Raw genomic sequence first — 57,218 nt, forward strand, 5'->3', positions numbered from 1 at the left:
CCGACCGGCAGGGGTCGGAGTTCTACACACTGCACATCCGCGACCTCGCCACGGGCAAGGACACCGGCGAAATCATCGAGGATGTCGCGGGCGGCGGCGTGTGGTCGGCCGATTCCAGCGCCATCTACTATTCCGAGTACGACGATAACCACCGCCCGTTCCGTGTCCGCCGCCATGTACTCGGAACGCCACAGGCCGATGACGAGATCGTCTACGAGGAGAAGGACCCGGGCTTCTTCGTCGGCGTCGACGAGACGCTATCGCGGAACTACATCGTCATCGACGCGCACGACCACCAGACGTCCGAGTTTTGGCTGATCGACACCCGCACCGGCGGCGCGCCGAAGCTGTTCTCGCCACGCCTCACCGATCGCGAGTACGACGTCGAGGACCGCGACGGGGTATTCTACATCCTCACCAATGCCGACGGCGCCGAGGACTTCAAGATCGTCACCGTTGCCGCCGACAATCCGGCGGCCGAAAACTGGATCGACCTGGTGCCGCATCGCCCGGGCGTGCTGATCCTCGACATCATCCTGCTCAGCCATCACCTGATCCGCCTCGAGCGCTCGGAAGGGCTGCCGCGCATCGTGGTGCGCAACCTCGATAATGGCGAAGAGTGGACGGTGAAGTTCGACGAGGAGGCCTATGCGCTCGGCATGTCGGCCGGCTTCGAGTTCGACACCAGAACCATCCGCTTCACCTATTCGTCGCCGACCACGCCGTCGCGCACCTACGACCTCGACCTGGTGACGCGCGAACGCACCCTGCTCAAGGAACAGGTGGTTCCTTCCGGACACAACCCTGATGACTATGAGACGAGGCGCATCTTCGCCACCGCCGGGGACGGCGAGCGGGTGCCGGTGACCCTGCTCTACCGCAAGGGCCTGAAGCTCGACGGCAAGGCGCCTGCCCTGCTCTATGGCTATGGCGCCTATGGCATGGCGCTGCCGGCCGGCTTCTCGGTCTCGAAGCTGTCGCTGGTCGATCGCGGCTTCGTCCATGCCACGGCGCATATCCGCGGCGGCATGGACAAGGGCTACGCCTGGTACAAGAACGGCCGCCGCGAGCAGAAGACCAACACGTTCACCGATTTCATCGCCGCCGCCGAAACGCTGATCGAGCTGGGGTATACCAGCAAGCAGCGCATCGTCGCCGAGGGCGGCTCGGCCGGCGGCCTGCTGATGGGCGCCGTCACCAATATGCGTCCCGAGCTGTGGGCCGGGGTCATCGCCGAGGTGCCGTTCGTCGACGTGCTCAACACCATGCTCGACGAGACGCTGCCGCTCACCCCGCCGGAATGGCCCGAATGGGGCAACCCGATCACCGACAAGGCAGCCTATGACCGCATTGCCGGCTATGCCCCCTACGAGCAGGTGGCCGCCATCGACTATCCGCCGATCTTTGCGCTTGCCGGCCTCACCGATCCGCGCGTCACCTACTGGGAGCCGGCCAAGTGGGTGGCGAGACTCCGCGCCACCAAGACCGACAGCAACCCGCTCTACCTCAAGACCCATATGGGGGCCGGCCATGGCGGCGCTTCCGGCCGCTTCGACCAGCTCAAGGAGACTGGCCTGAGCTATGCCTTTGCGCTCAGTTGCGTCGGATTGGCATAATTCCACCCAAAGCGGGAATTGTTGAGCAATGCCAAAGGGCCTATATCGGAGCCAGCCCAGCGGCCAACAATCATAGAGACTGTCCCCCAAGGAGGCATCCAGAATGGCATACGAACTTCCCCCCCTGCCCTACGCCTATGACGCGCTCGGCCCGTACATGAGCAAAGAGACGCTCGAGTTCCACCACGACAAGCACCACCAGGCTTACGTCACCAACGGCAACAAGCTTGCCGAGGGCAAGGGTCTCGAAGTGCTCGAGCTCGAGGACGCGGTCAAGGAAGTGTTCGGCAAGGATCCGGCGCTCTTCAACAATCTGGGCCAGCACTACAACCACGTGCATTTCTGGAACTGGATGAAGCCGAATGGCGGCGGCGGCGCCAGCAAGGTCCCGGCAGCGCTGCTCAAGGCGATCGAATCCGATCTCGGCGGCTTCGACAAGTTCCGTGCCGATTTCATCAATGCCGGCACCACGCAGTTCGGTTCGGGCTGGGCCTGGCTGTCGCTGAAGGATGGGAAGCTCCAGGTCACCAAGACCGCCAATGGCGAGTCGCCGCTGGTGCACGGCAATGCCAAGCCGCTGCTCGGCGTCGACGTGTGGGAGCACTCCTATTACATCGACTACCGCAATGCGCGCCCGAAGTACCTCGAGGCCTGGTTCGACAACCTGGTGAACTGGGAACACGTCGAGTTCCTGTTCGAAGAAGCCCGCTAAGCTCTACGACAGATCGCGTTCGGGGCCTGCTTCGGCGGGCCCTTTCTTTTGCCTGGCCGTGTCTCGGCGGAAAATCGCCATATCCGCACTTGCCGCAGCTTCCGCCCGGCGTCGCTCAATGGTAACAATTTCTTAACCATTCGGAGCTTCGCGAGACTTTGGCCGAACCAGTCCGCACCATAGCCGTTCTTGTCGCCAATCCGGCGCTGAGTTCCATCCTCAGCATGGTGCTTGCTTCGGTGCCCAGTTTCCGGGTGCGGCCGTTCGAATCCGAGCTGGCGCTGGTCACTTACATGCGCCTCGCGCCGGTTGACGTGGTCGTCACCGATTTCGACAGCGCTTCGGCCCGCGCCGATCGGGTCAGCCGCGACCTGCGCGCCGATCAGAGCATCCCGCACCACGACTACCAGGTGATCGCGCTCGCCAGCACGGTGTCGCCCGAGACCAAGGAACTCTGCATCGCCTCGGGCATCGACGAGGTCATCGTCAAGCCGATGTCGCCTAAATACCTGCTCGAGCGCGTGCAGTCGCGCATCGCCCGTCGCGCCGCCAGCCTCGCGGGCTATCGGCCGGTCCGCGCCACGACGTCCCGTCGCCCGGATTTCTCGCAGTACGGCAATGTCATCCCGCTGTGGACACGCGAACGGCCGCTGCCGACGCACTGAGGCTGCGCGGGCTGAGGCGGCCGCTACGGTGGGTCAGCGGCGCTTCAAGCCGTGACGTTGAGCGCCCAGGCCACCTTGTTCCAGAGATCATCGACATTGTCGGTGAAGACCACGACCCGGTCGGCATGGCTGACCGAGTGGCTGAGGATATCCGTCGCCATGCCACGCATCGCCTCGAAGGCGCGGTGGTGGTTGAGCAGCACCACGGGCTTGCCGCCGGCGCCGGCGCCGGCCCGTACCCAGGTGCGATAGAGCGCGGCCGCCGAGGCGAGCGAGCCCGGCAGCCCGACAAAGCCCTGCGCCAGTTCGCCGACCCGCTTCACCCGCGCCTCGGGATCGTCGATCCGTTCCACCGGTACCTCGGCCAGCGCCGCCGGCGCTTGGAACGCCGCGTCGGCGACGATCAGCACCTCGCCACCTGCCGCGCGGGCGCTGGTGATCAACGGGATGTTGTCCAGCGTCTCATCGGCGAGGCAGATGATCCGTGCCCCGTGCCGCGCCAGGAGCGTCCCGGCCTGCGACATGATCGAGCTGCGCTCGGCGTCGCCCGGCCCTTTGTCGGAAGCGAAAACCGCCAGTGCCGGGTGGTTCTGCGCGACGTTAGCGGCCACGGGTGAGGCCACCGAGGATGCCGCGCAGCAGTGCCTTGCCGAGGCCGTTCGCCATGGTGCGGGTAAACGAAGTGATAGCCGCCTCGGTCGGCGTCTGCCGGGTCGAACGGCGCGGCTGGGCAGCGCGCTCGGCGCGCTCCTGCGCCGCTGCGGCCTTTGCCTCGGCGGCAGCCGTCTTGGCGTCGAGTTCAGCTTGCCTCGCCTCCGCCTCGCTCGCCTGCCGCTCCTGGGTCTTTTTGGTCAGCACCTCGAACGCCGACTCGCGGTCCACCACCGCGTCGTAGATGCCAGCCACCGGCGAGTTGGCGATCACCGCACGCCGTTCCTCGGGCAGCAGCGGCCCGACCTGTCCCGAGGGTGGCCGGATCAGCGTGCGGCCGACGACCGAGGGCACGCCCTTGTCTTCCAGCACCGAAACCAGTGCCTCGCCGGTGCCCATCTGGGTGATCACTTCGGCGGTCGAGAAGTCAGGGTTGGGGCGGAACGACTCCGCCGCCATCCGGACTGCCTTCTGTTCCTTCGGCGTATAGGCCCGCAGCGCGTGCTGCACGCGGTTCGAAAGCTGCGCCAGTACGGCGTCCGGAATGTCGGCCGGGTTTTGCGTGACGAAGTAGACGCCAACGCCCTTCGAGCGTACCAGCTTGACCACCTGCTCCACCTTGTCGACCAGCGCCTTGGGCGCATCGTCGAACAGCAGGTGCGCTTCGTCGAAGAAGAACACCAGCTTGGGCTTTTCCGGGTCGCCGACTTCCGGCAGCACCTCGAACAGCTCCGAGAGCAGCCAGAGCAGGAACGTTGCGTAGAGCCGCGGCGCGCGCATCAGCTCGTCCGCGGCGAGAATCGAGACATAGCCCTTGCCGTCGGTGGTGGTGCGCATCAGGTCGCGGATGTCGAGCGCCCGCTCGCCGAAGAACTGATCGCCGCCCTGCTGCTCCAGCACCAGCAGAGAGCGCTGCACCGCGCCCACCGTGGCCGAGGCGACATTGCCGTACTGCACCGAGATATCCTTGGCGTTGTTGGCGATTTCCACCAGCAGCGCACGCAGGTCCTTCAAATCGAGCAGCAGCAGGCCGTTATCGTCGGCATATTTGAAGGCGATGTTCAGCACGCCTTCCTGGGTGTCGTTGAGATCGAGGATGCGGCTCAGCAGCAGCGGGCCCATTTCGGAGATGGTGGTGCGGACCGGGTGGCCCTGCCGGCCGAACAGATCCCAGAAGATCACCGGGAACTTGCTCGCCGCATAGTCGGTGAAGCCGATCTCCTCGGCCCGCTTCACCTGCCAGTCGAGCATCTTGCCCATATTGGCGATGCCGGACAGATCGCCCTTGATGTCGGCGGCGAACACCGGAACCCCGGCGGCCGAGAAGCCCTCGGCGATCGACTGCAGTGTCACGGTCTTGCCGGTGCCGGTGGCGCCGGTCACCAGCCCATGCCGGTTGCCGTACTTGAGCGCCAGGTACTCCGGCCGGGTGCTTTGGCCGAGATAGATCTTGTCGGGAAGGAGCATGACGCCTCACAGGATTTGATAGCCAGTTGCGGACTCTATAGCGGCGGGGGGATGGGCTGCCAAATGAAAGCAGGGCGACAGCCTCGTGCCTCGCTGGGTGCTGCTGCGGTTGGATTCAATCCCACATAGCCTGGGGACGGCGCCGGAATGGGCAATTCCCAAACGCCCCCCTACGCCCTTACACTCCCTCCATGCGTATGAACCGCCGTCACATTCTTGCGGGATTGGCCGCCCTGCCGCTTGCCGGAGGGGTGCGAGCGCAGTCGCTCGATTCGACGGCGCTCAACCTGGTGCCGGGCAGCCTCGACGACCAGAGCGGCCCGATGCAGGAGGCGCTGCTGCGTGCCGCCGAGGAAGGTCGCCCGCTGTTCCTCGGCTCGGGCAGCTACTACGTGCAAAATCTGCAGGTGCCGAGCAACGTGGTGATAACTGGCATACCGGGCGGCACCATCCTTGCCGCGGCGGGCGATGCGCCGGTGTTCCGGGTGGCCGGCAGTGCGCATGTCAGTTTCTCGGGCCTCACCTTCACGCGCGGCAATGGCGGGCCGGCCGGCGCCGATCGCGGGCTCGTCGAGATCGAGGCGAGCGACCACGTCACGCTCAGCAATTGCAGCTTCATCGGCGGCGCCGCCAACGGCCTCGCGGTGCGCGACGCCGGGGCGGATATCGAGGATTGCGATTTCACCGGCCACGCCCTCGCCGCGATCTTCTCGGTCGATGGCCGCGGCCTCAACATCGCATCCAACCGCGTCAACAAATGCGGCAATGGCGGTTTCCTGATCTGGGGCAGCAAGCCCCGCCACGATGGGTCGGTGATATCAGGCAACACCATTGTCGGCATCGGCGCCACCAATGGCGGGAACGGCCAGAACGGCAACGGCATCAATGTTTTCCGCTGCAATGACGTGATCGTCGCCAACAACCAGATCGCCGACTGCATGTTCACCGCAGTGCGTCTCAACTCGACGAGCAACGTCGCGGTGACCGGCAACGTCTGCCGCAATTCCGGGGAAGTGGCGATCTTTTCGGAGTTCGCCTTCTCCGGCTCGGTGATCTCCAACAACATCGTCGATGGCGCCGCCGCCGGCATTTCGATCACCAATCTCGATTCGGGCGGGCGGCTTGCGGTCTGCTCGGGCAACATCGTGCGTAACATCCGCTCGCGCTCCGAGGTCAACCCGGACACCAGGCCCTTCGGCATCTATGCCGAGGCCGAAACCAGCATCTCGGGCAACAGCATCGACAACGTCCCCGGCGTCGGCATCCTCGCCGGCCGTGGCACGTTCCTGCGCGACGTGATCATCGCCGACAACGTGCTCTACGCCACCAGCACCGGCATCGGCGTCAGCGTGGTGCAGAACCCCTCGCCCGGACCTGTCACCATCACCGGCAACATCGTCAACGCCCCGCTCGACCACGCCATCGTGGGTCTCGAATGGGACACGGTGGTGGTCGAAGACCTGGTGAAGGACGCCGCGAAATACCCGCACGTGACGGTGGCCGACAACTCGGTGACTGGCTAAAGCCCCGTCGAAGCCTGCGCCACCACGGCCCACTCTCCCGACGCCTGCTGCTTGAAGCAGAGGCCGGAGGCGTAGGGACGGTCAAAGTCGCCGCCGGTGGTTTTGCCGAAACCGACGCCGCCTGCCGGCAGGTGGAAGGCGGTCCATTGGGTCGAGGTCTCGGCGTCGTAGTCGGTGGCATAGAGCAGGCCGGGGACCAGCTTGCCTACGGGCTTGCTGCTGTCTTCCATCGTCTCGAACAGCTCGATCTCGCGCTTCACGCCGACGAAGTTGTCGCCACTCGTGTCCAGCGCCTTGGCCGCGCGCTTCACCGCGGCCGGGTCGACCCTTCCGAGCCCATAGGTGCAGATCGCACCCTTCACCGCGGCGTCAGTGCCCCAGGGCTGTCCGTCGGTCAGCGACTGGCCGATGAAATCCAGCTCCATCTTGGTCAGGAACACGCCGATATCGACGTTTGGCGGCAGGTCCCAGTCGCCACCGGTGCTGTTGCCGAGGCCGGCGACCTGCGACTTGGCGCTCTCCCACGGCCCCTCGAGCCTGGTGCCGCGCGGAATCGAGAGATCGAGGGTACCTGTGACGATCGACACCTTCGGCGCCAGCCATTTCCCGATAGCGTCGACATCCTTGGCGGCCACCGCCTTCAGCAGTTCGGTCGCTGCCGCGCGCAGGTCGGCCGGGACCTCGACGGTCTTCGCCGGCGAGACCTTAGGCGGGGCATATGCAGGTCCAGCAAGCGCCGCTCCGCAGAGCAGGGTCGAGGCAACGATAGTCACGACGGCACGGCGCATGCGGGTCTCCGGAGCTGCTGTTGTGGATATTGGACGTCGCCGGGCAGCGTGTCCTTGGTCAGGCCGCCCGCATCTCGCCGACCTCGAGGCCGCGGACGTTCCGCACCAGCTGGCGCGCGAACTTTTCCAGCACGGCGCGCTGGCCGGCGTCAGGGTCGGCGAAGCGCAGCAACAGGTTGGCGACCAGTGTCTGGCTCGCCAGCATGTTGCCGTCGTCGATCTTCAGCGCGTAGCCCCAGCCCTTGTCGCGGATGGCGCCGCATTGCACGCCCTCGGCGCCACCCTTCTGCATGACGCGGCCACCGAAGGCTTCCATCACCAGGGTATCGAGATGGCCGGTGCCGGCGACCAGCAAGGGGTGGGCAGTCGCGGCGTCGAAGATGCGCGTCGCCGCGCCGCCGATCTCCTCTGGCAGCCCAATTCCCGTCGCCATCCTCGCGAAACCGCGGGCAAAGGCCGAGAGCGGCGCGGCCCAGGTGGGGATCGAGCAGCCGTCGGTGCCGCAGCGGTCCTCGCTCAGCGGTTCGCCGATCACCGTCTCGACGGCCTTGCGCACCGCCACCTGCACCGGATGACCACGCGTCACGTAGTCGTGCGTGTCGACGCCAAGCGCCCTCGCGACACTCAGCATGCCCGAATGCTTGCCCGAGCAGTTGTTGTGCAGCTGGCTCGGCTCCAGTCCGTGCGCCCGCAGCGCCTCGCGCGCCTTACCGTTGCTCGGCTGGTGCGCGCCGCATTCGAGGTCGCCGGCGGCGAGTCCGATATGGCCGAGGAAATGCGTAACGCCCTCGACATGCACGTCTTCGCCGTGATGCGAGGCGCAGGCCAGCGCCAGTTCCTCGTCGCTCAACCCGAAGCGGTCGATGGCGCCCGAGGTCACCATGGCCAGCGCCTGCATCGACTTGATCGCCGACCGCGGAAACACCGGCCGCGAGGTATCGCCGGCCGCGGCGATGACATTGCCCTCGGCGTCCGAGATCACGAAAGCACCGCGGTGGCGATTCTCGACGAAGTTGCCGCGCGTCTGCTCGATAAGGATGGGGTTGGCGTCCAAAACTGACTCGTCAAAAGAAAAAGGCCCGGAGGTTCCTAGGGAACGCGTCCGGGCCGTGAAGTCAATGTTTCGGAGGTCAGTCAAAGGCACGTGTGCATGGGGTAGTCGTAGGAGCCTGCCGCGCCGTTTGGAGCAACGCGGCAGGAAACTTGGGGATCAGATGTCCCAGTCGTAGGCCAGCTTCAGGAACTTGGCGTTCACCCAGCCCTTGGTGTCCTGCTGTTCGACCAGGCACCAGTCCGAGCCGCCCTGCGGGGCGGTGATGCAGCGCTCGACCCAGACCGAGCTCTTGGGCTCGAACTCGCCGATCTTCTGCGAATAGGAGGCGGGCCACTTGCGGACGTTGAGCGTGTCCCACTTCTTCACACCGACGATGTGGGCGGGGCTCTCGACGTCATAGCCGGCGGCCATGGCGGGCTGGATGGCGAAAACGGCGGCGCTGGCGATGATCAGACCGGCGAGGGTCGCGACCAGCAGTTTCTCATGGGATCTGTTCATCGTGGCATCCTTTCGGGGGCCGGGGTTTCGTTCTGTTGTCCCGACCATGCCCTCTCGCGATTGAACCCCCTGTGAGCCCTTCATTCAGACAGCATTCATCGGCAGGGCAATGTCGCGGCAGCAATAAGGAAGGGGCGGGAACCGTGCGGTTCCCGCCCCTTGTTCAGTCGCCCGTTGTCGCTCAGAGGGCGTGGACGTAGAGCACCGCCGAGTTGCGGCCGACGATCACGCCGACCACGTCGTCAGCAGCATAGCCGCCCTGCCCGAGAGCCTTGTCCATCTTGTCGTTCCGGGCGATGGCGTTGCGCAGGCTCTCGACGCCAAGCTGCTGCTCGACCAGGTTCTTGTCGGCGCAAACCGGCACCACATCGACCGCATCGCGGCCGTTGACGCTGCCGATCTGCTTGGCGGTCACCTTGGCGAGGTCGCCGATCTTGGCATCGCAACGCACGAGGCCGGCCACGTTGCCCGGGATCTTCGGGTCGTCGCCCGGCTTGCCGGGCTGGCAGTTCTTCATGCAGCCTTCCTCGGCGATCTCAGGAACATCGGGGCCGTCGCAGTTCTTCATGCAGCCCTCTTCGGCGACTTCCGGCTCCTCGTCGCACTCGACGACATGGCAGAACGGGTCGAAGGGCTCGCCGCCATCGGAGGTGTCGCCACCGCCACCACCACCGCCGCACGGCCCCATGGTGGTACAGCCGGCCTGAGCGGCCTGGGCAGGAAGAGTGGTGATGACCGCAAGGCCGAGGGTGGCCACCAGGGCCAGCAGAACAAGCTTCAGGTTCTTCATGATCTCTCTCAACAGTTTGATTGCCCGGCGGCACCCCTGCCGCCGTTCGTCGCGCGCTCGGCGCTTCGTTGGCGGCGGAACTATTGCGGGGCGTTTGAACCGCCGCTGATCCGGGCATTCAGAGATCATTCATAGTAACAGCACCGTCTGAGGCGCCGAATACCTCTACTCGTCTAGCGATGGACGTAGAGATTGACCGTGTCGTCGCCCATCATCTTGACGGCGAATACGTCAGCGGCCGAATAGCCCTTCTGGCGCAACGCAGCGGCCAGTGCCTCGTTGTCGGCGATGGCCGACCGCACCGAGGCGGCATTGCCCTCGGTTCTGAGGACCGAGCGACCGGGGCAGTATTCGGTGACCCAGACGCGCTGCTGCTCCGTCACTCCTGCGATATCGTCCGGCGTGACACGCTTCAGCACGCCAAGATAGTCATCGCAGACATCGTCATCCCTTTCGATCGGGAGGGCGGTGGCGAGCGCGGGGGGAATCATCGACGCGCCGAGCCCAATGGCGGTAATGGCGGCCAGCATGAGCTTGGACATCTGGCAGTCTCCTGTGGTTGGCTGCGGCAGGGCCGCGAAATGCACAAACGCCGGTCGGCCTCGCGGCCGATCCGGCGTCAGTTTAGCACCAAGGTGTTGGATCAGCGTCCGAAATTGTGGACGTAAAGGTTGATGGTATCGTCGCCCATCATCTTGACCGCGTACACGTCGTCGGCATGGAAACCGCGCTCGGCCAGCACGTCGGTGAGCACGTCGTTCTTGGCGATGGCGGTGCGGAGATAGGCGGCATTGCCGTCGGAGCGCATCAATGTCGCGGAGGTGCAGAACTCGGTGACCCAGACACGATAATGGCTGTCGACGCCGAGCACCTCGGCGGGCATCACGCGCTTCAGCGCACCGAGCTGATTGCCGCAAGAGGTGGTGGTGGTGGAGCCGCCCTGAGGACAGCTGGCCTGGCCGCATGGGGTGTCCAGCTGAACCTGGGCCTGCGTCGGTGCGCTTGAGAACGAAGTGAGCATCGCGATGGCGAAGGTCGCGGCGAGAGCGAGCTTGGGCATTTCATCTCCTTGGTCAATGCGGCGAGCGCCGCGGGGTGCGAGACATTGCTGCTCGTACGATGGCCAGGAGTTGGGCTCATCACGTTGAACCGGCTCTGATGACGCCGTTCAGATTGGCGACAGGAACGGGCCAACCCGTACCGCATCATCAGAGCCGAGTTGGATCAGCGTCCGAAATTGTGGACGTAAAGGTTGATGGTGTCGTCGCCCATCATCTTGACCGCGTAGACGTCGTCGGCGTGGAAGCCGCGTTCGGCCAGCACGTCGGTGAGCACGTCGTTCTTAGCGATGGCGGTACGGAGATAGGCGGCATTGCCGTCCGAGCGCATCAGCGTCTCGGAGGTGCAGAATTCGGTGACCCAGACACGGTAGTGGCTGTCGACGCCGAGCACCTCGGCAGGCATCACGCGCTTCAACACGCCGAGCTGGTCGCCACAATAGGGATCACTCCCACCATCCTGGCTCGGACACTGCGGGCCGGCGGTGCACGGCTCCCTTTGGCTTTGGGCGTTGGCAGGAATAGCAGAGAACGAAGTCAGCATGGCAACCGCGAATGTCGCGGCGAGAGCGAGCTTGGTCATTTCAGTCTCCTGATGTTGGGCGGCGGGGGGCTGGCCCGCACGTCGTAGTCCTTTCCAAATCGGGGGGATCGCGATGAAGCGATCCGCCTCCTGACGCTGGACAGGAGACTGCGCCATCGGCCTTGAACCGGCACTGACGAGTGCGTTCAGCCTCGTGACAGAATGGGCCCAAGCCGTGCTAGGCTTTCGGGCAAATCAGTTTCGGGAGGACGAGAAATGGCCAAGGTTCTGGTAACGGGCGGCAGCGGCAAGCTGGGGCGGGCGGTGCTCAAGGACCTGGTAGCCAACGGCTATTCCGTGCTCAACATCGACCAGACGCTCCCCAGGGATCCGATCTGCCCGACCGTCCGCATCGACCTCACCGATTTCGGCCAGGTGGCGCAGGCGATCCTCGGCGGGGTCGACGAACGCCGCGGTCCGTTCGATGCGGTGGTGCACCTCGCGGCGATCCCGGCGCCGGGTCTCTTCGCCAATAGCCGCACCGTCGCGAACAATGTGCCGACCAGCTACAATGTGTTCGAGGCCTGCCGCCTCGCCGGCGTCAAAAACGTCGTCTTCGCCTCGAGCGAAACCGTGCTTGGGTTGCCCTTCGAAACGCCGCCGCCCTACGTTCCGGTCGACGAGGAGTATTTCCCCCGTCCCGAGACCGCCTATTCGCTCGGCAAGCTGCTCGACGAGACGATGGCGGCGCAGTTCTGCCGCTGGGATCCGCAGCTGAAGATCGTCGGCCTGCGCTTTTCCAACGTCATGGATGTCGAAGATTATGAGGCGTTCCCCGCCTTCGACGCTGACCCCAAGCTTCGCAAATGGAACCTCTGGGGCTATATCGACGCGCGCGATGGGGCACAGGCGGTGCGTCGCGGCATCGAGGCCGAGTTCAAGGGGTTCGAGGCCTTCATCATCGCCAACCAGGATACGGTGATGAGCCGCTCCAACATGTCGCTGATGGCCGAGGTGTTCCCCAAGGTGCCGCACAAGCGCGAGCTCAGCCAGAACGGTACGCTGCTGTCGATCGACAAGGCCCGGCGCCTGCTCGACTACAATCCGCAGCACAGCTGGCGGAACCACGTCTGATGGCCATCCGGCTTGGCGGGCACGGCTTGCCCATCGGCAGCGAGGATCCCTACGCCTTCGCCCGGGCGCATCGCGCTTTCGGCTACGGCGCTGCCTATGTGCCGGAGGTGAGGCTCGACGATCGCGACCGGCTCAGCGCCATCGAGCAGGCGTTTGCCGCCGAGAACGTGGTACTGGCCGAGATCGGCATCTGGCGCAACCTGGTCTCGCCCGATGAAGCCGTGCGCAAGGCCAACCTCGCCTACGCCGTGGAGCGTCTCGCGATTGCCGACGCCGTGGGGGCCGGGTGCGCGGTCAGCTATATCGGCTCGTTTCAGGCCGGCACCGACTATGCCCCGGCGGCCGAGAACATGAGCCCCGAGGCGTTCGATGCCTCGGTCGAGACGGTGCGCCACATTCTCGACGCGGTGAAACCGAAGCGCGCCAGGTTTGCGCTCGAAATGATGCAGTACTCCCTGCCGGACAGCGTCGACAGCTATGTCGAGCTGATCCACGCCGTGGCGCGGCCGATGTTCGGCGCGCATTTCGACCCGGTGAACCTCATCATGACGCCGCGGGTGTATTTCGATAATGGCGCGCTGATCCGCGAATGTTTCGACAAGCTCGGCCAGTGGGTGGTGTCGTGCCACGCCAAGGACATCAAGCTGCACCACCAGGCAGCACTACACCTCGACGAGGTGCAGATCGGCGAAGGCGTGCTCGACTACCGCACCTATCTGGGCGAACTGAACCGCCTGCCGCGCGAAGTGCCGTTGATGCTTGAGCACCTCAAGGGCGAGGAGTACGCCGTGGCCCGTGACCGCATCTTCGCAGTCGGCGACACCGCCGGCATCGAATTCGCGGTGCGCCCATGACATTCACTCCTTGGTGATTTGCCGCATTCCGGCCCACAGTGCTGCGTTGCTAGCCTAGTTCGACCCTGGACCCCGGAGCCGCCACTTGGGCGCCTACATCCTGAGACGCCTGCTGCTGATGATCCCGACGCTGCTCGGGATCATGATCGTCTCCTTCATCATCGTGCAGTTCGCGCCAGGCGGGCCGGTCGAGCAGGTCATTGCTCAGATGTCCGGCCAGAACGTCAGCTCGACCGAACGCATCACCGGCAGTCAGCAGGGCGACTTCGCCGGCCAGCAGACCGGACAGGCCAAGGACACCGCCGACGTCAACTCCACCTATCGCGGCGCACGCGGGCTTCGACCGGAGATCCTCGAGCGGATCAAGAAGCAGTTCGGCTTCGACAAGCCGCCGATCGAGCGCTTCTTTTCGATGATGTGGAACTACCTGCGCTTCGATTTCGGCAACAGCTACTTTCGCGACATCTCGGTGGTGGACCTGATCAAGGAAAAACTGCCGGTCTCGATCACACTCGGGCTGTGGATGACGCTGCTCGGCTATGGCGTTTCGATCCCGCTCGGCATCGCCAAGGCGCTGCGCGACGGTTCGCGTTTCGATGTCTGGACCTCGTCCATCGTCATCATCGGCTACGCGCTCCCCGGCTTCCTCATCGCGGTGCTGCTCATCGTGCTGTTTGCCGGCGGCAGTTTCTGGAACATCTTCCCGTTGCGGGGACTGGTCTCAGAGAACTTCGCGAACCTGCCCTGGTACGGCCAGGTGCTCGATTACCTCTGGCATATTACCTTGCCGATCACCGCCATGGCGGTCGGCGGCTTCGCCACGGTGACGCTCCTCACCAAGAACTCGTTCCTCGAGGAAATCCGCAAGCAGTATGTCACCACGGCGCGCGCCAAGGGGCTCAACGATCGGCAGGTGCTGTACCGGCACGTGTTCCGCAACGCCATGCTGCTGGTCATCGCCAGCTTCCCGGCGGCGTTCATCTCGGCCTTTTTCGGCGGTTCGCTCTTGATCGAAACGATATTCTCGCTCGATGGGCTCGGCCTCCTAGGTTTCCAGTCAGTGCTCAACCGCGACTACTCGGTGGTGTTCGCGACGCTTTACGTGTTCTCGCTGCTCGGCCTGATCATCGGGCTCGTCTCCGACCTCATGTACATGTGGATCGACCCGCGCATCGATTTCGAGAGCCGGGAAGTCTGATGCACGCCACCCTCGCGGGCATCCGCTCTCCTCTTCTCGCCTTCGCCCCGGCCGACCATGCCCGCTCGGCGCCGCTGCTGTCGCCGATCAACCAGCGCCGCCTCAAGGTGTTCAACGCCAACCGGCGCGGCGTCTGGTCACTGTGGATCTTCCTCGTCCTGTTCGTCCTCACCATGTTCGCCGAGCTGATCGCCAACGATCGTCCGCTGGTGGTGGGCTACAAGGGTGAGACGCTGTTCCCGGTGGTCGTCACCTATCCCGAGAGCAAATTCGGCGGTTTCCTCGCCGAAACGGTCTATCGCGATCCCTTCATCGCCGACGAGATCAACGCCAATGGCTGGATGCTCTGGCCGCCGATCCGCTACTCCTACAGCACGGTCGATGAATCCCTCAGTGGCGCCGCGCCATCAAAACCGTCCTGGCTACAGACCGCTGAAGAGCGCTGCGCCGGCTACCCGGCCGGCATCGCCGATCCCTCCTGCAACATCGGCAATTTCCACTGGCTCGGCACCGACGACCAGGGCCGTGACGTACTGGCCCGGCTGATCTATGGCTTCCGCATCTCGGTGCTGTTCGGCCTTATCCTCACCGTCCTGTCGTCGATCATCGGCATCGGCGCCGGCGCGCTGCAGGGTTACCTCGGCGGCTGGGTCGATCTCATCGCGCAACGCGTCATCGAAATCTGGGGGTCGGTCCCCTCGCTCTACCTGCTGCTGATCATCTCCAGCATCATCGCGCCCAGTTTCTGGGTGCTGCTCGGCATCCTGCTGCTGTTCTCGTGGACGGCATTGGTCGGCATCGTACGGGCCGAATTCCTGCGCGCCCGCAACTTCGAGTATGTCGCGGCTGCCCGGGCACTGGGGGTCTCCAACTTCAAGATCATGGTCGGGCACCTCTTACCCAATGCGATGGTGGCGACGCTTACCTTCATGCCGTTCATCCTCGCCGGCTCGGTGACGACGCTGACGGCGCTGGATTTCCTCGGCTTCGGCCTGCCGGTCGGCTCGCCGTCGCTGGGTGAGCTCCTGGCGCAAGGCAAGGACAACCTCTCCGCCTGGTGGCTCGGCATCACCGGCTTCTTCACCGTGTCGCTGATCCTCACCCTGCTGGTCTTTATCGGTGAGGGGGTGCGCGACGCGTTCGACCCGCGCAAGACCTTCGCGGGGTCGCGCTCATGAACGCGCCCCTGCTCCAGGTCGAGGACCTCCATGTCGAGTTCGCCACCGAGCACGGCCAGGTCCCCGCCGTCCGCGGCGTCTCCTTCGACATCCAGCCTGGCCAGACCGTAGCGCTGGTGGGCGAGAGCGGCTCGGGCAAATCCGTGACCGCGCTCTCGGTGCTGAGACTCCTCCCCTACCCGGCTGCCTCGCATCCCAAGGGGCGCATTCTGTTCAACGGGCAGGACCTGTTGCTCACCGATGATCGAACGCTGCGCGGCGTGCGCGGCAACGCCATCTCGATGATCTTCCAGGAGCCGATGAGTTCGCTCAATCCGTTGCACACGGTCGAGCGGCAGGTCAGCGAGGCACTGATCCTGCATCGCGGCATGCGGCGGGCTGCGGCCCGGGCGCGAACCATCGAGCTGCTGAGTGAAGTGGGCATTCCAGATCCCGTCTCCCGCCTCGACGATTTCCCGCATCAGCTCTCCGGCGGGCAGCGGCAGCGCGTGATGATCGCCATGGCGCTCGCCAACGAGCCGCAACTGCTGATCGCGGACGAACCGACGACGGCTCTCGACGTCACCATCCAGGCGCAGATCCTCGAGCTGCTGATGTCGCTGCAGAAGAAGCGCGGCATGGCGATCCTGTTCATCACGCACGACCTGCACATCGTGCGCCGCATGGCCGAGATCACCCACGTGATGACCGAGGGCAGGATCGTCGAATCCGGTCCGACCGAAACGGTGTTCGCCAACCCGCAGCACGCCTATACCAGGAAGCTCCTCGCCGCCGAGCCGAAAGGCGACCCGCCCGCCAGCTCGGGTGCCGAACCGATCGTCGCCGCCGAAAAACTACGCGTCTGGTTCCCGATCAAGCGCGGGTTCCTCCGCCGCACAGTCGGCCACATCAAGGCGGTGGACGACGTCGATATCTCGATCCGGCGTGGCGAGACCCTCGGGGTGGTCGGCGAAAGCGGATCGGGCAAGACCACGCTCGGGCGCGCCCTGCTCCGCCTCATCGGCTCGGAAGGTCGCATCGTCTATCTCGGGCGCGACATCGACCAGCTCTCGTGGGGCGCCATGCGGCCGCTGCGCAAGGATCTGCAGATCGTCTTCCAGGATCCGTTCGGTTCGCTCAGCCCGCGCATGTCGATCGCCGAGATCATCGCCGAAGGCCTTGCCGTGCACGCGCCGCAGCTCACCTCGGCCGAGCGCGACGCCCGTGTCGTCCGGGCGCTCACCGAGGTCGGGCTCGACCCCGAGGCGCGCTTCCGTTACCCGCACGAGTTCTCCGGCGGCCAGCGCCAGCGCGTCGCCATCGCCCGTGCCATGGTGCTCGAGCCCAAATTCGTGGTGCTGGACGAGCCCACCTCGGCGCTGGACATGAGCGTGCAGGCGCAGGTGGTCGACCTGTTACGTGAGCTGCAGCGTCGGCACGGCCTCACCTACCTGTTCATCTCGCACGACCTGCGCGTCGTCCGGGCGCTCGCCAACCAGTTGATGGTGATGCGCAACGGCAAGGTAGTCGAACACGGGCCGGCTGCCGAAATCTTTGCCGCGCCGCAGTCCGATTACACCCGCGCCCTGATGGCCGCCGCCTTCGCCGTCGAAGCGGTGCCGTCAGCGGAGGTGGCGCAGTGATCAACGCGCTGCCGGAGCGAGCCGCCCCCCCACGCACGCCGGCTTTAGTGCCTCGCCTCCGTACCCTTTCCCTCTTAAACTCCGACAACACGTTCTCCCCCGAATGGAGGCCCTCATGCGCATGAAGTTCGTCGCCCTCACCCTCGCCGCGCTCCTGACGTTCAGCCCGGCGATCGCCCAGGAGAAAGTCTGGCACCACGGCGGCTCGCTGATCGGCGAGCCGAAATACCCTGCAGGCTTCGAGAAGTTCGACTACGTGAACCCTGATGCGCCGGTGGGCGGCGTGGTGCGGCTGAGCTCGATGGGCGGCTTCGACACCTTCAACCCGATCCTGCCGCAGGGCGAACCCGCTGACGGCATCGGGCTGGTGTTCGAGACGCTGACCACGCCATCGCTCGACGAAACCTCCACCCAGTACGGCAACCTCGCCGAGGCCTTCAGCTACCCCGACGACTTCTCCTCGGTCACCTTCCGGATGAACCCACGCGCCAGGTGGGCAGATGGCGAACCGGTCAAGGCCGAGGACGTGGTCTGGACCTTCAACAAGGTCAAGGAACTCAACCCCAGCCAGGCCAACTACTACGCCAACGTCACCAAGGCGGAAGTCACCGCGCCCGGCGAGGTGACCTTCAGCTTCGACCAGACCGGTAACCGCGAACTGCCCAACATCATGGGCCAGCTGATCGTATTGCCGCAGCACTGGTGGGAGGGCACCGACCCCGACGGCAAGCCGCGCGATATCGGCCGCTCCACCCTCGAGCCGCCGCTGGGCTCGGGACCGTACAAGCTGGCGAGCTTTTCGGCCGGCACCTCGATCACCTATGAGCGCGACCCCAACTACTGGGGCCTGAAAGAGCCGTTCAACATCGGCCAGAACAATTTCGGCCAGATCAAGTACGAGTATTTCCGCGACACCACCGCCGAGTTCGAAGGCTTCAAGGGGGACGCCTTCGACTGGTGGGACGAGAACCTCGCGCTGCGCTGGCAGAACGACTACACCTTCCCGGCCGTCACCGAGGGTAAGGTGATCAAGGAGCTGTTCGAGAACGCCTATCGCGGCTCGGGCATCCTGGTCGGGTTCGTGCCGAACCTCAGGAAACCACTGTTCCAGAACGAAGCGCTGCGCGAAGCGATGCTCTACGCCTTCGATTTCGAGGAACTCGACAAGCTGCGCTTCTTCGGCCAGTACGACCGCATCAACTCGTTCTTCTACGGCACCGAGTTCGCGTCTTCCGGCTTGCCTCAGGGCGAGGAGCTGGAGATCCTTAACTCGGTCAAGGATCTCGTCCCCGCCTCGGTGTTCACCACCGAGTACAAGAACCCGGTCAACGGCGACACGACCAAGCTCCGGCAGAGCCTGCGCACCGCCAACGAGATCCTCACGAAAGCCGGCTACACCCTCAACGGCAACCAGTTGGTCGATCCCAGCGGCACGCCGGTGAGCTTCGAGATCCTGCTCAACGGGCCGACCATCGAGCCGATCGCCACGGCGTTCCAGACCAATCTCAAGCGGCTCGGCATCAACGCCACCATCCGCTCGGTGGATTCGCCGCAATATATCGAGCGGGCCCAGAACCGGGATTACGACATGATCTACACCGGTTGGGTGCAGTCGCTCTCGCCCGGCAACGAGCAGCGCGATTTCTGGGGCTCGGCCTCGGCGGCGCAGAACGACAGCCGCAACTATGCCGGCATTTCCGACAAGGGCGTCGACGCGCTGATCGACAAGATCGTCTTCGCTGACGACCGCGAAACGCTGATCGCCGCCACCCGGGCGCTCGACCGCGTGCTGCTGGCACACCACTACACTGTGCCGACCTACACGCTGCGCAAGTCGCGCATCGCCCGCTGGGACCGCTTCAGCCACCCCGAAACCCTGCCGGAATTCTCGATCGGCTTCCCGACGGTGTGGTGGTACGATGAAGCCAAGGCGGCCAAGACCGGGGCGGCGAAGAACTAGCTCGTACTGCCGGCAGACGGCCCCCTCCCATCCTCCCCCATAAAGGGGGAGGTGCCGCATCCAGTGGTTGGCACGATCGAAGACAGAGCCTCGACTCTTCACCTCCCCCTTCATGGGGGAGGATGGGAGGGGGCCGTCTCTATCAGTCAGTTTCCCCGCAGATCAAACCACCCGATCCCCTTCTTCGCCGCCTCATCCACGGCCTCATCATAGCCGGCGTCCGCATAGCGCATCACGCCGAGCGAGGTGTCATTGGTCAGCGCGTGCGACAGCCGTGCATCGGCCGCCTCGGTCCCATCGGCCACCAGGGTCACGCCGGCCGAGGTCATATAGCCGGCATAGCCGCCGCCGCCCGAGTGGATCACCACCAGGTCGGCCATCGAGGCGGTGAGCAGCATCGCATCGAGCAACGGCCAGTCGGCGATGGCGTCGGAGCCGTCCTTCATGTTCTCGGTCATGATGTTGGGGTGGGCCATCGCCCCGGCATCGAGGTGATCCCTGGAGAACGCCACCGGCCCCTTGAGTTCGCCGCTGCGCACCAGCGCGTTCACCGCCAGGGCCAGCGCCGTCCGTTCACCATGCCCCAGCCAGGCGATGCGCGCCGGCAGCCCCTCGAACGGCACGTATTGCCGGGCCAGCCGGATCCAGTTGGTGACGATCCGGTTGTCCGGGAACATCTCCAGCACCAGGTCGTCGATCCGCGCGATATCCGACGCCTCGCCCGACAGCGCCATCCAGCGGAACGGCCCGATGGCGCGGGCGAATAGCGGCCTCAGATAGGCTTCGGTGAAGATCGGGATGTCGAAGGCGTTCTCGACGCCGGCCTGCTTGGCCTGCGTGCGAATCAGGTTGCCGTTGTCGAACACTTCCGCACCGGCCGCCTGAAACCCCAGCATGGCCCGCACATGGTCGGCGATCGACGCACGGCTCGCCGCCATCAGCTGCCCCTGCCCGTCCACCCGCAGCCGCCGCACTTCGTCGAGGCTCATGCCCTTGGGCACGTAGCCGTAGACGAGATCGTGCGCGCTGGTCTGGTCGGTGACGATGTCGGGGATGATGCCGCGGCGCAGGATTTCCGGGTAAACCTCCGCGGCATTGGCGACCAGCCCCACCGACAGCGCCCGCTTGTCGCGTACCGCCGCGGCAATCATCTCGAGCGCCGTGTCGAGGTCCGGCGCGATCTCCTCGAGATAGCCGATCTCCTTGCGGCGTTCAGCGCGCACCGGGTCGACATCGACATCGAGGATCGCCGCGCCCGCCATCCGCCCGGCCAGCGGCTGTGCACCACCCATGCCGCCCATGCCGGCGGTGAGAATGAAACGCCCGGCGAGCGAACCGCCGAAGCGCTTTTCAGCGATTCGCATGAAGATCTCGTAGGTGCCCTGGATGACGCCCTGGCTGCCGATATACTGCCACGCCCCGGCAGTCAGCCCGCCCCAGGCGATCAACCCCTTTTTCTCGAGCTCGTAGAACACCTCGGCCTTGGCCCACTGTCCGACGATGTTGCAGTTGGCCATGATCACCAACGGCGCCTGCGCATGGGTCTTCAGCAGCCCGATCGGCTTGCCCGACTGGATGACCAGCGTCTGGTCCTCGTCCATCGTCGTCAGCGTTTCGACGATCTGCCGATGCGACGCCCAGTTCCGCGCCGCCTTGCCGAGCGCCGCATAGACGATCAGCTTGTCCGGGTCCTCACCGACGGCCAGCACGTTCTCGAGCAGTCGCAACAACGCCTCCTGCCGCCAGCCTTTGGCGCGCAGGACCGGACCGGAGGGAATGGGGAAATTCGGATGGCGGGGATTGGATTTTGGCATGATGGCAGTCTAGTTCGCCTTCATACCGTGGGGCCACCCCTCATCCGCCCTTCGGGCACCTTCTCCCACAAGGGGAGAAGGCCCGACTGAGATGTCTGCGGGGTGACCTTCTCCCTTGATGGGAGAAGGTGGGCGAAGCCCGGATGAGGGTGGGGCAGCGCGCTCAGAAAGTGGTGCCTTAAGCCCAGCCCTTCCGAGCCTTCTTCTTCCGCTTCACGCCGTCGAGCGCGTACTTGGCCAACTCGATCCCCATCGCCTTCTCGACCGGCGGATAGACCGTCGGGTCGATCACCGAGGAGGAGAGCGGGATCACCTTCTTGGGCACGTGCAGCACGAAGACGAACATGCCTTCGCGCAGCTGCCCGGCGCTCAGCGGCTGGCCTGCTGCATCGAGCGTGGCGATCACGTCCGGGAAGGTGGCGAGCCGGTTGCCACCGGCATCGTCGATCGCCATGTATTCGTTCATGGTGTGGATGGTAACGGCCTTGTCGCCCTCGCCCAGCACAAAGCGGCCGATATCGAAAGCCTCCTTGGTGTAGACGAGGTCTTTCTTGGTCACCGCACCCTTCACCAGGATGGTGCCGCCGGTCGCCTTGACGATGGCGTCGATTATCGCCGAGCCACCCTTTTTCTCGGCGGCAATGATCGCCTCGCCGAGGCTCAGCGCCAGCGAGATGCCGCCGAGCGCCGCATTGCGCTGCACATATTTGGCGCGCAGCGGGTTGCGGCAGGAGGCGATGAAACCACCCGACATATCGGCCGCGGTACGCAGGATCGGCGAGATCTTGGCCGTTGCGCCCTTCACCACCAGCTCGATGTAGCGGTTCTCGGCGCGATTGCCGCCCACGGCGGTCTGGATCATCTTCTTGGGGCTGCCGGCCATGCCGATCGAGCCCATGTCGCCGGTCGGGTGGGCGCGGATATCGCCAACCGCATCGACCACCTTGGTGCCGAGAATGGCGCTCGGCAGCCAGGCATTGAGCGTCGAGCTCTTGCCGTTCTGCCCGATCATCAGGCCGCGGACCTTGTCGCCCAACGCCTTCTCAAGGAGCTTCACTGCCTTGACGTAGTCGACGCCGCGCATCTCCCACGGCGTGGTCGAGGCCGGCGCGCCGATCGCGGCGGCAGTCGCCACCCAGTCGCGCGGATCCAGCTCTTCGATATCGACCAGCTCGGGCTTGCCGACGCTCACCGCCGCATAGCCGAGCATACGACCATGGTCGGCCCAGCCACCACCGCCGGCGGCATAGACGGAGCCGCCTTTCACCGCGGCTTCCACATCCTTCTCGGTCAGAATTCTACCCACGGTGAATCACCTTACCGCCGGCGTCATTCCCGCGAAGGCGGGAACCCAGGGGAAGCCACCGGCCATTGAGCGTGCGGCTCTGGTTTCCCGCCTTCGCGGGAATGACGCCGAGGGGTGTTTCAAGCTCGCTTGCCATCTTGGTCGACTAATTCCTTGTCCAACCGCTTCACCGCCTCCAGCAGCACGGCGGCGCCCAGCGCCACGTCGGCCGTTTCGGCATATTCGTCCGGCGTATGGCTGCGGCCGCCGAGGCAGGGGATGAAGATCATCGCCGCCCTGGTCACCCGCGCCATCCAGGCCGTGTCGTGCCCAGCGCCCGATGCCATGCGGCGATGGCGCGCCCCCACGGCCACGGCTGCCGCGTCGAGCGTATCAAGCACGAACGGGTCGCAAGGCGTTGGCAAATTATCGGAAATGGTCAATGGCGGCTCTATCGCCACCCCGGTCGCCGCGGTGGTGGCGTTAACCAGCACGACGAGTTCGGCGATGAACCGCTCCATATCCTCGCGCCGCTCCGCCCGCGCATCGATCAGCAGGCGGGCCCGCGATGGCACGACGTTCGCCGCCCCCGGCTCGATCGAAAACTCACCCACGGTGGCGGCGAAATGGAACTTGCCCCTGCTGAGCAGCGTGCCCAGTTCCTCGATCCCCACCACCAGCCGTGCTGCCGTCGTCAGCGCATCCTGGCGCGAGCCCATCGGGGTGGTGCCGGCATGGTCGGCCCGACCGTTCACCACCAGCTCGATGCGGGTGATCCCCGCTATCGCCGTCACCACGCCGATATCGAGATGGCCATCTTCCAGCACCGGCCCCTGCTCGATATGCAGTTCGAGGAAGGCGACGATATCCTCGCGCTTCTCGATTTTTCCGGGATTACCGCCGACCTCGGCGATCCCCTCGCGCAAAGTGAACTGATCGACCTCGCGGTCGAGCCAGTTATCCGGCCGTACACCGGCCATGCCGCGGCTGCCGACGCAGGAGACGCCGAAGATCGACACCTCTTCGCCCAGGAAATCGACAATCTCCAGGTCGTGCTCCAGCACGACACCCTGATCGTGCAGCGCCCGCGCCACTTCGAGCGCGGCCGATACTCCGGCGATACCGTCGAAGCGGCCGCCGTCGGGCACGGTGTCCGAGTGCGAACCGAGCATGATGGTCTTGCCGCCGGTACGACCGCGCCGCCGGCCGATCAGGTTGCCGGAGGCGTCGATACGCGTCTCCAGCCCGGCGGCCTCGAAGCGCCGGACCAGCCACTCGCGACCGCGGAGGAACATCGGGGTGAAGGCGCGCCTTGTGTAGGGACGACCGGGCTCGGTGATCTCGGCGAGGGTCGCGATATCCTCGGCGATACGGGCTTCCTGGGTGGGGAGATTGCGGGTCATTGGTGGTCCGGTGCGTCGGGCACCCCCCTCCCGGCCTCCCCCACAAGGGGGGAGGTGAAGAGTCGAGTGTGGGGCCGGATCGTTCCAAAGGAACCGGCGGGCACCTCCCCCCTTGTGGGGGAGGTTGGGAGGGGGGTGGCCAAGTGCATAGTGCTCACGGCCGCACCCACCGCCCTGCCCCCGGCTCGGCCACCGTGGTTCCGTCAAATACCTGCCGCCCGCGCAGCCAGGTGCCGGCCACCGTCCACGGCAGCTCGATCCCGTTGTAGGGCGACCACCCCACCACATTGTGCCCGGATCTTGCCGCGTCGTAGACCATCGGGCGATCCACCAGCACGGTGATGTCGGCGTCCTTGCCGGCCTCCAACGCGCCCTTGGCGCCAAGTCGGAAGTGCCTGGCCGGATTGGCCGCCATCAGTTTGGCCGCCCAGGTCAGCGACACGCCACGCTCCAGCGCGCCCTTGACGAACAGCGGCACCATGGCCTCGAGCCCCGGCACGCCGGAGGAATTGGCCAGCATGTCCGGGTTGGTCTTCCGATCTTCCGACCAACTGACGTGATCGGTCGAGACCAGCGTCACATTGCCGGCCGCCACCTGGCGCCACAGCGCTTCGACCTCGGCGCGGGGGCGGATCGGCGGGTTGATCTTGGCCTTGCCGCCCAGCCGCCGGACGTCGTCTTCCTCGTCCAGTGTCAGGTAATGAATGCAGCACTCGATCGTCGCGCCAAAACCGTGCGCCCGATAGTCGGCCGCGATGTCATAGCCGCGGCTCAGCGAGCAATGCACCACATGCGCATCGCACCCAGTTTGCGCCCCGGTCTCGTAAATCTGCAGCGTCGCCAGCAGCTCAGTCAGCGGTGGCCGGCTCAGGCCATGCGCCCGCCAGTCCGTGATCCCCGAAGTCTTGACCCTCGCCATGGCGGCCCGGACGCTTTCGTCGTCTTCGTTGTGGACGCCCGCCGTCAGCCCGGTCTTTGCCACCTCGGCGAAAGCCTCGGCGAGGAGCGGCGGCGAAATGCGCGGGAAGCGCACCGGATCCGTGCCGAAAGTCGAGAACTTGAACGCCGCGACCCCGGCCGCCGCCTGCTCGGCGATGCGGCTCGCGCCCTCCTCCGGGTTGATCGTGCCATAGAGCGCGAAATCCACCCGGGCCTGCGGCTCGGCATGCGCCACCTTGATCCGCACCGCCTCCGCCGAGCAGACGAGGTTGCCCTCGTCATAGGGCATGTCGACGATGGTGGTGACCCCGCCCGCCGCCGCGGAACGGGTCGACCAGACGAAATCTTCCTGATCTCTCTGGCTCAGCGAGTGGGTCTGCGCGTCGATGGCCCCGGGCAGGATCAGCGCCTTGCCAAGCAGATGCCGTTCATGCGCGTGCGGCGGCGTCCCCTCGCCGACATGCACCACCTTGCCGTCGCGCACCGCGACATAGCCATCCTCGATCACCATGGATGGCAGCACCACCGTACCGGCGAGGACGAGATCGAAATCGGACATATCGGCTCCTACGACTGCACTCGGCGCTGGCCGGTGCGGGCCATCAGCATCCGCTCGAGCGCCGAAAGCGCATCATAGATCAGAACCGCCATCACGCCGACCACCAGCCCGCCCTGGGCGATGAAGGCGAGGTTGTTGCTGAGCAACCCGGCAATGATCACCTCGCCCAGCGTCGAGGCCGCAACGGTCGAGCCGATAGTCGCCGTCGCCACCGAGATCACCACCGAGAGGCGGATGCCGGCGAGAATCACCGGCGTTGCCAGCGGCAATTCCACACCGAGCAGCCGCTGCCGGTCGGTCATCCCGACGCCCCGTGCCGCCTCGGTCACGGCCGGCGGCAAGGTGGTGAGCCCGGTAAGGGCGTTCTCGAAGATCGGCAGCAGCCCGTAGAGGAACAGCGCCACCAGCGTCGGCGCAGTGCCGAAGCCCAGTACCGGCACGGCCAGCGCCAGCACCGCTACAGGCGGAAAAGTCTGGCCGATATTGGCGAGCGAGCGGCTCAACGGCAGGAACTCGGCGCCGAATGGCCGGGTGACGAGAATGGCCAAACCCACCGCCAGCAGCGTCGAGGCGATGGTGGCGATGGCGACGATGGTCAGGTGGCTTACGGTCAGGTTGAGCAGCGAGTTCTGCATGTAGATCGGCGGCTGGCCGTTCCTGGTCAGCGGCTGGAACACCCAGGCGAAGCTCTCGGGCGTGACGATGAACGCCACCAACAGCGCGAGAACCAGCAGCCGGATGATCAGCCCCGGCTTCATTGCGGGCGCTCGGCCTTGTGGGCGATGTCGTCCCGGCGGATGCGGCCGATGCCGGCGCCGTCGGCATCGACCACCGGCAGCATCTCGCGGCCGGTCCACAGGCACTCGGCATAGGCGTCGCGCAACGAAGCATCGGCGGAAATCGGCTCGCCTTGGGCCGGGCCGGGCTCGACCAGATCACGGACCTTGCCCAGTGACAGCAGCCGGAACGGCCGTTCGCCGGTGCCGATCAGCTCGGCGACGAAGGGCGTTGCCGGCCGCGCGATGATCTCGTCCGGCGGCGCGTATTGCAGGAGCTTCCCCTTATCCATCACGGCGATGCGCGAGCCGAGATGGATCGCCTCCTCCATGTCGTGCGTCACCAAGACGATGGTGGTGCCGAAGCGCTTCTGGATGGCGAGCAGGTCCGATTGCGCCTTGGCGCGGATGATCGGGTCGAGCGCGCCGAACGGCTCGTCCATCAGCAGCAGTTTCGGCTCAGCGGCGAGGGCTCGCGCCACCCCGACGCGCTGCTGCTGGCCGCCGGACAGTTCGCTCGGCATACGGTCGCGAAACTCGGCCGGCGGCAACTGGAACAGCTCCAGCAGTTCATCCACCCGTGCCGCGATCTTCGCTTTGTCCCAGCCGAGCAGCGTCGGCACAGTGGCGATGTTCTGGCCCACCGTGCGATGCGGGAACAGCCCGTGCCCCTGGATAGCGTAGCCGATCCGGCGCCTCAGCTCGAAGGCCGGCACGGCCCGGGTATCCTGTCCGTCGATCTTCACCGTGCCCGAGGTCGGCTCGATCAGCCGGTTGATCATCCGCAACAGCGTGGTCTTGCCCGACCCGGAGGTGCCGACGATCACCGCGATCTCGCCATCGGCGACGGTGAGGCTGACATGGTCGACCACGGTCAGCTCGAGATAGTCCTTGGTGAGGGCTTCGATCTCAATCACGGCGGCTATCCTTGGGCGAGACCATTTCGACAATTGCATCGAGGACGACCGCCGCGGCGAAGGCGAGCGCCACGGTGGGCACGGCGCCGAGCAGCACCAGGTCCATCGCCGTCTGCCCGACGCCCTGGAACACGAAGACCCCGAAGCCGCCGCCGCCGATCAGCGCGGCGATGGTGGCGAGGCCGATATTCTGCACCAGCACGATGCGGATGCCGGTGAGGATCACCGGAAAGGCCAGCGGAAACTCGACGGTCACCAGCCGCTGCCAGTCGGTCATGCCCATGCCCTTGGCCGCATCATTGGCGGCGGGCGGCACGCCATCGAGGCCGACCACGGTGTTGGCCACCACCGGCAGCAGCGAATAGGCGAACAGCGCCACCATGGCCGGCGCCGCGCCGATGCCGGAGATGCCGACGGCGGAAGCGCCGGGGATGTTCGCTGCCACCCAGGCGAGCGGCGCGATCAGCAGACCGAACAACGCGATCGACGGGATGGTCTGGATGGCGTTCAGCACATTGAGCACCGGCGCGCGCCACGCATCGCTGCGATGGCAGAGGATGCCGATCGGAATGCCGGCGACCGTCGCCGCGGCGAGCGAACCCAGCGCAAGTGCCAGATGGGTCTGTGCCTCCCGCCAGAAGGTATCGCCGCGGTTGGCATATTCGCGGAGGATCGAGAGATCGTTGAGCGTGCCCGAGCCGAGCAGCACGGCAAAGAACAAGGCTACCGCCGCCAGCACGCCGATGCGCGTCCACGGCTTCAGCTTCAGCCGGGCAATGGCGTCGGCCGCCAGCAGCGCGAAGGCAAAGATCAGCAGCCAGAAACCGGCGCCCGGCGAGACGCGGGCGATCTTGTCACCCGGTGGCGTCAGGAACGTGCCGGCGTGGCCGATGGCGATGAACAGCAGCGCCAGCACCGCGAGGCTGGTGGCAAGCCGCCACAGGGTTGGCGTCCGGAACAGGGCGATGCCGATGCCTGCGGCCAACACCACGGCGAGGACAGCAGCTTCCCAGCCGGGGAGTGCGGCGAAGAGGCCTTTGGCTTCCCCAAGCACGATGCGGTTGGCGCGGAAGGCGGCGAAAGGCAGGAACGCAGCGATGGCAGCCAGCGCGGCGATCAGCACGCCGAGCTTGTCGGCGGCGAAGCTTCGTGTCGGTGCGGCGATCGCAGCGTCGGTCACCGGTCTCGCTCCATACTCGATGTCATCCCTGCGAAAGCAGGGACCCAACTCGCAGCCAGCGCGGGCTGGGCGATGGGTCCCTGCTTTCGCAGGGATGACAGGCGGTGGTCATTGCCGAAGCGCGTCATGCCCAAAACACTAGGGGTGGGCAGTCGTCCTGCCCACCCCCAAAATGCATTGACCGTGCGGCAGCTTACTTCAGGAAGCCGTTGGTCTTCAGCCAGTCGATGGCGACGTCCTTGGCAGCCTCGCCACCGACCTGGATGCGACCGTTGAGCGTCTGCAACGTGGTCAGGTCGAGCTTGGCGAAGACCGGCTTCAGCAGCTCCTCGATCTGCGGATTGGCCTTGAGCACCGCCTCGCGGATGATCGGGGCCGGCTCGTAGACCGGCTGCACGCCCTTGTCGTCGGCCATCACCACCAGACCCGAGGGGGCGATGCCGCCGTCGGTGCCGTAGACCATGGCGGCGTTGACGCCGTTGGTCTGCTGCGCGGCCGCAGCGATAGTCGCCGCGGTGTCACCACCCGAGAGCGTCACCAACTGGTCGGGCTTCAGGGTGAAGCCGTAGACTTCCTGGAACTTCGGCAAGGCGGCCGGGGACGAGACGAACTCGGCCGAGGCGGCCAGCTTGATATTGCCGCCGCCGGCGATATAGGCGCCGAGCTCACTGAAGGTCGCGAGCTTGTTGGCGTCGGCGACATCCTTGCGGACGGCCACGGCCCACGTGTTGTTGGCGGGAGCTGGCGACAGCCAGACGATCTTGTTGGCGTCGTAATCGAGCTTCTTGGCCTCGGCGTACGCCTTGGCAGCGTCGTTCCACAGCGGGTCGTCGGCCTTCTCGAAGAAGAACGCGGCGTTGCCGGTGTACTCGGGATAGATGTCGATCTCGCCCGCGGTGATCGCCTGGCGTACGACAGGGGTGCCGCCGAGCTGGATCTTCTCGGTCACGGCGACGCCATTGGCCTGCAGCACCTGGCTGATGATGTTGCCGAGCAAGCCACCTTCGGTATCGATCTTCGACGACACGACGACCTGGGCGTTCGCAGCGGTCACCGTGAAGGCCAGCGCGACAGCGGCGCCGAGCAGTTTCTTCGAAAGCATGATGGTCTCCTTATTGTTCCGGCCGTGCATTCCCTGGGCCGGAATTGGCGCCAAACCTATACGGGCACCAAGGAAAAGTCATACTCCGGCGTGCTACGCGACGGGGCCCAGTGCGAAAAACTCGTCCAGTGCAGGAATGGGCGCGTGGGAAATCAGTTCCGCCATGCTCTGTTCGGAACCGAGATCGCTTTCGATGATCTCGACTTCGGCTGAAAGCGGCCGGTCCACCTGATAGAAGGCCGCGTGCTTCCTCACCTTCTCGTAGATCATCGCCGGCACACCACTCGGGCGATCGCCGTGAATGTCCATCGCCTGCGCCGAGAGCAGACCCTCGAGCGCCGCGAGGCGCTTCAGCGCCCGCACCTGCCGCTCGAATCGCTCGACCACCAGCGGCAGGAACGACACCTCGTCCTCGAGCCCCGCCGCGACGACCAGGGATTGCGCCGAGACCGGCATCGCCATCGACAGGGCCCGCGCGAACAGTTCGCCCGCCAGCTTGATGATCGGGCCGAAGCCGGTGGCGATGGCGCCGCGCGGCACGAGATTGATCGGCAGGTCGCGCCGCGCGCCGTTCGACAACAGCACGCAGCGGTTGAACGAGTTGCGCGCCGCATGCGCCAGCGCCAGCTGCGCCGTCTGCAGGTAGATGGTCACGTCGAGCGGCAGCGAGCCGCCTGAGGTCAGCACCTGTCCATCGACCACCACCGGATTGTCGTCGGTGCGGCCGGTGGCGGCGAGTACGGTGCGGCCCGCGACCAGCAGCGTATCGAAGCCCGAGCCGAACACCTGCGCCATCATGCGCAGCGACAGCGGATCCTGCACATGCGTGGCGTTGGGCCAGTCCCAGCCCATGGCGTTGTGGTAGAGCCAGGCGCCGATCTCGGCCTCGCGCTCGGTCCCCACATGCGCCACCGCCTTCCACGGATCGCGCGAGGCGCCGAGCGCCCCGGCCGTAGTGAGGCTGGTGGCGAGCAGCATGCGCATCGCGGTGGCGGCAGAGCGCACCGCCTCGGCGGCCGCGGCAAAGCCCACGGCATTGACGCTGATCGAAGCGAGACTGTCGCGCGGCGCCATGCGGCAGGGTTGCAGCCCCGCTTCGGCCAGCGCCGCTTCGGCCGACATGCGCCGGTTCTGGTACACCGCCTCGCCGACGCCGGTCAGCACTGCCCCGATCTGGCCCATCAGGCCGATATCGGCGGTGCCGATCGAGCCGGTGCGCCGCACCACCGGCACCACATCCTTGTCCAGCAGCGCCAGGTAGGCGTCGACCAGCCCGCGCGAACAGCCGACGCGCCCGGTCAGCGCGGTGTTGACCCGGATCGCCATGGCGCTTCGCACCACGGAACTCGGGAACGGCGCGCCGGTGCCGAAATGATGCGCCCGCACCAGCCCGAGATTGAACGTCTCGAGGTCTTCGGGTGACCACTCGACATCCTTCATCGCACCGACGCCGGTATTGGCGCCGTACACCGGCTCGCCGCGCGCGATCTTGTCCTCGACCACCTTGCGGGCGACATCGACCCGCGCCATGGCGGCGGCATCGGCCGAGAGCGAAACCGCCCGCGCTCCGACGCGCGCCAGGCTCGCAAAGCTCATGGGCTTGCCATCGAGGCTGAGCGTGTCGGACTGGGATTGAAACTGCTGCATGAGCTGGGATTAGCGGGTTGCTCGGGGGAGCGCAACTCGACCGAGGGCGTGGGCAACCACGCCTCTAGTCGCGGCCTCCCGGCAGCGGGTATCGCTCCACCTCGCGCAGCAACTCGATGAAGCTGCCGACTGCGGTTTCGACGGTGATCCGCCCCTTGTCGGGGGTCGCGAGGTGCGCGTCGCCGGCGGCACCGAGCGGGTTGATGTCGCTGGCGATCCAGGCGTAGCTCGTCGGTCCGATCGGCCGCATGTATTTGTAGGCCTGCTCGTCACGCGCCGCGACCGAAGGGTAGTCCTGCAGCTTGTCGCGGTTCACCAGCTCGGGCCTGAGGTGCATCACCACCGAGGTTTCGCTGTCGCCGCCGTGGATGCCGTGACGGTTCTCGACGTCGGAATAGATGTCCTTGGGCCAGTACTGGCTCCAGCCGGTCTTCACCGCCAGCATGCCGGCGCGTACCCTGAGCTCGCGCGCCACGATGTCGAGGATCGAGACGTTGCCGCCGTGGGAGTTGACGAACACCACCTTCTTGACGCCGGCCCGGGCGATCTCGAGCCCGATCTGCGTCCAGGCATCGATCAGGTTGGTGGCCGTGTGGCTCAGCGTGCCGGTCTGCCAGATGTGCTCGTTGGATTTGCCGATCGCCTGCACCGGCAGGATGCGAATATCGAGGTCGGCAGGCGCACGCTCGACCAGGAGGTCGAGGTGCCCCTGGTTGATGATGGTGTCGGTCCCCACCGGCAGATGCGGGCCATGCTGCTCGACCGCGGCGGTGGGGAACACCGCGATGGTCTTGTTGGGGTCGATGCCATGGAATTCGAAGGCGGAGAAGTCGTTCCACCAGATCTTGCGGTAGGTCATTTAGGGTCTCTTGCAGCGCGAAGGGGCGACAAATCAAAGACTTGAAGCATTTCGCCGTTTAGAGGAAACGGCGAAATGCCCTTGAAGTCAGCTGGGAATCGCGGCGATCGCCTCGATCTCGACGACGAACTCGGGCCGGGCGAAACCGCTGACGATCATCAGCGTCGAAGCCGGAAACGGCTCGGGGAACAACTCGTTTCGCACCTTCATGTATTCGGCGAGGTGCTCGCGGCCCGTGACGAAGGCATTGAGTTTCACCACGTCGCCGAAGCCCATGCCGGCTTCGGCCAGTACGGCGGCGATATTGTCGAAGCAGACACGGGTCTGCCCCGCGCAATCTGGGGGAATCGTTCCATCGGCCTTGATGCCGATCTGGCCGGAGCAGAACACGTAGCGCGAGCGCGAACTGACCTCGATACCAAGGCTGTATTGCGAGAACGCGGGGTGAATGGATGTAGGCGAAAGCGGCTTATGCACAGGACCCCCGATGTGTATGCTCAGCTAAGCGTCAAACGACTGCGAATGTAAGCCCCATTCTGAACCGCATTGCCTATTCCAGCGGCACTTCGCTGAATGGCGCAATTTTGGGCTTTTCTTTTGCAATCCGGCGCGGAATGAATGGTCTGGTGTGCCCTCGGGCATGGAAGTTTGCCTAACGGCCGGGCGGGGGACAAGCCCCGGCGGATACCTTAACAGGGAGACTAACGATGATCGACTTCACCAAGCTCATTTCAGCTGGCGTGGTAACGCTAGCATTGGGCATGGGCGGCGCCATAGCGCAGGACAAGGTGAGCTTCGGCACCAACTGGCTCGCCCAGGCTGAGCATGGCGGTTACTACCAGGCCGTCGCCGACGGGACCTACGCCAAGTACAATCTCGACGTCACCATCCGCCAGGGCGGGCCGCAGGGCGCCAACCGCTCGCTGCTGATCGGCGGGCAGATCAACTTTTACATGGGTGGCCCGACCACCGCGATCGACGCGGTCAAGGAAGGCATCCCGACCATCACCATCGCCTCGATCTTCCAGAAGGACCCGCAGGTGCTGCTGGCCCATCCGGATGCGGGCTTCAAGACCTTCGCCGATCTCGCCGGCGCCTCGAAATACATCCTCTCCAAGGATGGCTTCATTTCGTATTTCAGCTGGATGAAGACCGCCTACAAGGGCTTCGTCGACGAAAAGTTCGAGCCCTACACCTTCAACCCGGCGCCGTTCATCGCCGACAAGATGGCGATCCAGCAGGGCTACCTGACTTCGGAACCCTACGAGATCGAGAAGCAGGCCGGCTTTGCTCCGCAGGTATTCCTGCTCGCCGATAACGGGTTCGAGCCGTACTCGACCACCATCGAGACGATGAAGCCCTGGTACGATGCCAACAAGGACGTGGCCAAGCGCTTCGTCGAGGCCACCATCATCGGCTGGTACAACTACCTCTATGGCGACAACGCTGCGGCCAACGAGCTGATCAAAAAGGACAATCCCGAGATGACCGACGGTCAGCTCGCCTATGGCCTCGCCAAGATGAAGGAATACGGCATTGTCGTTTCCGGCGACGCGGAAGCCAATGGCATCGGCTGCATGACCGATGCGCGCTGGAAGAGCTTCTACGAGCAGATGAAGGCGGTCGGGCTGTTTGCGGACGGCATCGACTACACGCAGGCATTTACCACTGAACTGGTCTGCCACGGCCTTGGCAAAGAGCTGGCAAAGTAAGCTGGAGCGTTTTCAGGAAAAGTTGCAGACTTTTCCGGTTCGAAAGCGCGACCAAAAACAATGCTTGGAGCGTTTGGCCGTTTCTCTGAAACGTTGAAGCGCTCTAAGAACCAACTCGGCGCGGGCAATCCCGCCCGCGCCGTTCGACCCTAACGTGGGCACACGCACTTGACTGACCTCTCCCTCGCCGAGCCGGGGACCGCAGCGAAATCGACGCAAACCGTCGTCTCCATGCGCAACGTCTCGAAAGTCTTCTCCAATGGTACGCTGGCGCTCAAGGACATGTCGCTCGACGTCGAGCGCGGCGAGTTCCTGAGCCTGCTCGGCCCATCGGGCTGCGGCAAATCCACGGCGCTGAGGATCATTGCCGGTCTTGGCGGGCCGAGCTCGGGCAGCATCGATTGGCCCTCCTCCAAGATCAATTCGCGGGGGCTGCCTGAGGGCGATGTCGGCTTCGTATTCCAGGAGCCGACGCTGATGCCGTGGCAAACGGTGTTCGGCAACGTCTACCTGCCGCTGCGACTGCAGAGCGTCAGCAAATCCGCCGCCCGCGACCGCATCATGGAAACGCTGGCTTCGGTCGGCCTCGCCGATTTCGCCGAGGCCTATCCCAGGGAATTGTCGGGCGGCATGAAGATGCGCGTCTCGATCGCCCGGGCGCTGGTCACCAAGCCGAAGCTGCTGTTGATGGACGAGCCATTCGCCGCGCTCGACGAGATCACCAGGCAAAAGCTCAACGACGATGTGCTGCGGCTCTGGAAACAGTCAGGCGTCACGGTGATCTTCGTCACCCACTCGGTGTTCGAGAGTGCCTATCTCAGCAACCGCATCGTGGTGATGAAGGCCCGCCCGGGCCAGGTGTTCGCCGACATGCCGCTCAAGACCAGCGGCGCGCGCGACGCCGAGTACCGCACCTCCGAAGAATACCGTGCGACCACCCACGAAGTGTCGCATGCGCTGCATGAAGCCATCCACGCCGGCGGGGGGACGCATTGATGAGCAACGTCGTGCAAACCGCCCCGGACGACGAAGCCGGCACCGACAGCGCCGTCGCCATTCTCCGGCCGCGCACCTCCAACACCGAACGCGTGCTGCGCGTCGTGGTGCCGGTCGCCATGCTGGTGCTGGCCGTCATCGCCTGGCATCTCACCGTGGTGCTCAACGGCATCCCGAAATACATCCTGCCCACGCCGGGCGATGTGGTGACCTCGCTGATCGCCGACTGGCCGACACTGGCGCCGTCGCTGCTGGTGACGCTCAGGATCACCTTCACGGCGCTGATCCTGGCGCTGATCGGGGGCGTCGCCATGGCGATCATCCTCGTGCAGAGCAAATGGGTGGAACTGGCGCTGTTTCCGTTCGCGGTGATCCTGCAGGTGACGCCGGTCATCGCCATCGCGCCGCTGCTGTTGATCTATGTGCCCGAGACGCAGACGGTACTGCTGATCATCGCCTTCCTCGTGGCGTTCTTCCCGATCCTCTCCAACATGGTCACGGGTCTGAAGAGCGTCGATCATAACCTGCTCAACCTCTACGACCTCTATGGCGCGTCGCGCTGGCAGACGCTGATCTATCTCAAGCTCCCAGCCTCCCTGCCCTACTTCATGGCGGGGCTGCGGATCGCGGGCGGCCTCGCACTCATTGCGGCAGTCGTCGCCGAGTTCGCGGCCGGCACGGCGGGCCAGGGCTCGGGCCTCGCCTTCCGGCTGCTCGAATCGCAGTACCGGCTCAACATCCCGCGGCTGTTTGCGGCGCTGATCCTGTTGACCGGCACCGGCATTGCCATTTTCGGCCTCACCTCGTTCATCGCCTGGCTGTCGCTGCACCGCTGGCACGAGAGCGCCGTGAAGCGGGAGAATTGAGCGTGCTGACTGAGAGAGACGGCCCCCTCCCATCCTCCCCCACAAGGGGGGAGGTGCCGCATCGAGTATTGGGCACGATCGAGCCATGGCCTCGACTCTTCACCTCCCCCTTCAGGGGGGAGGCCGGGCGGGGGCCGTCTGTGGATGGTGGGCACCACTAATGCACGGCACCCCCTCCCTCTCCACCGGTACGGTCACGCTCCGCAACGCCCGGATTCCGAGCGCCGCACGCGGCAGGATCGGTAGCGGCGAGGTCGAGAGCATCGACATCGAGATCGTCGACGGCCGCATCGCCGCCATTCGTCCCGCGGGTTCGGCGCCGATCAACGGCCCGAGCCACGATCTCGACGCCGGACTGATCCTTCCCGCCTTCGTCGATATCCACACCCATCTCGACAAGGGCCATATCTGGCCGCGCAAACCGAACCCGGATGGGACCTGGCTTGGCGCGTTGCTCGCCGTCGGCGCCGATCGCGAGCGCAACTGGGCTGCCGCCGATGTCGAGCGCCGCTTCGATTTCGCGCTCCGCTGCGCCTATGCGCATGGCACGGCGGCGATCCGCACGCATCTCGACAGCGCGCCGCCGCAGCACGAGATCAGCTGGGCGCTGTTCGAAGAGATGCGCACGCGCTGGGCCGGCCGCATCGAACTGCAAGCCGTCTCCATTGTCGGGCCGGACACGCTGGTGAGCCCGACGGAACTCGATGCCGTGGCGCAGCAGGTGAAGGCCTCGGGCGGTATCCTCGGCGGCTCGGTCGCCGAATATGCCCGCTCGAAGGAAGCCATGCTGCGGGTGGTCGAGAAGGCCGGTGAGCTGGGCCTCGATCTCGATCTCCATACCGACGAGACCGGCGACCCGTCGGCGCATGCCCTGCTGCATCTTGCCGAGGCGGTGCTCGAAACCGGCTTCACCGGCAAGGTGATGGCCGGACATTGCTGCGTCCTCACCGTGCAGGACGAGAGCACCCAGCGCCTGACCATCGACAAGTCGGTCGAGGCCGGCATCGCCATCGTCTCGCTGCCGATGTGCAACATCTACCTGCAGGACCGGGTCAACTCGAACGGCACCGTCCGCACCCCGATCCGCCGCGGCGCGACGCTGCTCAACGAGTTCAAGGCCGCTGGTGCCGTCGTTGCCATTGCCTCCGACAACACCCGCGACCCGTTCTACGCCTATGGCGATCTCGACGGCGTCGAGGTACTGCGCGAAGGCGCCCGCATCCTGCAGTTCGATCACCCGCAGGACCAGGCGTGGGACTGGGTCCGTGCCGTGGGCTCGGCCCCGGCCGCACATGCCGGCTTCACCTACAAGGCAGTGATCGAAGTCGGTGCGCCGGCTGACCTCGTACTGTTCCGGGCCCGCAGCTGGACCGAACTCAACGCCCGCCCACAACATGACCGCATCGTGCTGCGCGCCGGCAAGGCGATCGACACGAGCCTTCCCGATTATCGCGAACTCGACGACCTGATGGAGTAACTGATGGACATCTCTGGCTTTCGCGCCGCTCTCGGCGACATTCCGGTCGAAGACAACCCGCGCATCGTGCAGCAGAAGAGCCGCGATCATTACTGGTACTCGCCGCGCCTGAAGCAGCAGCTCGAAGGCGTCACCGCCGAGATCGTGGTCTCGCCACGTTCCGTGGACGAGGTCGTCACCGTGCTGCGCGAGGCCTTCAAGTACGATGTGCCGGTGACCCCGCGCGGCGCCGGCACCGGCAATTACGGCCAGGCGATGCCGCTCTCGGGTGGCGCGATGCTCAACCTGATGAACCTCAACAAGGTCATCAAGATCGAGCAGGATCGGGTGCGCGCCGAGGCCGGCGTCATCCTCGAGCAGCTCGACGAACAGACCATCCACGCCGTCAACGGCGAGTTGCGCTTCCACCCCTCGACCTATCGCATGGCCTCACTCGGCGGCTTCATCGCCGGCGGCTCGGGTGGTGTCGGTTCGATCCGCTGGGGCGGCCTGCGCAATTTCGGCAACATCCTGGGCCTGAAGGTCGTTACCTGCGAGGCCGAGCCACGGGTCCTCGACCTGCGTGGCCCCGATATCCTCAAGGTGGCGCACGCCTATGGCACCAACGGCATCATCGTCGAAGCCGAGATGCCGCTGACCGCGCATTACGACTGGGTCGACATGATGGTCGGCTTCGATTCCATCATCGATGCCTGCGCCTTCGCCGAGCAGGTGGCGCTGCAGGATGGCCTGCTCTGCAAGGAGATCTCGCCGGTCGCGGCACCGGTGGCGCACGACTATTTCAACCGCCACCGCCCCTATATCCGCAGCCGCGAGCAGTCGGTGGTGCTGCTGATGGCGGCCCCTGCCGCGGTCCCGGCGCTGGTCGACTTCGTCGCCTTCCACGAAGGTGACCTGCTCTATCGCGCCGACACGCTGACCCCCGAGGAAAAGGCCAAGCTGCCGCCGATCTATGAGCTCGCCTGGAACCACACGACACTGCGCGGCCTGAAGATCGATCCGACCATCACGTATCTGCAGACGCAGTATCCCGATCTCGCGCATGTGAAATGGGCAGTCGACACCTTCGGCGACGAGTTGCCGATGCATATCGAGATGACCCGCTTCGACGGCCGCGTGGTGTTCTCGGGCCTGCCGATCGTCCGCTACAGTTCGGAAGAGCGGCTCGAGGAGATCATCCGGCTGCACGAGGAGAATGGCTGCCTCGTCTTCAACCCGCACCGCTACACGCTCGAGGAAGGCGGCATGAAGCGGACCGACCGGGCGCAGCTGCAGTTCAAGAAGGAAGCCGATCCGAAGGGCATCCTCAACCCCGGCAAGATGATCGCCTGGGACGATCCGGACTTCGATTTCGAGTCGGGCCGCACCTGGCTGTTCACCGGCCTCTACACACTGGGCGGCGCCGCCGAATGAAGGTCCTCGTCGTCCACGCCCACCCGGTCGAAACCAGCTACAACCGCGCGCTGTTCCACGCGGTCTGCGAAGCGCTCCGGGCCAAGGGCGACGAGGTCGATGCGCTCAACCTCTACGAAGAGGATTTCCAGGCCGCGATGAGCCGCGCCGAACGGCTCGAGTATCACGACGTGCCGGGCAACCTGACAGCGCTGACCAAGCCCTATGTCGACCGGCTGCGCGCCTGCGAGAAGATCGTCTTCGTTCACCCGGTGTGGAACTACGGCTATCCGGCGATCCTCAAGGGCTTCTTCGATCGGATCTTCCTGCCGGGCGTGTCGTTCGTGCTCGAAGGCGGTGACACCCCGGACAAGGGCAAGCTGATCCCCGGGATGAAGAACATCAAGAAGGTCGCCTACGTCACCACTTATGGCGGTGATCGCTTCCGCACCATGATCATGGGCGACCCGCCGCGCCGCCTCGCCAGGCGCTGGGCCTGGGCCACCTTCGGCACGCTGATGCCGCCGACCTATCTGGCGCTCTACGACATGAACAACCAGACCGAGGCGGGCCTCAGGGGCTTCATCGACAAGGTGAAGCGGAAGATGGCGCGGTTTTGACGTCACCCTCTACTCGCCTCGTGTGCCCCCTGCGCCGGGTCATTCCCGCGAAAGCGGGAACCTCTGTTTGCGGAGAGTGCGGCAAACGGAGATCCCCGCTTTTGCGGGGATGACATCGAGCCTGGGTCTTCGATGATCGTGGCGAACGGTGGTCGAGTTGACCCACTTCGATCGCCTCACACACCGATGTCATCCCAGCGAAAGCTGGGACCCATCTACCCACTTGTGCTGCGGCGAGTTGGGTCCCAGCTTTCGCTGGGATGACACCGAGTTTGAGGAACTTTCTAGGGCCAGAGCTCGACACTATTCCTAGCCCACCTCGCGGACAAGGAACGTGCGACATCGATCGAGCGAATTCGATCCCGTGCCAACCCCTTATCAGCCGAACTTCCAGCCGCGCTTGAACTGGTAGAAGACGTGCATGCCGATCTTCACGTTCTTCTTCATGCGCGGCGCCCAGTGCGGGTAGACGTAGGTGGCGTGGTAGTGGGTCGAGTAGCCGACTTCGGTCAGGTATTCCTTGCCCGAGATCACGTCCTTGGCGATGGCCATGGCCTGCTTCCACGACTTCTGGTCGTTCACCGTCTCGGGGATGCCGTCGCAGGCGAAGGAGAACTGGCAGGCGTTGCGCTTGGATTGGTTCTGGAACACCACGCCGCAGATGGTATCGGGGTAGAGCTTGTGAGCGACGCGGTTCATCACCACCTGCCCCACCGCCACCTGGCCGCGATAGCTCTCGCCGCGGGACTCGAAATAGATCGCCGTGGCCATGCACCAGACTTCCTTGTCGGAAACCTTCTTGCCCGACTTGTTCAGCACCGAACCGTCGAACACGGTTGCCGGCAGGTCGGCGCGCGCATAGGCGAGCTTCTGCGACATGGTGTGCGGCATCGGCACATCGCTGCCGGTGCCGGCGAGGCCTTCGATGGCGTCGAGCGCCGGCGACGTCCAGGCCGGGTTCAGGGCGGCGACGGCGACCGGCATGTCCTTGGGCAGCTTGGTGTCGCTCTTGGTCAGGTCCGAGAGGTCAGCCTTCGCGGTCTCAACTGTCTCCGGTGCAGCGCCCTTGGGGTTGCGGGCGGCAGCGATTTTGGCGCGGATATCGGCGAAGCTTGCCGTGAGTTCCGCTAGTTCCACGGTGGGCCGGGCGCGGTCCTGCTTGATGGCGCGGTTGGCGCCGACGAAGCTTTGCGAAAGGAAGATGTTGTCGATCGAACCGGTGATGATCACATCGGTGCCGGAACGACTGAGCGTCGGCCGCGTTAAGCTGGCCTCATAGGCCGAACGCGACCCGCCATCAGGGGCGTGCGCAGCGCCGGTCAAGCCGGCGACGGCAAAGATTGCGAGCGCGAAACCTGCGCATGTCTTGAGCACGGCGAGCTCATTGCGAGCCCGACGCGTCGGGGTGGTCCGGTACTGGGCCATCAGAACGCTTTACTATCCACGCGAACGCAACAAACGACGCGCCGGCAATCTAGATAAACTGTGACGCAAATGCCGGCTTTCGCGATAATGCGGGTTTAGGGTTAGCCGACCGTAAACAGGGGAAATTTGGCGTCAGGACGGGCCGGAAATGGCCAAGAAGGGGCCATGTGCGGGCGAAATGGGGCAGCCAGGTTGACTTAAATTTCCGTCGCACCGGCCTCTCATCCTCTCTCCCCTTGCGGGAAAGAAAGCGATTTCTTGGGCTTAGCCCTTCGCTAAGCCTTAGAAATCGCAAGAGAGGGGATCCTGGAGGGCACGTTGGCTCCCCGCGCCCCCTCTCTGGCGAAAACTAAGGACTTAGCTGCGCTAAGCCCAAGTTTTCGCTTTCTCCCCCGCCAAGGGGGAGATGGGGCTGGTGGCTCTCCCGTCACTGCGCCAAAGTCAGTCGCGCCACCGGCACGCGATAGGGCGAGCAGCTGACGTAATCGACGTCCAGCCGCGAGAAGAACCAGAGCGAGGCCGGATCGCCGGCGTGCTCGCCGCAGATGCCGATCTTCAAATTCGGGTTGGCGCGCTTGCCGCGCTCGATGGCGATGGTGATCATTTCGCCGACGCCCTTCTGATCCAATGTCACGAACGGATCGAGGTCGTAGAGGCCCTTGCGCTGGTACGCCGAGAGGAAGGCCGGGGCATCGTCGCGGCTGATGCCGTAGGTGGTCTGCGTCAGGTCGTTGGTACCGAACGAGAAGAAGTCGACATGCTCGGCAATGTCCCCGGCCCGCAGCGCGGCGCGGGGCAGCTCGATCATGGTGCCGAAGGCGAAGCGCTCACGGGCTGCCGGCGGCAGGCCGGCCTGCTCGACGATGGCGTAGGTCTGGCGCTTCACCTCCACCACCTCCGAGACCGTCGAGACGAACGGCACCATCACCTCGAGCGTCACCGGCTCGGACTGCCGGGCCGATGCCGCCCGTACCCCGGCGCACAGCGCCTCGATCTGCATCTTGAGGATTTCGGGATAGGTGATGGCGAGCCGCACCCCGCGATGGCCGAGCATCGGGTTGATCTCGGCGATGCGGTCGAGCCGGAGCTTCAGCGCCCGCACCTCGAGGCCCAGGCCCTCGGCCGTCTCCTCGATATCCTCGTCGGTGCGCGGCAGGAATTCGTGCAGCGGCGGATCGAACAGCCGAACCGTCACCGGCCGGCCCTGCATCGCCATGAAGATCGCCGAATAGTCCTCGGTCTGGAAGTCGACGAGCCCGGTCAGCGCCTTGGCGCGATCGTCGGCATCCTCGGAGAGGATCAGCCGGCGCAACGCCACCAGGCGCTCGCGCGAGAAGAACATGTGCTCGGAACGCGCCAGCCCGATGCCCTCGGCGCCGAAGCTCAGCGCGGTGTTTACCGCCTCGACCGTTTCGGCATTGGCCCGCACCTTGATCCGGCGCGAGGCGTCGGACCAGCCAAGGAGCTTGCCCATGGCGCCGCCGATATGCGGCTGGGCCAGCGGCAGCGCGCCCAGATAAACCGAGCCGTCGGTGCCATCGATGGTGATGCGGTCGCCCTGCCGAAACTCCCGCGAACCGATCCTGCAGGTGAGCTCGGCGAGGTTGACGCTGAGCGTCCGCACCCCGGCGACGCAGGGCTTGCCGGTGATACGCGCCACGACGCCGGCATGGCTGGTCATGCCACCACGCGCCGTCAGGATGCCGGTTGCTGCCTTCATCCCCTCGATGTCGGTGGGGCCGGTCTCGGTGACGACGAGGATGCAGTGACGCCCCCGCGCCTTCATGCGCGCCGCGTCTTCGGAGTTGAAGACGATGACGCCGCTGGCCGCGCCCGGCGAGACGCCCAGGCCATTGGCGAGCACAGTGGCGCTTTCCGGTGAGCGCAGCCGCGGGTGCAGCATCTGCTGCAGGCGGGCCGGATCGATATGGGTCACCGCCTCGCGCTGCGTCCAGCGTCCGCGCGCCACGCGATCGACGGCGGCCTCCAGTTCGGCAGCCGCCGAAGCCGGCGCGGCGCGGGCCGAGAGCAGACGGATGGTGTCACCCTCGACGGAGACGAGGCAACTCAGATGCTGGCCGGCCGCCGCATCGAGCAGGTCGACGAAAGCGGTGGCCGAAGCCGGCAGCGGGCCGAACGGGGTGCCGTTCACCGGCGCCGGGCCGAGCGCGCCGCTCTGGGCATCGCGGGTCAGGAACTGCCGGACGTCGCCATCGGCCATGGCCTGGATGATGACGATCTGCCGCTCCGGTCGCGGATCGAAGCTGGCGTAGGAGGCAAAGGCATCAGAGATGGCTCGCGCCAGCGGGCGGGCCGGATCGACCGACTCGGCCTCGTTGGCCGGCGGGCTCAGCCCCGGCCGGGCCGGCATCAGCCCGGTGCTGTGCGCGGCGCTCGAAGTGCGCACCACCAGCGCCGGCGGGCGGCCATTGCGGCCGACCAGCCGGAACAGCGTCGCCACCCAATGGACGCGCAGCCGGTCGTCGTGCGCCTTGCGCTCTTCCTGCAGCGCGTTCCAGGCGGCGCGGCTGATGACGATGGTGGGGGCGACAGGCAGTCCGGCATTGGCGGCGCGGCTCAACCACATCGCCTTGCCGACCAGCAACCCATCCTGGATGGCGGAAAGGTTCGCCTTGCCCGTGGCGGGCGCGATCGCGAACATTTCCATTGCGAGGGTCACCGGGACACCTTCCGACCAACTTTAGCGAAACATATTGCCGTTCAGGCCGTTGCGCCGCAACTGCACAGTTAGGATCGCCTTGCCGCACGCTTTGGTCGCGACGTTGGCAGCTTGACTTGCCCGGTCATTGAACGCATCTGCTCTCCTATGCAAACAAGGCCGCACTTGGACATTACGCTGTGTGCGCCGCGCGGATTCTGCGCCGGCGTCGATCGTGCCATCCAGATCGTCGAGCTGGCGCTGGAGCGCTATGGCGCGCCGGTTTATGTGCGCCATGCGATCGTGCACAACAAATACGTGGTCGACGGGCTGAAACAGAAGGGCGCGGTGTTCGTCGAGGAACTCGACGAGATTCCCGATACGGAGGCCCCGGTGGTGTTTTCGGCCCATGGCGTGCCCAAATCCGTGCCGGCCGGCGCCAAGGCGCGCAACATGTTCTTTCTCGATGCGACGTGCCCGCTGGTGTCGAAGGTGCATATCGAGGCCAACCGGCATCACAACGAAGGCCGCGAGATCGTCCTCATCGGCCATGCCGGCCATGTCGAGGTGATCGGCACCATGGGGCAATTGGTCGATGGCGCCATCACGCTGATCCAGACGGTCGACGAGGCCGAGGCCTTTACGCCACGCGATCCGGAGAAGCTCGCCTATGTGACGCAGACGACGCTCAGCGTCGATGACACCTCGGCGATCGTCGAGGTGCTGCGCCGCCGCTTCCCGGCGATTGCGCTGCCGCACAAGGAAGACATCTGCTACGCCACCACCAACCGTCAGGAAGCGGTGAAGCAGGTGGCGCCGAAAGTCGACGCGATGATCGTGGTCGGAGCGCCCGAATCGTCCAACTCGGTGCGGCTGGTGGAGGTGGCGCAGCGTGTCGGCTGCGCCAATGCCTCGCTGGTCGAGCGTGCCGACAAGATCGACTGGAGCCGGTTCGAGGGGATCAGGACGCTCGGCATCACCGCCGGCGCTTCGGCGCCCGAGACGCTGGTCGACGAGGTGATCGAGGCGTTCGCGCAGCGCTTCGATATCGCGGTCAGCGCCAGCGGCGAACAGCGCGAGCGCATCGTCTTCAACCTGCCCCGCGAACTCAGAGCCCAACCCGCAGCATGACCGATCTGACGCTTCTCGAAACCGACCGGCTGGTGCTCTCCGGCTGGCGCGCCGACCAGATCGACGATCTCTACCGCCTGCATGGCGACCCCACCGTGGCGCGCTATCTCACCGGACATGGTCGGCCATGGACGAGCGAGGAGATGGACAAGGCGCTCGCCCACTGGATCGCTTTGTTCGAGCGTCAGAAGATGGGCAAGCTGCGGGTGACGCGGAAGGCCGACGGGGTGCTGGTGGGGCGTTGCGGCTTCGGCATCTACGGGGTCGAGGAAATCCCCGAGATCGGCTACTCGCTCTATCCGGAGTTCTGGGGCAACGGCTACGTGCTCGAGGCGGCGAGCGGACTCAAGGACTGGTATTGGCGCGAGACCGACCGCGACCACTTCCTCGGCATAGCGGACGCGCGCAACGAGGCCTCGCTGAAGGTGCTGCGCAAGCTCGGCGGCGTCTATACCCACACCGGCGAGAGCTACGACCACCCCGATGTCGAGTTCTACCGCTACGATCGGCCGTCGGCATGAATTCGGTCATCATCCACACCGATGGCGCCTGTTCGGGCAATCCCGGGCCCGGTGGCTGGGGCGCCGTGCTGCAATACGGCGACACGGTCAAGGAGCTGAAGGGCGGCGCACCGCTCACCACCAACAACCAGATGGAGCTGACCGCCGCCATCGAAGCGCTGACGGCGCTGAAGCGCCCTTGTGAGATCGAGCTCCACACCGACAGCAACTACGTCAAGGACGGGCTGACCAAGTGGATCCACGGCTGGAAGAAGAACGGCTGGCGCACTGCCGACAAGAAGCCGGTCAAGAATGTCGAGCTGTGGCAGGCGCTCGATGCCGCCACGCAGCGCCACAAGATCAACTGGCACTGGGTCAAAGGCCATAATGGCGACGAAATGAACGAACGCGCCGACCAGCTCGCCAATGAAGGCATGGAGCCCTTCAAGGGCAAGCGTCGCAAGCCAGAGGGGCTGATGCCGCCGGTCTAGGTTTTCACCATCGAGCTGTACCAAACGGTGGTGCGTCCGATTCTGGCCCCACCCACCGGGTCATTCCCGCGAAAGCGGGAACCTCGGTTTTCTTGGCCTCACGCACGATCGCAAACAGAGGTCCCCTTTCGCCCATATGCGCTGAGCTCAGGGGATTTCCACTGCTCAGATGCGGCGCCGATCGGCGAAATTACCACCCGGCAGAGCCCCTAACTCGGTGTCATCCCTGCCAAAGCAGGGACCCAACTCGCCGCAGCGCAGGTGGATGAATGGGTCCCTGCTTTCGCAGGGATGACAGTCGGTGGGTGGGCGTGATCGTAACTTAGCGCCTATGCGCTTTCGCGAGCATGACTCCGCGGCCGTGCCGTTCGCCCGTGAGATGACCGAGGCTACGCCCTTGCCTCCACCGCCTGTCGCACCGATAATCTGCGCCATGCGCCCGCTCATTGCTGCTGCCGTCCTCGTGCTCCTCGCCACCCCCGCCCTGGCGCAGTTTCCACCGCCCGGCGTCTATAAATGCGTCAGCGAGAATGGCGCCAATCTCGGTGAGCTCACGCTGTTCGTGGCCGGCGACTATTCATTCAAGAATGTCGATGGCAACAGCGCGAGCGGCCAGGTTGCCTCCGCCGGGTCGGAGGTGAACCCGCTCTCCGGCCCGCTCAAGGACATGCAGCTTACTGGTGTGTTCGGCACCGACGACACCGGCAAGACCACGTTCCGCTTCACCGGCGCCGATGGACTCGAAGTGAGCTGCCAGTAGCGCCACCCCAGCCAGTCCCCAGCTATTCGCGGGCGCCGCTTCCGCGACTCTTGCTGTTGCGCTAGCCTCGCACGCGGGTCGGCATTCAACATTGAGATATTGGGGCATTTCATGGGCGTTAGTCTGTTTGTACATTCCGTGCGCCTGGTGCTGGGCGATTGGCGCAACGCCCTGAAGATCACGGGGCTGCTTTACCTGATCTACGCCGTCCCGGCGCTGGTCTTTGCCCTGCTGTTTCCAACGCCGGTGCAACCCGAGCAGGCCATGGCGGCCCTGGGTAGCGGCGGGTTCCTGGGCCTCATCACAGCCATCCTCGCCATCGTGGCGTTCGTCTGGGTCGCGGTGGCCTGGCATCGGTATGTGTTGCTCGACGAGGTGCCTGCCGGGCAGTTTCCGGAGTTCAACAGCAGCCGGCTGCTATCCTATGGCGGTTATTCGCTGCTGATCGGCCTGATCGGCTTCGTGCTGTCGTTCGTCGTCTCGGCGGTGGTGGGGATCATCGCGATCCCCCTGCTGAACGTGGTCGGCGTCTTCATCACCGGCCTGCTCGCTCTCGCGGCGGTGCTGATCGTCGGCTACCGGCTGGCGCCGATCCTGCCCTCGATCGCCATCGGCAAGCCGATTACCCTGCGGCAGGCCTGGGAAGCGACCAACAGCGCCAATGTGCCAATCATCGTACTGGCGGTGCTGTCGGCGGTTGCGGCGCTGGTCATCGATATCCCCGCCTTCGTCTTCGCCATGGCCGGCCCGATCGGCGGCTTCCTCGCCGTGCTTTGGACGCTCGCAACCGGCTGGGTAAAGATGATCGTCGGCGTGAGCATCCTCACAACGCTCTACGGCCACTACATCGAAGGCCGCGCAATTCCGTCCGCCATGGCCGGCGCCAACGGCTGACCGGAGGCCTAGTGCTCCAGTAACGGCAGCCTGTCGTATCGGTCGCCGATCCAGGTTCGGCGGCCGGTCACCACTACTTCCACGCCCTCCCTGGGCAGCAGGTGCTCTGGCGTCTCGTCGACGTTGATGCGAAACGTGCCGTGCTCAGCGCTCTTGAGCACGACCCAATGCGACTTTGATCGGCGTCCCCTGCTCTCGTGGTAGCTGTCGAATTCGACGGCCATTTCCAGCCGCTCCAGCACCGGGCCGTCGACGTAGGCCCGGAACACGCCATAGACCACGCCAAGCACCCAGACCGGCAAGAGGATCAGCAGGAATGCCGTCAGCACCCGTAACATGATGCGGGTCGGCGTGGCGGGAACGCCCTTGGGGTTGCCCATCTCGACCAGCAGCCAGTGCACCACGAGGACGAGGACGGCCATGCTGGCCAGGGTGATCACGTAAGCGACGGACGCCCACGCCTCCCATCGCGCCGATGGGATGAAGATGCCGCGTCCGCCGTTGTTGATCATCCCCAGCGGCAGGAAGAACACCAATGCGAAAATCAGCCCGATGAATCTGGCACCGAGCTGAGACACGAAAGGCTATTCCGCCCCGCCGCCCGCCGTCTGCAGCCAGGCGGCGCCGCATTCTTTCGCCAGCTCGCGGATGCGCAGGATGTAGCTCTGGCGTTCCTGCACCGAGATCACGCCGCGCGCGTCGAGCAGGTTGAAGTTGTGGCTGGCCTTGACGACCTGCTCATAGGCGGGGACCGCCATGGTCTGGCGATTGCCGTCGGCGCCCTTCCTGAGGATGGCGCGGCACTCGTCCTCGGCGTCCTTGAAATGCCGGAACAGCATCTCGGTGTCGGCGGCCTCGAAATTGTACTTCGAGAACTCCTGCTCGTTCTGCAGGAAGATATCGCCGTAGGTGACCTTGTCCTCGCCCTCGCGGCCGTTGAAGTTGAGGTCATAGACGTTCTCGACGCCCTGCACATACATGGCGAGGCGCTCGAGGCCGTAGGTGATCTCGCCCGGCACGGGTCTGGTCTCGAAGCCGGCGACCTGCTGGAAATAGGTGAACTGGCTGACTTCCATACCGTCGCACCAGCACTCCCAGCCCAGGCCCCAGGCGCCCAGCGTCGGGCTCTCCCAGTCATCCTCGACGAAGCGGATATCGTGCAGGCTGGAATCGAGGCCGATCTCGGCCAGCGACTGCAGGTAGAGCTCCTGGATATTGTCGGGCGACGGCTTCAGGATCACCTGGAACTGATAATAGTGCTGCAGCCGGTTGGGGTTTTCACCGTAGCGGCCATCCTTGGGGCGGCGTGAGGGCTGCACGTAGGCGGCCTTCCACGGCTTCGGCCCCAGCGCCCTGAGCGTCGTCGCGGTGTGGAACGTGCCGGCGCCCATCTGCATGTCGTATGGCTGCAAGATCACGCAACCCTGCTCCGCCCAGAAGCGCTGCAACGTCAGGATCAGACCCTGGAACGAGTTCCTGGGGTCCATGTGGGCGGGCAAAGCGTCGGGCATCGGCTATATTCCGGGGTGCGAATGGCGCGCGGAACCTAGTTGGGCCAACGCAATGGGTCAATTCCGCAGTTCACTCAGCGTGATGTCGCGCTGCCGCCGGATAGCGTTCGGGGTGGCGCGCCAGCTCCACCGCCTCCCACACAGCAACCAGCACGACGATACCAGTGGTCAGCGAGGAGAGCAGCAGCGGCGAGAGGCCTGCGGCGAGCGGGTAGAGCGCGAGGATCGCCAGCAGCCCGCCGAAGCGCGGCGCCGACCAGTGCCCGAACACGGCGAGCTTGAACAGCGCCGCGCCCAGAAGGAACAAGGCCGGCCCGCCGATGAGCACCAGGATGGTCGCCGCTTCCAGGTGCCCCATCGGGTGCGCCAGTACGATTTCGTCGCCGACGGCCGAGACGACGATACCGGCAACCAGGAGGATCGGCACATAGGTGTAGGCCTGCCGCGCCACACGCCCGGGATCGGGCGAGTTGGAGATGGCCGCACTCGCCGCTTCCGCATGCTGGCCGAAGAAGATCCACCACATGGCGATCGACTGCAGCAGCGACACGGTCATGGCCAGCACCACGTCCGGGGTCCAAGCGAGCTGGGTGAAGCCGACCCCGGTGACAAGGACCGACTCGCCCAGCGCGATCATCACGAACAGTCCGCTGCGCTCCGCCATATGGCCGCCATCGACGTCCCAGTCGCGCGTGTCGGCCCGCCCGAGACCTGGAACCCGGAAACCGAGCGCGGGCGACACACTGTCGAGCGCCACGGCGATCAGCCAGCAGATGAGCCGGGCTTCGCCGCCGGCGAGCCCGCCCACCACCCACAGTGCGGCCGAGGCGGTGTACCAGATGATGATGCGGATGAAGTTGCGATAAAGCGTCGGCCGGGCCCGCACGGCCCAGAGCATGAAGGCCGTACGCCCGAGCTGGAACGCCGCGAAGGCGATGGCGAAGGCGAGGCCACGATCGCCGAATGCCCCGGGGAGAGAGCTCGACATCACCAGCCCGATGCCCATCAGCACGAACAGCATCAGCCGGACCAGCGGCTTGTCAGGATCGAGCCAGTTGGTGATCCAGGCAGTGTCGATCCACGCCCACCAGATCGCCAACAACATCAGCGCCGCCTCGAGTGCACCGAGCCAGCTCAGGTGCTCGACCAGCGCGTGCGAAATCTGGGTGACGGCGATGACGAACACCAGGTCGAAGAACAGCTCGACCGAGGTCACCTGCGCATGATGCTCCGGGCGCCGACTGCGCAATAATGTGCCGACCATTCTCGCGACTCCATATCCGCGAGAAGGCTAGCGGCCGGCAGCGGGCTTGTCGTCGGCAGTCTAGCGCTGGTCGTCCTCGGGCGGCCGGAACTTGCCGTCCTTGTCGCGCTTCAGAGTGATGACATCGGGCCGCTGGCGTTCGCGCAGGTCGCGCTCGTGGCGTTCCTTGTCCAGCTGCTTGAACTGGCCGGTCCAATCCCGCCAGATCTTCCTGAGCCCCCACAGGATCAACAGGATGATCGCGGCAAAGATCAGGATGCGGAGCAGCGTTCCGGTCATCGCCTAGAGACCCAGTCGGGCCCAGACCGAGCGATCCTCGATGCTGGCGGCGATATCGCCGGTCAGCGCGGCGAGGCCCAGCCGCGGCAGCGTCAGCAGTCCGCGCCTGGGCGCGATCGGCAACAGCTCGACCTTGTCGCCGAAGCGGGCGCGCAGCACCTCGTGCAGGTCGCCGAGGCCATCGATCAGGCCGAGCTCGAGCCCCTTCACGCCGCTCCAGAACTCACCGGTGAACAGTTGATCGTCGGAGGCCTTCAGGCGTTCGCCGCGGCGCAGCTTTACCCAATCGATGAAGACCTGGTGGATCTCGCTTTCCATCTGCTTGATGCGCTCCACGTCCTCCGGCTTTTCCGGGAGGAACGGATCGAGCGTCGACTTGTTTCGGCCGGCGGTGTGCACGCGGCGATCGATGCCCACCTTCTTCAGCGTTTCGACGAACCCGAAGCTGGCGAAGATCACCCCGATCGAGCCGACGATCGAGGACGGGTCGGCGATGATCTCGTCGCCGGCGGTGGCGATGAAATAGCCGCCCGATGCCGCTGCGTCCTCGACGAACACCAGCACGGGCTTGTGGTTCTCGTCGGCAAGATCGCGGATACGTTTCGAGATCAGCCGCGACTGCACGGCCGAACCCCCCGGCGAGTTGATGATGATGGCGATGGCGGGGGCGGATTTCACCGCGAAGGCGCGCTTCAGCAGCGGCGCTACGGTCTCGATGTTCAGCCGGCCGGGACGCTGGTCCGCGGCGATTACGCCATGCAGCCGCACCACCGGAACAACCGGGCCGGTCTGCCCCATCTTGCGCTTGATCCAGGACCGCAAACCCATGTGACGCCTCGTTTTTGTCGGGGCACATGTATGTGCCGCGTGGCGGGATTACCAGATGAGGCGGGCCGCGCCACGGAAGATGGCGTCGAACTCGGGCCGGAAGCCGCGCCCTTCGGCTTCGTGCATCGCCCGTGCCGCGAGCAGGCAGAACGGCGCGCGCGAGCCCTTGATGCCACGGATCAGCACCCGGCTTGCCGCCTCGCCCTGGCGCGGCAGCAGCGGCAGCACGGTGACCGCGCCGAAGCGCTGGGTGAACGCCACGAGGAGCAGCGGCAGCGCCTCGGCAACGTGGATGAAGATCACTTCGCCGCCCGGTGCTGCGTGGGTCGCGGCGGTCTTCACCCATTTGTCGAGCGCGGCATCATCCATGTGCCGCGCGCCGGCCCGGGCGCGCGTCGGGGCGGAGCCTCGCCCGGGATCGAAGAACGGTGGGTTGGCGATAACGGTGCTGAAGTGATCGGCGGCGAGCCCGGCATCGGCGCGCAGCCGCCCCGGCGCCGTCAAGTCGAGCGCCAGCACCTTGCTCCGTCCTGCCATGGCATTGGCGTCGAGGTTCAGCGCTGCAATTGCCGCCATGGCGGCGTCGGCCTCGAGCAGCGTCGCGGTGAGCCGTGGCAGGTCGGCCATGGCCACCAGCGAGGCAGTACCGGCCCCGGCCCCAAGATCGAGCAGGCTATGCGCGTTGGCGCGTACGGCGGCCCCGAGCAGCACCGAGTCCAACCCGGCCCGAAACCCCTTTTCCGGCTGCGACACGGTGAGGCGGCCACCCAAAAAGGCGTCGCGCGTCAGCGTTTGTTGTTTTACAAGATCAGTGGCTTCGTCTAGGGACATCGCACCATCGCGACAGTTCGCAGGCGCCCGACTATAGGGTGCCGGATGCGTAGCTCAAACCGGGGATTTCATGGCTCTATCGGCGGCAGCGGCAAACGAGGCGATGACCAGCGCCGGCGCGCTCGACCGGCTGCTCGACGCGACCCGGCCGGGCATGGATCGGGTCAATGCGATGATCCTCGAAAAAGCCAGCTCGCATGTGGAGCTGGTGCCCGAGGTGGCGCGCTACCTGATCGATTCCGGCGGCAAGCGGCTCAGGCCGATGCTGACGATCGCCGCAGCCATGCTGTTCGGCAAGTCGAACGGCAGCGAGGTCAACTTCGCCGCTGCCGTCGAGTTCATGCACAACGCCACCCTGCTCCACGACGACGTGGTCGATGAGAGTGACATGCGCCGCGGCCGCGCCGCGGCCCGCATGAAGTGGGGCAACCAGGCGAGCGTCCTGGTTGGCGATTTCCTGCTCGGGCAGGCTTTCATGATGATGGTCGATACCGGCAACATCGCGGCGCTCAGGGTGATTTCGCAGGCAGCGACGATCATCGCCGAGGGCGAAGTGCTGCAGCTCGCCAAGACGCGCGATCTCAGCGCCAGCGCTGCCGACTATGACGAAGTGATCGGCGCCAAGACTGCGAAGCTGTTCGAAGCTGCGACCGAAGTGGGCGCCATGGCCGGTGGCGCCGATGCCGTGGGCCGCGAGGCACTCCACCGCTACGGCCGCGAGCTCGGTTTCGCCTTCCAACTGGTCGACGACGTACTCGACTATCGCGGCGAGGCCGGCACGCTCGGCAAGAACACCGGCGACGACCTGCGCGAGGGCAAGATGACCTTGCCGGTGATCCTCGCCCTGCAGCAGGCGACACCAGCCGAGCGCGAGATCATCGCCAAGACGCTCGGCGCGGTCGATGCCGGCGAAGTACAGCTCAAGCAGGTGGTGGCGATCTTCGAGCGCTACGACACGCTGGGCCGCACCATCGAGCAGGCGTTCACCCACGCCCGCCACGCCCGCGAAGCGCTGAAGCCGCTACCGCCGAGCGAGATGAAGGCGCTGCTCGGCGACATCGCCGAGTTCACCGTCGCCCGGGCGTATTAGGGCCATTCCAGCGCCTTCGAGAATGGAAAAGTCAGCAACTTTTCCCGAAAGCGACCTGACCATCAACTGATCACCGGCGCTGCGGCCACCCAGAAATCGGGGTATTTGGCCCGCATATCGTGCGCAGCCTGATGCGCCTGGGCGGCCGAGCCGAAGAGGCCGAACACGGTGCCGCCCGAGCCGGACATACGGGCCAACGCGCAGCCATCGAGCACGCGCATCTGGCGCAATAGTTCGCCGATCACCGGAACCAGGGCGATGGCGGCGGGCTCGAGGTCGTTGCGGGTCTCGGCCAGCCACAGCCCTAGCTGCGCCGGTCGGGTCAGCGGCTGCGGCAGGGTAGGCATCGGCGGGTTGGTCCGCTGCTCGAGCCGACGGAACACGTCGGCCGTCACCACCGGCACCAGCGGATTGACCAGTACCAGGTGGGTCGCCGGAAAGCCGCGCAGCGGGTGGATGATCTCGCCGACGCCGCGCACTTCGCAGGGCTGCGACAGCAGACAGGCGGGCACGTCCGCACCTAGCGTCAGCGCCAGCGCGCTGAGTTCGACAAGTTCGAGATCGCCCCCCGCCATGCCGGACAGCAGGCGCAGCATTGCGGCGGCATCGGCGGAGCCGCCGCCGATTCCTGCCGCGACCGGCAGGTTCTTGGTCAGCGCGATATCGAGACCATCCGGCAAGCGACCCGGCCAGCGCGTGCGGAACGCCTTCACGGCGCGCATCACGAGGTTTGAATCACCACCGCCCGCGGCAGCCGCGAATGGGCCGGTGACGCGCAGCCGGTCGGCCTTGGACGGATGCGCCGACACCTCGTCGGCGACATCGACGAACACCACCAGGCTTTCGAGCTCGTGGTAACCGTCGGGGCGCCGGCCGGTGACATGCAGGGCCAGGTTGACCTTGGCGGGAGCCGCCTCGGAGACAGTGCCTTGCAGCATGTTACTGGGCGGGCGCGGCCTGACCTTCCGCCACCGGGCCCGCATCGGGAGCCGGCGCCACGGCATCGAGGCCGCCGGCGAGTTTCTTGGCCACCCGCTCCTTCACTGCCCCCTCCTGGTCGACGGCGGCGGCGATATTCCACTGGAACTTCGCCTCGAGCTTGCGGCCGGCGCGCCAATAGGCATCGCCGAGGTGGTCATTGATCTCGGGATCGGTCGAGCGCAGCTGCACGGCCACTTCGAGCTGCTTGACCGCATCGTCGAAGCGGCCGAGGCGGTAGAAGGCCCAGCCCAGACTGTCGATAATGTAGCCATCGTTAGGCGCAGCGGCGACGGCCTTCTCGATCATGTCGAGCGCCGGCATCAGGTTCACACCCTGGTCGACCCAGCTATAGCCGAGATAATTCAGCACCTGCGGCTGGTCCGGATTCAGCTCCAGCGCGCGCTTGAAATCGATCTCGGCCTTGTTCCATTGCTTGGCGCGCTCATAGGCGATGCCACGCACGTAGTAGAACCGCCAGTCGCCCGGAGCATCCCCGCCGGCAACATCAAGCGCCTTGGTGTAGGTATCGGCCGCCTCGGCATATTTCTGTGCGGCGCGCTGCATGTCGCCGAGCACCGACAAGGCCTCGAGATCATTGGGGTTCGACGCCACGATATTGCCCAGCCGGCGCAGCGCTTCGTCGCGGTTGCCGGTGGCGCTGAGGTTCTCGGCAACGCGCACCACCGCCATCGGCTTCATCGGCGAATCCGGCGGCAGTCTGTCGTAGATGGCGTTGGCAGCATCGTGCTGGCCGGCGCCGTCCAGCAATTGACCATAGACCAGATCGATGACGTCGGCCTTGGGATCGAGATACATGCCGAGCTGCAGGAACACCGCGGACACATCCGGGCTGCCCTCGCGCGCCAGCGCCACGCCCACCGAGTGAAACATCTCGGCGGCGCCGGCCTGCACGTCGGCGGCGAACACGCCCGGGCGCTGCTTGTTGTCGATCTTGGCCTTCACCGCGGCAACCAGCGGGTGATCCAGCCCTTCGGACTCGAACTTGGCGATCACCTTCTCGGCTTCATCGAAGCGGCCGGCATTACCCAGCATGCGCGCATAGGCCTCGACGATGCGGGCGACAAACGGGTCGGCCTCATAGGCCTTGGCGGCGAACTCGAGCGCCGACTTGCTGTCCCCCTCGACGTCGGCCATCAGCGCCCGGTGGAAGACGAGAAAGTCCTCGAGGCCACCCTGCCCGATCTCGTCGAGCACCTTATTGGCTTCGGCCTTTTTGCCCTCGCCGACCAGCGCCCAGGCATGCAGCAGACCGCCGGTGATGCCAGCGAACGTGTCGCCGCCCACATTCTCGAGCTCCTTGGCTGCCGCCGCGTAGCGGCGCTGCTTCACCGCCTCGGTGCCGATGACAAGGCTCGCGAGGTCGTTGGGCGCACTCAGCTCGAGCAGGTGCTTGGCGAGGCGCGACGCATCCGACACCTGCCCGTTCGCGGCGTAGGCGATGAAGCTCCGCTCGACGATGATCGGGTTGTCCCAGTCGCCTTCCGCGGCGATGCGGAAATAGCGCGCAGCATCTTCGGTCCTGAGGTCCGAGAGCGCCTGCCGGCCGGCCAGATAGCTGCCGGTCACGCTCTGATCCATCAGCGGGAAGGCCGCACTCGATTCGAGCGCCGCGGCGCCGCCAATGGTGAGCGCGACGGCGAGAAGGACGCCGGAAGCGAGACGGGCTTTGTGGGTCACGAGGCTCGATATCTCCGAGAAGCCAGGAAGCGGCTGACTAGCCCAAGAAACATGGGCGATTTTGCGACTGCGCCGCAAGAGGCAGGCACAATGAAGTGAGGGAATAGACGTCGTGAGGCGATGCTGCCTGCCACGGCTTCGGTGCCCCACCCACCGGCGTCATCCCCCCGAAGGCGGGGACCCAGTGGGATCTCTCAACCTTAGCGGGTCCTACAGCATCCCACCATGTTCCCGCCTTCGCGGGAATGACGGCGGTGGGTGGGCAGCATTGCCTCAGCGGCATCTCACATCCCCGAGTAATTCGGCCCCGAACCGCCTTCGGGCGGCACCCAGGTGATGTTCTGCGCGGGATCCTTGATATCGCAGGTCTTGCAGTGGACGCAGTTGGCGGCGTGGATACGGAACACCGGCGCACCGTCCTCCTCGGCCACCTCATAGACCCCGGCCGGGCAATAGAGCGGCGCCGGCTCGCCGTAGCGCGGCAGGTTTTCGCGCACCGGCAGGTCCGGATCGGCGAGCCTCAGGTGCACTGGCTGGTCCTCGTCGTGACTGAGATTGGCTAGGTAGACCGAGGCCGCGCGATCGTAGGTCGTCGTGCCATCGGGGCGCGGATAGACTCGCGGCGCCACCTCGGCGAGCGGCCGAAGTCTGGCGGAATCCGCCTCGCCGTGCCGCAACGTCCCGAACGGCGAGACGCGGAACAGCGCCTCGCACCACATGTCGAGGCCGCCCAGCAGCACGCCGAGCCAGGTGCCGAAGCGCGACCAGAACGGCTTGACGTTCCGCACCCGTTTCAGCTCGTCGCCGATGCCGGTAGCCAGGACGCTGTCGTTCAATCCCTCGAGCTTGTCATAAGCCCTGCCCTCGCCGATCGCCGCGGCGACGCGCTCAGCGGTGGCCATGCCCGAGCGGATCGCGTTGTGGATGGCCTTCAGCGCCGGCACGTTCATGAACCCGGCCGCGCAGCCGATCAGCGCACCGCCGGGAAACGCCAGCTCGGGGATCGACTGCAGCCCACCGGAGGTCATCGCCCGGGCGCCGTAGCTCAGCCGGCGGCCGCCCGCGAGCAGTCGGGCAATCGCCGGATGCGCCTTGAAGCGCTGGAACTCGCCGAAGGGCGAGAGGGTGGGGTCGCTGTAGCTCAGATGCACCGCGATACCGAGATAGAGCTTGTTGCCGCCAGCATGGTAGGCGAAGCCGCCGCCGGAGGTGGCGTTGTCGAGCGGGAAGCCGAGATAGTGATCGACGCGCCCGGCCTCATGCCGCTCCGGCGCGATCTCCCATACTTCCTTGATGCCCAGCCCGTAGAGCTGCGGATCATGCCCGTCGGCGAGGCCGAAATGGCCAATCAGGTGTTTGGCGAGCGAGCCGCGCGCCCCTTCACCGATCAGGGTGTATTTGGCCCTCAGCCCGATGCCGGCCGCGTAGGTGGATTTCGGGTTGCCGACGTGATCGACGCCGAGATCGCCGGTGATGATGCCCTCGACCCGGCCGCCTTCGCCGGTCAGCACGTCGACCGCCGCGGTCATCGGGAAGATATCGACGCCGAGCCCCTGCGCCTGCTCGCCGAGCCACTTCACCAGATCGCCGAGGCTGACGATCACCGCGCCAGGCGTCTTCATCTGCGGCGGGATCATCAGCTGCGGCAGCGCAATATCGGCTGTGGCGGTGAGGAAGTGGAAGGTGTCGCGGGTCATCGCCGGGCCGACCGGCGCCCCCATGTTGCGCCAGCGCGGCAGCAGCGCATCGAGCCCCACCGGGTTCATCACCGCGCCGGAGATGATGTGCCCACCCAGCTCGGCGGACTTTTCCACCACCGTAACGGAGAGCCGCGGCGCCACCTGCTTCAGCCGGATGGCGGCGCTGAGGCCCGCAGGACCGGCCCCGACGATCAGCACATCGGTCTCGAGTATCTCGCGATTGCCGGCGTCGGCCAAGGTCAGGTCCATTCACGGATGGCGGGATAAAGCGGGCTGTGACATAACAGAACCCATGTCCGAAAATCGACCGCTAAATGACGCCGAAGCCCGGGCGGCGCTCG

54 protein-coding genes (2 of these 54 only partly in view) are annotated in these 57,218 nt (G+C 65.6%); 23 read left to right on the top strand and 31 right to left on the bottom strand.

What is annotated here, in order from left to right; all coding sequences use genetic code 11:
- The 3 genes from AC1ROK_RS22815 to AC1ROK_RS22825 all read left to right on the top strand — a co-directional run.
- Positions 1–1,616 carry the 3' portion of a S9 family peptidase gene (locus tag AC1ROK_RS22815; protein WP_492851193.1) on the top strand. The gene continues 457 nt to the left of window position 1, outside the view, so the window shows 1,616 of its 2,073 coding nt (coding positions 458–2,073); its start codon lies beyond the left edge, outside the window; the stop codon is at positions 1,614–1,616.
- A 103-nt stretch (positions 1,617–1,719) separates the two neighbouring features.
- Complete coding sequence (locus AC1ROK_RS22820) at positions 1,720–2,328, top strand: superoxide dismutase (protein ID WP_069907987.1); 609 nt, start codon at positions 1,720–1,722, stop codon at positions 2,326–2,328.
- A gap of 158 nt (positions 2,329–2,486) precedes the next feature.
- Positions 2,487–2,993 carry a response regulator transcription factor gene (locus AC1ROK_RS22825; RefSeq protein ID WP_492851195.1) on the top strand — a complete coding sequence of 169 codons (507 nt, stop codon included), beginning with the start codon at positions 2,487–2,489 and terminating at the stop codon, positions 2,991–2,993.
- 44 nt (positions 2,994–3,037) lie between these two features.
- Here the strand turns inward: AC1ROK_RS22825 and AC1ROK_RS22830 are convergent, their stop codons facing one another.
- The gene (locus tag AC1ROK_RS22830; RefSeq protein ID WP_055885226.1) at positions 3,038–3,604 is read right to left on the bottom strand and encodes an LOG family protein; all 567 of its coding nucleotides are present in this window, start codon (positions 3,602–3,604) and stop codon (positions 3,038–3,040) included.
- Positions 3,594–5,111 carry a helicase HerA-like domain-containing protein gene (locus tag AC1ROK_RS22835; RefSeq protein ID WP_492851197.1) on the bottom strand — a complete coding sequence of 506 codons (1,518 nt, stop codon included), beginning with the start codon at positions 5,109–5,111 and terminating at the stop codon, positions 3,594–3,596. The genes AC1ROK_RS22830 and AC1ROK_RS22835 overlap by 11 nt, the downstream gene beginning before the upstream one ends.
- A 191-nt stretch (positions 5,112–5,302) precedes the next feature.
- Here AC1ROK_RS22835 and AC1ROK_RS22840 point away from each other — a divergent pair, with 191 nt between their 5' ends.
- The gene (locus AC1ROK_RS22840) at positions 5,303–6,634 is read left to right on the top strand and encodes a TIGR03808 family TAT-translocated repetitive protein (protein ID WP_492851199.1); all 1,332 of its coding nucleotides are present in this window, start codon (positions 5,303–5,305) and stop codon (positions 6,632–6,634) included.
- Here the strand turns inward: AC1ROK_RS22840 and AC1ROK_RS22845 are convergent.
- The 7 genes from AC1ROK_RS22845 to AC1ROK_RS22875 all read right to left on the bottom strand — a co-directional run bounded on the left by AC1ROK_RS22845 (position 6,631) and on the right by AC1ROK_RS22875 (position 11,405).
- Positions 6,631–7,422, bottom strand: a complete 792-nt coding sequence (locus AC1ROK_RS22845; protein ID WP_492851201.1) for a hypothetical protein — start codon at positions 7,420–7,422, stop codon at positions 6,631–6,633. The two genes, AC1ROK_RS22840 and AC1ROK_RS22845, sit on opposite strands and share 4 nt — an antisense overlap.
- A gap of 58 nt (positions 7,423–7,480) precedes the next feature.
- Positions 7,481–8,476, bottom strand: coding sequence for an asparaginase (locus AC1ROK_RS22850; protein ID WP_492851203.1), 996 nt, complete (start codon positions 8,474–8,476; stop codon positions 7,481–7,483).
- 156 nt (positions 8,477–8,632) lie between these two features.
- A complete protein-coding gene (locus AC1ROK_RS22855) occupies positions 8,633–8,974 on the bottom strand; it encodes an SH3 domain-containing protein (RefSeq protein WP_492851205.1) in 342 nt (113 codons plus the stop codon).
- A gap of 181 nt (positions 8,975–9,155) precedes the next feature.
- A complete protein-coding gene (locus tag AC1ROK_RS22860; RefSeq protein WP_492851207.1) occupies positions 9,156–9,764 on the bottom strand; it encodes a hypothetical protein in 609 nt (202 codons plus the stop codon).
- A gap of 173 nt (positions 9,765–9,937) precedes the next feature.
- Entirely contained in the window at positions 9,938–10,306 is a 369-nt protein-coding gene (locus AC1ROK_RS22865; RefSeq protein WP_492851209.1) for a hypothetical protein, read from the bottom strand.
- Positions 10,307–10,407: 101 nt separating this feature from the next.
- Positions 10,408–10,824: a hypothetical protein gene (locus AC1ROK_RS22870; protein ID WP_492851211.1), complete on the bottom strand. Its 417-nt coding sequence runs from the start codon at positions 10,822–10,824 to the stop codon at positions 10,408–10,410.
- Positions 10,825–10,988: 164 nt separating this feature from the next.
- The gene (locus AC1ROK_RS22875) at positions 10,989–11,405 is read right to left on the bottom strand and encodes a hypothetical protein (protein ID WP_492851213.1); all 417 of its coding nucleotides are present in this window, start codon (positions 11,403–11,405) and stop codon (positions 10,989–10,991) included.
- A 216-nt stretch (positions 11,406–11,621) separates the two neighbouring features.
- On the opposite strand from AC1ROK_RS22875, the gene AC1ROK_RS22880 reads away from it, so the two are divergent.
- The 6 genes from AC1ROK_RS22880 (at position 11,622) to AC1ROK_RS22905 (ending at position 19,291) form a co-directional block, all read left to right on the top strand.
- A complete protein-coding gene (locus AC1ROK_RS22880; RefSeq protein WP_492851215.1) occupies positions 11,622–12,479 on the top strand; it encodes an NAD-dependent epimerase/dehydratase family protein in 858 nt (285 codons plus the stop codon).
- On the top strand, positions 12,479–13,333 hold the full coding sequence (locus AC1ROK_RS22885; protein ID WP_492851217.1) for a sugar phosphate isomerase/epimerase family protein: 855 nt from the start codon (positions 12,479–12,481) through the stop codon (positions 13,331–13,333). The genes AC1ROK_RS22880 and AC1ROK_RS22885 overlap by 1 nt, the downstream gene beginning before the upstream one ends.
- A gap of 85 nt (positions 13,334–13,418) precedes the next feature.
- On the top strand, positions 13,419–14,531 hold the full coding sequence (locus tag AC1ROK_RS22890; RefSeq protein WP_492851219.1) for a microcin C ABC transporter permease YejB: 1,113 nt from the start codon (positions 13,419–13,421) through the stop codon (positions 14,529–14,531).
- A complete protein-coding gene (locus tag AC1ROK_RS22895) occupies positions 14,531–15,709 on the top strand; it encodes an ABC transporter permease (RefSeq protein ID WP_492851221.1) in 1,179 nt (392 codons plus the stop codon). Before AC1ROK_RS22890 ends, AC1ROK_RS22895 begins: the two co-directional genes overlap by 1 nt.
- The gene (locus AC1ROK_RS22900; protein ID WP_492851223.1) at positions 15,706–17,331 is read left to right on the top strand and encodes an ABC transporter ATP-binding protein; all 1,626 of its coding nucleotides are present in this window, start codon (positions 15,706–15,708) and stop codon (positions 17,329–17,331) included. The genes AC1ROK_RS22895 and AC1ROK_RS22900 overlap by 4 nt, the downstream gene beginning before the upstream one ends.
- Before the next feature lie 115 nt (positions 17,332–17,446).
- Positions 17,447–19,291: an extracellular solute-binding protein gene (locus AC1ROK_RS22905; RefSeq protein WP_492851225.1), complete on the top strand. Its 1,845-nt coding sequence runs from the start codon at positions 17,447–17,449 to the stop codon at positions 19,289–19,291.
- A gap of 146 nt (positions 19,292–19,437) precedes the next feature.
- On the opposite strand, the gene ertB is transcribed toward AC1ROK_RS22905, so the two are convergent.
- From ertB to AC1ROK_RS22960, 11 genes are all read right to left on the bottom strand, one after another.
- Entirely contained in the window at positions 19,438–21,105 is a 1,668-nt protein-coding gene (ertB, locus tag AC1ROK_RS22910) for a thiourocanate hydratase (protein WP_492851227.1), read from the bottom strand.
- Between the two features lie 178 nt (positions 21,106–21,283).
- Positions 21,284–22,411 (bottom strand): thiohydantoin desulfurase, encoded by a 1,128-nt coding sequence (gene ertC, locus AC1ROK_RS22915; RefSeq protein WP_492851229.1) that lies wholly within the window; start codon positions 22,409–22,411, stop codon positions 21,284–21,286.
- 119 nt (positions 22,412–22,530) lie between these two features.
- Positions 22,531–23,793 carry a Zn-dependent hydrolase gene (locus tag AC1ROK_RS22920; protein WP_492851231.1) on the bottom strand — a complete coding sequence of 421 codons (1,263 nt, stop codon included), beginning with the start codon at positions 23,791–23,793 and terminating at the stop codon, positions 22,531–22,533.
- Between the two features lie 154 nt (positions 23,794–23,947).
- Positions 23,948–25,291: a hydantoin-5-propionate amidohydrolase gene (gene ertD, locus AC1ROK_RS22925; protein ID WP_492851233.1), complete on the bottom strand. Its 1,344-nt coding sequence runs from the start codon at positions 25,289–25,291 to the stop codon at positions 23,948–23,950.
- Between the two features lie 8 nt (positions 25,292–25,299).
- On the bottom strand, positions 25,300–26,049 hold the full coding sequence (locus AC1ROK_RS22930; RefSeq protein WP_492851235.1) for an ABC transporter permease: 750 nt from the start codon (positions 26,047–26,049) through the stop codon (positions 25,300–25,302).
- Entirely contained in the window at positions 26,046–26,984 is a 939-nt protein-coding gene (locus AC1ROK_RS22935) for an ABC transporter ATP-binding protein (RefSeq protein WP_492851237.1), read from the bottom strand. The genes AC1ROK_RS22930 and AC1ROK_RS22935 overlap by 4 nt, the downstream gene beginning before the upstream one ends.
- Positions 26,977–28,164: an ABC transporter permease gene (locus AC1ROK_RS22940; RefSeq protein ID WP_492851239.1), complete on the bottom strand. Its 1,188-nt coding sequence runs from the start codon at positions 28,162–28,164 to the stop codon at positions 26,977–26,979. The genes AC1ROK_RS22935 and AC1ROK_RS22940 overlap by 8 nt, the downstream gene beginning before the upstream one ends.
- Before the next feature lie 193 nt (positions 28,165–28,357).
- On the bottom strand, positions 28,358–29,266 hold the full coding sequence (osmF, locus tag AC1ROK_RS22945) for a glycine betaine ABC transporter substrate-binding protein OsmF (RefSeq protein WP_492851241.1): 909 nt from the start codon (positions 29,264–29,266) through the stop codon (positions 28,358–28,360).
- 93 nt (positions 29,267–29,359) lie between these two features.
- On the bottom strand, positions 29,360–30,913 hold the full coding sequence (locus tag AC1ROK_RS22950; protein ID WP_492851242.1) for an aromatic amino acid ammonia-lyase: 1,554 nt from the start codon (positions 30,911–30,913) through the stop codon (positions 29,360–29,362).
- 64 nt (positions 30,914–30,977) lie between these two features.
- A complete protein-coding gene (locus AC1ROK_RS22955) occupies positions 30,978–31,772 on the bottom strand; it encodes a creatininase family protein (protein WP_492851244.1) in 795 nt (264 codons plus the stop codon).
- Between the two features lie 87 nt (positions 31,773–31,859).
- The gene (locus AC1ROK_RS22960) at positions 31,860–32,249 is read right to left on the bottom strand and encodes a RidA family protein (RefSeq protein WP_492851246.1); all 390 of its coding nucleotides are present in this window, start codon (positions 32,247–32,249) and stop codon (positions 31,860–31,862) included.
- Between the two features lie 230 nt (positions 32,250–32,479).
- Here AC1ROK_RS22960 and AC1ROK_RS22965 point away from each other — a divergent pair, with 230 nt between their 5' ends.
- From AC1ROK_RS22965 to AC1ROK_RS22990, 6 genes are all read left to right on the top strand, one after another.
- A complete protein-coding gene (locus AC1ROK_RS22965) occupies positions 32,480–33,484 on the top strand; it encodes an ABC transporter substrate-binding protein (protein ID WP_492851248.1) in 1,005 nt (334 codons plus the stop codon).
- A 231-nt stretch (positions 33,485–33,715) separates the two neighbouring features.
- Positions 33,716–34,480, top strand: a complete 765-nt coding sequence (locus AC1ROK_RS22970) for an ABC transporter ATP-binding protein (RefSeq protein ID WP_492851327.1) — start codon at positions 33,716–33,718, stop codon at positions 34,478–34,480.
- Positions 34,480–35,346, top strand: a complete 867-nt coding sequence (locus AC1ROK_RS22975; protein ID WP_492851250.1) for an ABC transporter permease — start codon at positions 34,480–34,482, stop codon at positions 35,344–35,346. Before AC1ROK_RS22970 ends, AC1ROK_RS22975 begins: the two co-directional genes overlap by 1 nt.
- Before the next feature lie 160 nt (positions 35,347–35,506).
- Entirely contained in the window at positions 35,507–36,823 is a 1,317-nt protein-coding gene (locus tag AC1ROK_RS22980; RefSeq protein ID WP_492851252.1) for a cytosine deaminase, read from the top strand.
- The gene (locus tag AC1ROK_RS22985) at positions 36,824–38,236 is read left to right on the top strand and encodes an FAD-binding oxidoreductase (protein ID WP_492851329.1); all 1,413 of its coding nucleotides are present in this window, start codon (positions 36,824–36,826) and stop codon (positions 38,234–38,236) included.
- A complete protein-coding gene (locus AC1ROK_RS22990; protein WP_492851254.1) occupies positions 38,233–38,835 on the top strand; it encodes an NAD(P)H-dependent oxidoreductase in 603 nt (200 codons plus the stop codon). The genes AC1ROK_RS22985 and AC1ROK_RS22990 overlap by 4 nt, the downstream gene beginning before the upstream one ends.
- 378 nt (positions 38,836–39,213) lie before the next feature.
- Here AC1ROK_RS22990 and AC1ROK_RS22995 read toward each other — a convergent pair whose 3' ends face one another.
- Together AC1ROK_RS22995 and AC1ROK_RS23000 are read right to left on the bottom strand one after the other, a co-directional pair.
- Positions 39,214–40,209 (bottom strand): cell wall hydrolase, encoded by a 996-nt coding sequence (locus AC1ROK_RS22995; protein WP_492851256.1) that lies wholly within the window; start codon positions 40,207–40,209, stop codon positions 39,214–39,216.
- Between the two features lie 478 nt (positions 40,210–40,687).
- Positions 40,688–42,940, bottom strand: coding sequence for a putative PEP-binding protein (locus tag AC1ROK_RS23000; RefSeq protein WP_492851258.1), 2,253 nt, complete (start codon positions 42,938–42,940; stop codon positions 40,688–40,690).
- 147 nt (positions 42,941–43,087) lie between these two features.
- Here AC1ROK_RS23000 and ispH point away from each other — a divergent pair, with 147 nt between their 5' ends.
- The 5 genes from ispH (at position 43,088) to AC1ROK_RS23025 (ending at position 46,695) form a co-directional block, all read left to right on the top strand.
- On the top strand, positions 43,088–44,050 hold the full coding sequence (ispH, locus tag AC1ROK_RS23005; protein WP_492851260.1) for a 4-hydroxy-3-methylbut-2-enyl diphosphate reductase: 963 nt from the start codon (positions 43,088–43,090) through the stop codon (positions 44,048–44,050).
- On the top strand, positions 44,047–44,571 hold the full coding sequence (locus AC1ROK_RS23010; RefSeq protein ID WP_492851262.1) for a GNAT family N-acetyltransferase: 525 nt from the start codon (positions 44,047–44,049) through the stop codon (positions 44,569–44,571). Before ispH ends, AC1ROK_RS23010 begins: the two co-directional genes overlap by 4 nt.
- Complete coding sequence (gene rnhA / locus AC1ROK_RS23015; RefSeq protein WP_055885123.1) at positions 44,568–45,041, top strand: ribonuclease HI; 474 nt, start codon at positions 44,568–44,570, stop codon at positions 45,039–45,041. The genes AC1ROK_RS23010 and rnhA overlap by 4 nt, the downstream gene beginning before the upstream one ends.
- 433 nt (positions 45,042–45,474) lie before the next feature.
- The gene (locus tag AC1ROK_RS23020; RefSeq protein ID WP_492851264.1) at positions 45,475–45,801 is read left to right on the top strand and encodes a hypothetical protein; all 327 of its coding nucleotides are present in this window, start codon (positions 45,475–45,477) and stop codon (positions 45,799–45,801) included.
- A 111-nt stretch (positions 45,802–45,912) separates the two neighbouring features.
- A complete protein-coding gene (locus tag AC1ROK_RS23025) occupies positions 45,913–46,695 on the top strand; it encodes a hypothetical protein (protein ID WP_492851266.1) in 783 nt (260 codons plus the stop codon).
- Positions 46,696–46,703: 8 nt separating this feature from the next.
- Here the strand turns inward: AC1ROK_RS23025 and AC1ROK_RS23030 are convergent, their stop codons facing one another.
- The 6 genes from AC1ROK_RS23030 to AC1ROK_RS23055 form a co-directional block, all read right to left on the bottom strand.
- Entirely contained in the window at positions 46,704–47,273 is a 570-nt protein-coding gene (locus AC1ROK_RS23030; RefSeq protein WP_492851268.1) for a hypothetical protein, read from the bottom strand.
- Between the two features lie 6 nt (positions 47,274–47,279).
- Positions 47,280–48,206, bottom strand: coding sequence for a glycine--tRNA ligase subunit alpha (locus AC1ROK_RS23035; RefSeq protein ID WP_492851270.1), 927 nt, complete (start codon positions 48,204–48,206; stop codon positions 47,280–47,282).
- A 70-nt stretch (positions 48,207–48,276) separates the two neighbouring features.
- Positions 48,277–49,470: a low temperature requirement protein A gene (locus AC1ROK_RS23040; RefSeq protein WP_492851272.1), complete on the bottom strand. Its 1,194-nt coding sequence runs from the start codon at positions 49,468–49,470 to the stop codon at positions 48,277–48,279.
- A 60-nt stretch (positions 49,471–49,530) separates the two neighbouring features.
- Positions 49,531–49,749, bottom strand: coding sequence for a hypothetical protein (locus tag AC1ROK_RS23045; protein ID WP_492851274.1), 219 nt, complete (start codon positions 49,747–49,749; stop codon positions 49,531–49,533).
- Positions 49,750–49,752: 3 nt separating this feature from the next.
- Complete coding sequence (locus AC1ROK_RS23050) at positions 49,753–50,577, bottom strand: S49 family peptidase (protein WP_492851276.1); 825 nt, start codon at positions 50,575–50,577, stop codon at positions 49,753–49,755.
- A 48-nt stretch (positions 50,578–50,625) separates the two neighbouring features.
- Positions 50,626–51,408, bottom strand: a complete 783-nt coding sequence (locus AC1ROK_RS23055) for a tRNA1(Val) (adenine(37)-N6)-methyltransferase (RefSeq protein ID WP_492851278.1) — start codon at positions 51,406–51,408, stop codon at positions 50,626–50,628.
- A gap of 70 nt (positions 51,409–51,478) precedes the next feature.
- Between AC1ROK_RS23055 and AC1ROK_RS23060 the strand changes: the two genes are divergently transcribed.
- Positions 51,479–52,498, top strand: a complete 1,020-nt coding sequence (locus tag AC1ROK_RS23060; RefSeq protein WP_492851280.1) for a polyprenyl synthetase family protein — start codon at positions 51,479–51,481, stop codon at positions 52,496–52,498.
- A gap of 62 nt (positions 52,499–52,560) precedes the next feature.
- Here the strand turns inward: AC1ROK_RS23060 and AC1ROK_RS23065 are convergent, their stop codons facing one another.
- The 3 genes from AC1ROK_RS23065 to AC1ROK_RS23075 form a co-directional block, all read right to left on the bottom strand.
- On the bottom strand, positions 52,561–53,436 hold the full coding sequence (locus tag AC1ROK_RS23065) for a 4-(cytidine 5'-diphospho)-2-C-methyl-D-erythritol kinase (protein WP_492851282.1): 876 nt from the start codon (positions 53,434–53,436) through the stop codon (positions 52,561–52,563).
- Between the two features lies 1 nt (position 53,437).
- The gene (locus AC1ROK_RS23070; RefSeq protein ID WP_492851284.1) at positions 53,438–55,177 is read right to left on the bottom strand and encodes a tetratricopeptide repeat protein; all 1,740 of its coding nucleotides are present in this window, start codon (positions 55,175–55,177) and stop codon (positions 53,438–53,440) included.
- Between the two features lie 284 nt (positions 55,178–55,461).
- Positions 55,462–57,126: an electron transfer flavoprotein-ubiquinone oxidoreductase gene (locus AC1ROK_RS23075; RefSeq protein WP_492851286.1), complete on the bottom strand. Its 1,665-nt coding sequence runs from the start codon at positions 57,124–57,126 to the stop codon at positions 55,462–55,464.
- 43 nt (positions 57,127–57,169) lie between these two features.
- Here AC1ROK_RS23075 and AC1ROK_RS23080 point away from each other — a divergent pair, with 43 nt between their 5' ends.
- On the top strand, positions 57,170–57,218 hold the beginning of the coding sequence (locus tag AC1ROK_RS23080) for a uracil-DNA glycosylase (RefSeq protein WP_492851288.1). The gene runs 761 nt beyond the window's last position; only the first 49 of its 810 coding nucleotides appear in the window; its start codon is at positions 57,170–57,172; its stop codon lies off the right edge, out of view.

It is taken from the genome of Devosia sp. GW821-FHT12F11 (assembly GCF_058806655.1).

Coding starts and splice junctions, on each gene's coding strand:
- AC1ROK_RS22820 (WP_069907987.1), top strand. CDS start 1,720: ATGGCATACGAACTTCCCCCCCTGCCCTACGCCTATGACGCGCTCGGC.
- AC1ROK_RS22835 (WP_492851197.1), bottom strand. CDS start 5,111: ATGCTCCTTCCCGACAAGATCTATCTCGGCCAAAGCACCCGGCCGGAG.
- AC1ROK_RS22840 (WP_492851199.1), top strand. CDS start 5,303: ATGCGTATGAACCGCCGTCACATTCTTGCGGGATTGGCCGCCCTGCCG.
- AC1ROK_RS22845 (WP_492851201.1), bottom strand. CDS start 7,422: ATGCGCCGTGCCGTCGTGACTATCGTTGCCTCGACCCTGCTCTGCGGA.
- AC1ROK_RS22855 (WP_492851205.1), bottom strand. CDS start 8,974: ATGAACAGATCCCATGAGAAACTGCTGGTCGCGACCCTCGCCGGTCTG.
- AC1ROK_RS22860 (WP_492851207.1), bottom strand. CDS start 9,764: ATGAAGAACCTGAAGCTTGTTCTGCTGGCCCTGGTGGCCACCCTCGGC.
- AC1ROK_RS22865 (WP_492851209.1), bottom strand. CDS start 10,306: ATGTCCAAGCTCATGCTGGCCGCCATTACCGCCATTGGGCTCGGCGCG.
- AC1ROK_RS22870 (WP_492851211.1), bottom strand. CDS start 10,824: ATGCCCAAGCTCGCTCTCGCCGCGACCTTCGCCATCGCGATGCTCACT.
- AC1ROK_RS22875 (WP_492851213.1), bottom strand. CDS start 11,405: ATGACCAAGCTCGCTCTCGCCGCGACATTCGCGGTTGCCATGCTGACT.
- AC1ROK_RS22880 (WP_492851215.1), top strand. CDS start 11,622: ATGGCCAAGGTTCTGGTAACGGGCGGCAGCGGCAAGCTGGGGCGGGCG.
- AC1ROK_RS22885 (WP_492851217.1), top strand. CDS start 12,479: ATGGCCATCCGGCTTGGCGGGCACGGCTTGCCCATCGGCAGCGAGGAT.
- AC1ROK_RS22895 (WP_492851221.1), top strand. CDS start 14,531: ATGCACGCCACCCTCGCGGGCATCCGCTCTCCTCTTCTCGCCTTCGCC.
- AC1ROK_RS22900 (WP_492851223.1), top strand. CDS start 15,706: ATGAACGCGCCCCTGCTCCAGGTCGAGGACCTCCATGTCGAGTTCGCC.
- AC1ROK_RS22905 (WP_492851225.1), top strand. CDS start 17,447: ATGCGCATGAAGTTCGTCGCCCTCACCCTCGCCGCGCTCCTGACGTTC.
- ertB (WP_492851227.1), bottom strand. CDS start 21,105: ATGCCAAAATCCAATCCCCGCCATCCGAATTTCCCCATTCCCTCCGGT.
- AC1ROK_RS22920 (WP_492851231.1), bottom strand. CDS start 23,793: ATGACCCGCAATCTCCCCACCCAGGAAGCCCGTATCGCCGAGGATATC.
- ertD (WP_492851233.1), bottom strand. CDS start 25,291: ATGTCCGATTTCGATCTCGTCCTCGCCGGTACGGTGGTGCTGCCATCC.
- AC1ROK_RS22930 (WP_492851235.1), bottom strand. CDS start 26,049: ATGAAGCCGGGGCTGATCATCCGGCTGCTGGTTCTCGCGCTGTTGGTG.
- osmF (WP_492851241.1), bottom strand. CDS start 29,266: ATGCTTTCGAAGAAACTGCTCGGCGCCGCTGTCGCGCTGGCCTTCACG.
- AC1ROK_RS22950 (WP_492851242.1), bottom strand. CDS start 30,913: ATGCAGCAGTTTCAATCCCAGTCCGACACGCTCAGCCTCGATGGCAAG.
- AC1ROK_RS22955 (WP_492851244.1), bottom strand. CDS start 31,772: ATGACCTACCGCAAGATCTGGTGGAACGACTTCTCCGCCTTCGAATTC.
- AC1ROK_RS22965 (WP_492851248.1), top strand. CDS start 32,480: ATGATCGACTTCACCAAGCTCATTTCAGCTGGCGTGGTAACGCTAGCA.
- AC1ROK_RS22970 (WP_492851327.1), top strand. CDS start 33,716: ATGCGCAACGTCTCGAAAGTCTTCTCCAATGGTACGCTGGCGCTCAAG.
- AC1ROK_RS22975 (WP_492851250.1), top strand. CDS start 34,480: ATGAGCAACGTCGTGCAAACCGCCCCGGACGACGAAGCCGGCACCGAC.
- AC1ROK_RS22980 (WP_492851252.1), top strand. CDS start 35,507: ATGCACGGCACCCCCTCCCTCTCCACCGGTACGGTCACGCTCCGCAAC.
- AC1ROK_RS22990 (WP_492851254.1), top strand. CDS start 38,233: ATGAAGGTCCTCGTCGTCCACGCCCACCCGGTCGAAACCAGCTACAAC.
- ispH (WP_492851260.1), top strand. CDS start 43,088: ATGCAAACAAGGCCGCACTTGGACATTACGCTGTGTGCGCCGCGCGGA.
- AC1ROK_RS23010 (WP_492851262.1), top strand. CDS start 44,047: ATGACCGATCTGACGCTTCTCGAAACCGACCGGCTGGTGCTCTCCGGC.
- rnhA (WP_055885123.1), top strand. CDS start 44,568: ATGAATTCGGTCATCATCCACACCGATGGCGCCTGTTCGGGCAATCCC.
- AC1ROK_RS23020 (WP_492851264.1), top strand. CDS start 45,475: ATGCGCCCGCTCATTGCTGCTGCCGTCCTCGTGCTCCTCGCCACCCCC.
- AC1ROK_RS23025 (WP_492851266.1), top strand. CDS start 45,913: ATGGGCGTTAGTCTGTTTGTACATTCCGTGCGCCTGGTGCTGGGCGAT.
- AC1ROK_RS23035 (WP_492851270.1), bottom strand. CDS start 48,206: ATGCCCGACGCTTTGCCCGCCCACATGGACCCCAGGAACTCGTTCCAG.
- AC1ROK_RS23040 (WP_492851272.1), bottom strand. CDS start 49,470: ATGGTCGGCACATTATTGCGCAGTCGGCGCCCGGAGCATCATGCGCAG.
- AC1ROK_RS23045 (WP_492851274.1), bottom strand. CDS start 49,749: ATGACCGGAACGCTGCTCCGCATCCTGATCTTTGCCGCGATCATCCTG.
- AC1ROK_RS23050 (WP_492851276.1), bottom strand. CDS start 50,577: ATGGGTTTGCGGTCCTGGATCAAGCGCAAGATGGGGCAGACCGGCCCG.
- AC1ROK_RS23055 (WP_492851278.1), bottom strand. CDS start 51,408: ATGTCCCTAGACGAAGCCACTGATCTTGTAAAACAACAAACGCTGACG.
- AC1ROK_RS23060 (WP_492851280.1), top strand. CDS start 51,479: ATGGCTCTATCGGCGGCAGCGGCAAACGAGGCGATGACCAGCGCCGGC.
- AC1ROK_RS23065 (WP_492851282.1), bottom strand. CDS start 53,436: ATGCTGCAAGGCACTGTCTCCGAGGCGGCTCCCGCCAAGGTCAACCTG.
- AC1ROK_RS23075 (WP_492851286.1), bottom strand. CDS start 57,126: ATGGACCTGACCTTGGCCGACGCCGGCAATCGCGAGATACTCGAGACC.